The sequence below is a fragment of the Paenibacillus sp. HWE-109 genome (assembly GCF_022163125.1).
Taxonomy (GTDB): domain Bacteria; phylum Bacillota; class Bacilli; order Paenibacillales; family NBRC-103111; genus Paenibacillus_E.
The window spans coordinates 1,672,475-1,730,145 of sequence record NZ_CP091881.1 but is presented as its reverse complement, the minus strand read 5'-3'; the positions used below and the strand labels follow the sequence as shown (position 1 = coordinate 1,730,145).

At 45.4% G+C, this 57,671-nt stretch carries 55 protein-coding genes and 1 pseudogene (2 of these 56 running past the window's edge); 13 read left to right on the top strand and 43 right to left on the bottom strand.

Annotated elements, in window-relative coordinates; genetic code table 11:
• Nucleotides 1-188, top strand: the final stretch of a protein-coding gene (locus tag LOZ80_RS06980; protein WP_238170744.1) for an AraC family transcriptional regulator. 709 nt of this gene lie to the left of the window's left edge; 188 of the gene's 897 nt are visible here — the last part of the coding sequence; its start codon lies beyond the left edge, outside the window; it ends in the stop codon at nucleotides 186-188.
• 9 nt (nucleotides 189-197) lie between these two features.
• On the opposite strand, the gene LOZ80_RS06975 is transcribed toward LOZ80_RS06980, so the two are convergent.
• Nucleotides 198-1,061 carry an AraC family transcriptional regulator gene (locus LOZ80_RS06975; RefSeq protein WP_238170743.1) on the bottom strand — a complete coding sequence of 288 codons (864 nt, stop codon included), beginning with the start codon at nucleotides 1,059-1,061 and terminating at the stop codon, nucleotides 198-200.
• A 191-nt stretch (nucleotides 1,062-1,252) separates the two neighbouring features.
• On the opposite strand from LOZ80_RS06975, the gene LOZ80_RS06970 reads away from it, so the two are divergent.
• Nucleotides 1,253-1,996 carry a phytanoyl-CoA dioxygenase family protein gene (locus LOZ80_RS06970; RefSeq protein WP_238170742.1) on the top strand — a complete coding sequence of 248 codons (744 nt, stop codon included), beginning with the start codon at nucleotides 1,253-1,255 and terminating at the stop codon, nucleotides 1,994-1,996.
• Between the two features lie 20 nt (nucleotides 1,997-2,016).
• Here LOZ80_RS06970 and LOZ80_RS06965 read toward each other — a convergent pair whose 3' ends face one another.
• The 12 genes from LOZ80_RS06965 to LOZ80_RS06910 form a co-directional block, all read right to left on the bottom strand.
• A complete protein-coding gene (locus tag LOZ80_RS06965) occupies nucleotides 2,017-2,436 on the bottom strand; it encodes a NucA/NucB deoxyribonuclease domain-containing protein (protein WP_238172919.1) in 420 nt (139 codons plus the stop codon).
• A gap of 397 nt (nucleotides 2,437-2,833) precedes the next feature.
• Nucleotides 2,834-3,532: an aspartate/glutamate racemase family protein gene (locus LOZ80_RS06960; protein ID WP_238170741.1), complete on the bottom strand. Its 699-nt coding sequence runs from the start codon at nucleotides 3,530-3,532 to the stop codon at nucleotides 2,834-2,836.
• Between the two features lie 170 nt (nucleotides 3,533-3,702).
• Entirely contained in the window at nucleotides 3,703-4,137 is a 435-nt protein-coding gene (locus tag LOZ80_RS06955) for a hypothetical protein (RefSeq protein WP_238170740.1), read from the bottom strand.
• Between the two features lie 660 nt (nucleotides 4,138-4,797).
• Nucleotides 4,798-5,418 (bottom strand): stalk domain-containing protein, encoded by a 621-nt coding sequence (locus tag LOZ80_RS06950; protein ID WP_238170739.1) that lies wholly within the window; start codon nucleotides 5,416-5,418, stop codon nucleotides 4,798-4,800.
• 440 nt (nucleotides 5,419-5,858) lie between these two features.
• Entirely contained in the window at nucleotides 5,859-6,149 is a 291-nt protein-coding gene (locus tag LOZ80_RS06945) for a hypothetical protein (protein ID WP_238170738.1), read from the bottom strand.
• A gap of 90 nt (nucleotides 6,150-6,239) precedes the next feature.
• Entirely contained in the window at nucleotides 6,240-8,306 is a 2,067-nt protein-coding gene (locus tag LOZ80_RS06940) for a methyl-accepting chemotaxis protein (protein ID WP_238170737.1), read from the bottom strand.
• 188 nt (nucleotides 8,307-8,494) lie between these two features.
• On the bottom strand, nucleotides 8,495-9,232 hold the full coding sequence (locus LOZ80_RS06935; protein ID WP_238170736.1) for a class I SAM-dependent methyltransferase: 738 nt from the start codon (nucleotides 9,230-9,232) through the stop codon (nucleotides 8,495-8,497).
• A gap of 61 nt (nucleotides 9,233-9,293) precedes the next feature.
• The gene (locus LOZ80_RS06930; RefSeq protein WP_238170735.1) at nucleotides 9,294-9,776 is read right to left on the bottom strand and encodes a hypothetical protein; all 483 of its coding nucleotides are present in this window, start codon (nucleotides 9,774-9,776) and stop codon (nucleotides 9,294-9,296) included.
• 806 nt (nucleotides 9,777-10,582) lie between these two features.
• Entirely contained in the window at nucleotides 10,583-10,780 is a 198-nt protein-coding gene (tatA, locus tag LOZ80_RS06925) for a twin-arginine translocase TatA/TatE family subunit (RefSeq protein WP_238170734.1), read from the bottom strand.
• Nucleotides 10,781-10,814: 34 nt separating this feature from the next.
• The gene (gene tatC / locus LOZ80_RS06920; RefSeq protein ID WP_238170733.1) at nucleotides 10,815-11,543 is read right to left on the bottom strand and encodes a twin-arginine translocase subunit TatC; all 729 of its coding nucleotides are present in this window, start codon (nucleotides 11,541-11,543) and stop codon (nucleotides 10,815-10,817) included.
• Between the two features lie 41 nt (nucleotides 11,544-11,584).
• Nucleotides 11,585-13,306 (bottom strand): GMC family oxidoreductase, encoded by a 1,722-nt coding sequence (locus tag LOZ80_RS06915; RefSeq protein ID WP_238170732.1) that lies wholly within the window; start codon nucleotides 13,304-13,306, stop codon nucleotides 11,585-11,587.
• Nucleotides 13,307-13,338: 32 nt separating this feature from the next.
• Nucleotides 13,339-14,109, bottom strand: coding sequence for a gluconate 2-dehydrogenase subunit 3 family protein (locus LOZ80_RS06910; protein WP_238170731.1), 771 nt, complete (start codon nucleotides 14,107-14,109; stop codon nucleotides 13,339-13,341).
• Between the two features lie 155 nt (nucleotides 14,110-14,264).
• Between LOZ80_RS06910 and cccB the strand changes: the two genes are divergently transcribed.
• The 4 genes from cccB to LOZ80_RS06890 all read left to right on the top strand — a co-directional run bounded on the left by cccB (nucleotide 14,265) and on the right by LOZ80_RS06890 (nucleotide 17,927).
• On the top strand, nucleotides 14,265-14,627 hold the full coding sequence (gene cccB / locus LOZ80_RS06905; RefSeq protein ID WP_238170730.1) for a cytochrome c551: 363 nt from the start codon (nucleotides 14,265-14,267) through the stop codon (nucleotides 14,625-14,627).
• A gap of 126 nt (nucleotides 14,628-14,753) precedes the next feature.
• Nucleotides 14,754-16,070 (top strand): MFS transporter, encoded by a 1,317-nt coding sequence (locus LOZ80_RS06900; RefSeq protein ID WP_238170729.1) that lies wholly within the window; start codon nucleotides 14,754-14,756, stop codon nucleotides 16,068-16,070.
• Nucleotides 16,071-16,263: 193 nt separating this feature from the next.
• Nucleotides 16,264-16,851, top strand: coding sequence for a TetR/AcrR family transcriptional regulator (locus LOZ80_RS06895; RefSeq protein ID WP_238170728.1), 588 nt, complete (start codon nucleotides 16,264-16,266; stop codon nucleotides 16,849-16,851).
• Nucleotides 16,848-17,927 (top strand): DUF418 domain-containing protein, encoded by a 1,080-nt coding sequence (locus LOZ80_RS06890; RefSeq protein ID WP_238170727.1) that lies wholly within the window; start codon nucleotides 16,848-16,850, stop codon nucleotides 17,925-17,927. Before LOZ80_RS06895 ends, LOZ80_RS06890 begins: the two co-directional genes overlap by 4 nt.
• 40 nt (nucleotides 17,928-17,967) lie before the next feature.
• Here the strand turns inward: LOZ80_RS06890 and LOZ80_RS06885 are convergent, their stop codons facing one another.
• Nucleotides 17,968-18,873, bottom strand: a complete 906-nt coding sequence (locus LOZ80_RS06885) for a helix-turn-helix transcriptional regulator (protein WP_238170726.1) — start codon at nucleotides 18,871-18,873, stop codon at nucleotides 17,968-17,970.
• Nucleotides 18,874-19,002: 129 nt separating this feature from the next.
• On the opposite strand from LOZ80_RS06885, the gene yicI reads away from it, so the two are divergent.
• On the top strand, nucleotides 19,003-21,324 hold the full coding sequence (yicI, locus tag LOZ80_RS06880) for an alpha-xylosidase (RefSeq protein WP_238170725.1): 2,322 nt from the start codon (nucleotides 19,003-19,005) through the stop codon (nucleotides 21,322-21,324).
• A 19-nt stretch (nucleotides 21,325-21,343) separates the two neighbouring features.
• Here the strand turns inward: yicI and LOZ80_RS06875 are convergent, their stop codons facing one another.
• Together LOZ80_RS06875 and ybaK are read right to left on the bottom strand one after the other, a co-directional pair.
• On the bottom strand, nucleotides 21,344-22,450 hold the full coding sequence (locus LOZ80_RS06875; protein WP_238170724.1) for a diguanylate cyclase: 1,107 nt from the start codon (nucleotides 22,448-22,450) through the stop codon (nucleotides 21,344-21,346).
• A gap of 617 nt (nucleotides 22,451-23,067) precedes the next feature.
• Nucleotides 23,068-23,541: a Cys-tRNA(Pro) deacylase gene (gene ybaK, locus LOZ80_RS06870; RefSeq protein WP_238170723.1), complete on the bottom strand. Its 474-nt coding sequence runs from the start codon at nucleotides 23,539-23,541 to the stop codon at nucleotides 23,068-23,070.
• 175 nt (nucleotides 23,542-23,716) lie between these two features.
• Here ybaK and LOZ80_RS06865 point away from each other — a divergent pair, with 175 nt between their 5' ends.
• The gene (locus LOZ80_RS06865; RefSeq protein WP_238170722.1) at nucleotides 23,717-26,035 is read left to right on the top strand and encodes a beta-propeller domain-containing protein; all 2,319 of its coding nucleotides are present in this window, start codon (nucleotides 23,717-23,719) and stop codon (nucleotides 26,033-26,035) included.
• A 457-nt stretch (nucleotides 26,036-26,492) separates the two neighbouring features.
• Nucleotides 26,493-28,814, top strand: coding sequence for a laminin G domain-containing metallophosphoesterase family protein (locus LOZ80_RS06860; RefSeq protein WP_238170721.1), 2,322 nt, complete (start codon nucleotides 26,493-26,495; stop codon nucleotides 28,812-28,814).
• Between the two features lie 93 nt (nucleotides 28,815-28,907).
• Here the strand turns inward: LOZ80_RS06860 and LOZ80_RS06855 are convergent, their stop codons facing one another.
• From LOZ80_RS06855 to LOZ80_RS06825, 7 genes are all read right to left on the bottom strand, one after another.
• The gene (locus tag LOZ80_RS06855; protein WP_238170720.1) at nucleotides 28,908-30,083 is read right to left on the bottom strand and encodes an acyltransferase family protein; all 1,176 of its coding nucleotides are present in this window, start codon (nucleotides 30,081-30,083) and stop codon (nucleotides 28,908-28,910) included.
• 92 nt (nucleotides 30,084-30,175) lie between these two features.
• Complete coding sequence (locus LOZ80_RS06850; protein WP_238170719.1) at nucleotides 30,176-30,439, bottom strand: DUF2798 domain-containing protein; 264 nt, start codon at nucleotides 30,437-30,439, stop codon at nucleotides 30,176-30,178.
• Nucleotides 30,440-31,088: 649 nt separating this feature from the next.
• Nucleotides 31,089-31,532 carry an SRPBCC family protein gene (locus LOZ80_RS06845; protein WP_238170718.1) on the bottom strand — a complete coding sequence of 148 codons (444 nt, stop codon included), beginning with the start codon at nucleotides 31,530-31,532 and terminating at the stop codon, nucleotides 31,089-31,091.
• Complete coding sequence (locus LOZ80_RS06840) at nucleotides 31,525-31,845, bottom strand: ArsR/SmtB family transcription factor (protein ID WP_238170717.1); 321 nt, start codon at nucleotides 31,843-31,845, stop codon at nucleotides 31,525-31,527. The genes LOZ80_RS06845 and LOZ80_RS06840 overlap by 8 nt, the downstream gene beginning before the upstream one ends.
• 111 nt (nucleotides 31,846-31,956) lie before the next feature.
• Entirely contained in the window at nucleotides 31,957-32,916 is a 960-nt protein-coding gene (locus LOZ80_RS06835) for a D-2-hydroxyacid dehydrogenase family protein (RefSeq protein ID WP_238170716.1), read from the bottom strand.
• A gap of 34 nt (nucleotides 32,917-32,950) precedes the next feature.
• Nucleotides 32,951-33,766, bottom strand: a complete 816-nt coding sequence (locus LOZ80_RS06830) for a nucleotidyltransferase domain-containing protein (RefSeq protein ID WP_238170715.1) — start codon at nucleotides 33,764-33,766, stop codon at nucleotides 32,951-32,953.
• 479 nt (nucleotides 33,767-34,245) lie between these two features.
• Nucleotides 34,246-35,154, bottom strand: a complete 909-nt coding sequence (locus tag LOZ80_RS06825; RefSeq protein ID WP_238170714.1) for a DMT family transporter — start codon at nucleotides 35,152-35,154, stop codon at nucleotides 34,246-34,248.
• A 168-nt stretch (nucleotides 35,155-35,322) separates the two neighbouring features.
• On the opposite strand from LOZ80_RS06825, the gene LOZ80_RS06820 reads away from it, so the two are divergent.
• The 3 genes from LOZ80_RS06820 (at nucleotide 35,323) to LOZ80_RS06810 (ending at nucleotide 38,614) form a co-directional block, all read left to right on the top strand.
• Complete coding sequence (locus LOZ80_RS06820; protein WP_238170713.1) at nucleotides 35,323-36,162, top strand: TrmB family transcriptional regulator; 840 nt, start codon at nucleotides 35,323-35,325, stop codon at nucleotides 36,160-36,162.
• A gap of 1,193 nt (nucleotides 36,163-37,355) precedes the next feature.
• On the top strand, nucleotides 37,356-37,715 hold the full coding sequence (locus LOZ80_RS06815; protein WP_238167655.1) for a transposase: 360 nt from the start codon (nucleotides 37,356-37,358) through the stop codon (nucleotides 37,713-37,715).
• 23 nt (nucleotides 37,716-37,738) lie between these two features.
• Nucleotides 37,739-38,614: an IS3 family transposase gene (locus LOZ80_RS06810; RefSeq protein ID WP_238168157.1), complete on the top strand. Its 876-nt coding sequence runs from the start codon at nucleotides 37,739-37,741 to the stop codon at nucleotides 38,612-38,614.
• 259 nt (nucleotides 38,615-38,873) lie between these two features.
• Here the strand turns inward: LOZ80_RS06810 and LOZ80_RS06805 are convergent, their stop codons facing one another.
• The gene (locus LOZ80_RS06805; protein WP_238170712.1) at nucleotides 38,874-39,896 is read right to left on the bottom strand and encodes a glycoside hydrolase family protein; all 1,023 of its coding nucleotides are present in this window, start codon (nucleotides 39,894-39,896) and stop codon (nucleotides 38,874-38,876) included.
• A 181-nt stretch (nucleotides 39,897-40,077) separates the two neighbouring features.
• Between LOZ80_RS06805 and LOZ80_RS06800 the strand changes: the two genes are divergently transcribed.
• Nucleotides 40,078-40,995, top strand: coding sequence for a helix-turn-helix transcriptional regulator (locus LOZ80_RS06800; protein ID WP_238170711.1), 918 nt, complete (start codon nucleotides 40,078-40,080; stop codon nucleotides 40,993-40,995).
• Nucleotides 40,996-41,020: 25 nt separating this feature from the next.
• Here LOZ80_RS06800 and LOZ80_RS06795 read toward each other — a convergent pair whose 3' ends face one another.
• The 19 genes and pseudogenes from LOZ80_RS06795 to LOZ80_RS06710 all read right to left on the bottom strand — a co-directional run.
• Nucleotides 41,021-41,890 carry a PhnE/PtxC family ABC transporter permease gene (locus LOZ80_RS06795; RefSeq protein ID WP_238170710.1) on the bottom strand — a complete coding sequence of 290 codons (870 nt, stop codon included), beginning with the start codon at nucleotides 41,888-41,890 and terminating at the stop codon, nucleotides 41,021-41,023.
• Nucleotide 41,891: 1 nt separating this feature from the next.
• Nucleotides 41,892-42,677, bottom strand: coding sequence for a PhnE/PtxC family ABC transporter permease (locus LOZ80_RS06790; RefSeq protein WP_238172918.1), 786 nt, complete (start codon nucleotides 42,675-42,677; stop codon nucleotides 41,892-41,894).
• The gene (phnC, locus tag LOZ80_RS06785) at nucleotides 42,667-43,455 is read right to left on the bottom strand and encodes a phosphonate ABC transporter ATP-binding protein (RefSeq protein WP_238170709.1); all 789 of its coding nucleotides are present in this window, start codon (nucleotides 43,453-43,455) and stop codon (nucleotides 42,667-42,669) included. The genes LOZ80_RS06790 and phnC overlap by 11 nt, the downstream gene beginning before the upstream one ends.
• A 42-nt stretch (nucleotides 43,456-43,497) precedes the next feature.
• Nucleotides 43,498-44,556 carry a PhnD/SsuA/transferrin family substrate-binding protein gene (locus LOZ80_RS06780; protein WP_238170708.1) on the bottom strand — a complete coding sequence of 353 codons (1,059 nt, stop codon included), beginning with the start codon at nucleotides 44,554-44,556 and terminating at the stop codon, nucleotides 43,498-43,500.
• 84 nt (nucleotides 44,557-44,640) lie between these two features.
• Nucleotides 44,641-45,369 carry a phosphonate C-P lyase system protein PhnL gene (locus LOZ80_RS06775; RefSeq protein WP_079417865.1) on the bottom strand — a complete coding sequence of 243 codons (729 nt, stop codon included), beginning with the start codon at nucleotides 45,367-45,369 and terminating at the stop codon, nucleotides 44,641-44,643.
• A gap of 13 nt (nucleotides 45,370-45,382) precedes the next feature.
• On the bottom strand, nucleotides 45,383-46,564 hold the full coding sequence (phnM, locus tag LOZ80_RS06770) for a phosphonate metabolism protein PhnM (protein WP_238170707.1): 1,182 nt from the start codon (nucleotides 46,562-46,564) through the stop codon (nucleotides 45,383-45,385).
• Between the two features lie 25 nt (nucleotides 46,565-46,589).
• Nucleotides 46,590-47,435: an ATP-binding cassette domain-containing protein gene (locus tag LOZ80_RS06765; RefSeq protein ID WP_238170706.1), complete on the bottom strand. Its 846-nt coding sequence runs from the start codon at nucleotides 47,433-47,435 to the stop codon at nucleotides 46,590-46,592.
• A 14-nt stretch (nucleotides 47,436-47,449) separates the two neighbouring features.
• The gene (locus LOZ80_RS06760; RefSeq protein WP_238170705.1) at nucleotides 47,450-48,292 is read right to left on the bottom strand and encodes an alpha-D-ribose 1-methylphosphonate 5-phosphate C-P-lyase PhnJ; all 843 of its coding nucleotides are present in this window, start codon (nucleotides 48,290-48,292) and stop codon (nucleotides 47,450-47,452) included.
• Between the two features lie 5 nt (nucleotides 48,293-48,297).
• Nucleotides 48,298-49,419, bottom strand: a complete 1,122-nt coding sequence (locus LOZ80_RS06755) for a carbon-phosphorus lyase complex subunit PhnI (protein ID WP_238170704.1) — start codon at nucleotides 49,417-49,419, stop codon at nucleotides 48,298-48,300.
• On the bottom strand, nucleotides 49,420-50,016 hold the full coding sequence (phnH, locus tag LOZ80_RS06750) for a phosphonate C-P lyase system protein PhnH (RefSeq protein ID WP_238170703.1): 597 nt from the start codon (nucleotides 50,014-50,016) through the stop codon (nucleotides 49,420-49,422).
• Nucleotides 50,017-50,030: 14 nt separating this feature from the next.
• The gene (phnG, locus tag LOZ80_RS06745; protein ID WP_238170702.1) at nucleotides 50,031-50,456 is read right to left on the bottom strand and encodes a phosphonate C-P lyase system protein PhnG; all 426 of its coding nucleotides are present in this window, start codon (nucleotides 50,454-50,456) and stop codon (nucleotides 50,031-50,033) included.
• A gap of 91 nt (nucleotides 50,457-50,547) precedes the next feature.
• Nucleotides 50,548-51,249 (bottom strand): GntR family transcriptional regulator, encoded by a 702-nt coding sequence (locus tag LOZ80_RS06740; RefSeq protein ID WP_238170701.1) that lies wholly within the window; start codon nucleotides 51,247-51,249, stop codon nucleotides 50,548-50,550.
• A gap of 23 nt (nucleotides 51,250-51,272) precedes the next feature.
• On the bottom strand, nucleotides 51,273-51,905 hold the full coding sequence (locus LOZ80_RS06735) for a DapH/DapD/GlmU-related protein (protein WP_238170700.1): 633 nt from the start codon (nucleotides 51,903-51,905) through the stop codon (nucleotides 51,273-51,275).
• Nucleotides 51,902-52,774: a PHP domain-containing protein gene (locus LOZ80_RS06730; protein WP_238170699.1), complete on the bottom strand. Its 873-nt coding sequence runs from the start codon at nucleotides 52,772-52,774 to the stop codon at nucleotides 51,902-51,904. Before LOZ80_RS06730 ends, LOZ80_RS06735 begins: the two co-directional genes overlap by 4 nt.
• A 1,089-nt stretch (nucleotides 52,775-53,863) precedes the next feature.
• Nucleotides 53,864-54,176: pseudogene (locus LOZ80_RS39420) on the bottom strand (transposase zinc-binding domain-containing protein); the annotation flags it as partial.
• A gap of 158 nt (nucleotides 54,177-54,334) precedes the next feature.
• Nucleotides 54,335-55,240: a fumarylacetoacetate hydrolase family protein gene (locus tag LOZ80_RS06725; protein WP_238170698.1), complete on the bottom strand. Its 906-nt coding sequence runs from the start codon at nucleotides 55,238-55,240 to the stop codon at nucleotides 54,335-54,337.
• Nucleotides 55,241-55,264: 24 nt separating this feature from the next.
• Complete coding sequence (locus LOZ80_RS06720) at nucleotides 55,265-56,554, bottom strand: aspartate aminotransferase family protein (RefSeq protein WP_238170697.1); 1,290 nt, start codon at nucleotides 56,552-56,554, stop codon at nucleotides 55,265-55,267.
• A 250-nt stretch (nucleotides 56,555-56,804) separates the two neighbouring features.
• The gene (gene tatA, locus LOZ80_RS06715) at nucleotides 56,805-57,029 is read right to left on the bottom strand and encodes a twin-arginine translocase TatA/TatE family subunit (RefSeq protein WP_238170696.1); all 225 of its coding nucleotides are present in this window, start codon (nucleotides 57,027-57,029) and stop codon (nucleotides 56,805-56,807) included.
• A 40-nt stretch (nucleotides 57,030-57,069) separates the two neighbouring features.
• On the bottom strand, nucleotides 57,070-57,671 hold the final stretch of the coding sequence (locus LOZ80_RS06710) for an extracellular solute-binding protein (protein WP_238170695.1). 778 nt of this gene lie beyond the right edge of the window; only the last 602 of its 1,380 coding nucleotides appear in the window; its start codon lies off the right edge, out of view; it ends in the stop codon at nucleotides 57,070-57,072.

Genomic DNA, 57,671 nt, shown 5'->3' with positions numbered 1-57,671 from the left:
GCAAATCATTCATCGAACTTTTATCAGCCATCCGCATTCAGGCATCTATGGAGTTGCTCCGGGGAACGGATCTTAGCGTAACCGAAATAGCTATCCGTGTTGGATATAACCACATCAGCCATTTCAACCGCACGTTTAAGAAACATACAGGCGTCACGCCAGGCGATTATCGTAAACATCAAACTTAAATGCGGGGACTACAGCCTATTACGCTGACGCTTTCGAAACTCCGTAGGCGATACGCCATGAAATTGCGTAAATTGTTTCGTGAAATGGTGAACCGAGGAATAACCGAAATCCTCCGCAATGGCGGTAACGGATCGGTTGCTCTCCCAAAGTGCAGCTTCCACATGCCTCATGATCGCTTGGGTCCAGTACGCCTTGGGAGACATGCCTGTTGCTTGCTTGAACAATTCATGAAATTGCGTTTTGTGGAGCCCGCATTCAGCCATCCATTCTTCATAGCCTCGGCTTCTGCTTGCTTCTTTGTCGATTCGCTCGATGATAGGAAGAATTCGATAGTCTGAGAACTGGGATCGTGAAGCCGCTTGCACTAACTCTAAAAGAAAAGCTTTGACCAGACTATTGACAATTAATTCGGTATAAGGTTCTTTTTTATTGAATTGGGTCACGGCATGTATAAGGGTTTGTCCCAACAGGGAGTGGTATTGTACTGGCGTAATGACGGATAACGACTCTAACTCCGGGCAAGGATTTACAAGCGTGAGCAGGTCAGGATTAAAATTGGATTCGTCCCATACTAGATGCTGGCTTGTCGCGATATTGCAGTTCCAGAGTTCACAATACAAATTATACGTAGATAAGGGATGATCCTCATTGGAGTAAAAAGCATGTCTGACTTCAGGCGGAAAATAAATCAAGTCTCCTTTTTTTACCGGGTATGTTCGACCTCCGACCGTAATGCTTCCTCTGCCTCCGGCAACGAAATGGAAAGCATAACAATAACCGATTCTAACCCGCTCATCCTGATTTCGAACGATAGGAAAACGATAATAGTGAGCCACTCTTACAAAAGGATTAGCTGATGTTATAAGGGACATATTCCGCCTCGCATTCTCACTCATTTCACCGGAAGAATTGATCAATTAATGAACTCTTGACCAAATACAGTTGCACGATGAGATGATACCATATATCTATCTTACAACAAATATTGGAGGTTGAGCAGCTTGAACAAACAACTACAAAGCGGAAGTTTAACCAAGAAGAATTAGCGCCCGCTCGCGAAGCCATGACCCAGAAGGTTTCTAGCATTGCCGATGAGCTTTATCTGGATGGACTTATTACTGACAAGCTGGAGGATCGACCCTTTCCGTACCGATTGGCCGAGCTTTTCCAAGATTTATCAGCAGATCATTTCCTGAAATATGGCCGGAGCTGGCGCGACCGCATTCCTGGCTACTTCACGCTCATGAGCAACCCTAAAATCTTGGACGCTGTTGAATCTTTAATTGGAGGTGAGCTATTCTCGAATCCCGTGTACAACGTCCGCCCGAAAGTTCCGAAGGTAGCAGCCGGAGCCGTTCCTTGGCACCAAGACAAATCGTATTGGCCTGATGCCAATTCTAATCCCGTTATTACAGTGTGGATCCCGCTTGTTGATGCCAATGAGATAAACGGATGCCTTCATATCAAGCCCAAGACGCACCGTAAACGTGTGCTCAAATGGCATCAAGAGACTTACACAGGAACAGGTTACACGGCTTTGAAGGAAAGCCAGCTAGGCAAAACGGAAACTGTAGCCTTGCCTGTACCTGCAGGAAGCGCAATTCTTTTCAATGACCGCTGCCTGCATATGTCCACTCCGAATCTGTCTAATGAGGTTCGCTGGAGCGTTGATCTTCGTTATCAGCCTACGGATCAAGATCCTATGCTTAATCACGGTGCAGGTTTTCTCGCAAGAAGCCGCAAAAAACCTGCGCTTGTCGCTACTTTGGAGGATTGGCTTGCGAACAGGCCTGAACACGCGGAATAAACCTGACTAGGCTATCGATGCTATTTCACTTGAACGGCCACCCTTGTTCCATTCGGATATTTCTCCAACTGGTTAGAGAACCACGAGCCTGCTCCACGATTGTCCGATGGCGAAACATACCGGATATCGGCGCCTTTGCCGCCTTCCGAGCACATCGCCATCGGCCACTCGTCACGATCGAATCCGCTCTTGGTCGCAACGCCTTTCAGCGATAGTTTGCGGTGCTCTTCGGCATGAACTCGATCTATCGTGCACACAGACGATTTGCCATTCGAGATGGCATCCCTAATGTGCGCTGCCGTTTCCGGATAGCGATCACTTGGGAATGTAATGGTCACTCGGACGCCTTCTTCTCCTTGCAGAATCTCACTATTATACAAATAATAAGAAGTTGCTACTGCAAGCAGCATAACGATCAGGAATAAAAAACTCTTCTTCATGCGGATCATATTGAGTTCCCTTCTTAGATGATGAGAAATAGAACATTTGTTTGTATTATACTACAAGGAAGTACATGTTAAGCAAGCATTATTTTCAAATCTACCATCTCATCCCCTCTACTCGGTTCGTACCAATCATGAGATAAACGGCTTTATCGCCCTGAATGATGAGCCTTTTCCAACTGACCAATCCTGGGAGGGAACTACAGGCCGCTATTTATGCCAATATCGGGAATGCAAGGGTCATAGCGGAACTACAGGGTCTTATTTTCACGAAACACGCTGAATTTCCTAGTAAAAGACAAAATAGCGGACTGTAGTTCCTTCTCGCTCGCGATCATGCCACTTTTTGATAGAATAGCGCACTGTAGTTCCCTCCCGCGAGGCAGCCCCATCTCTATTCATCCCGCAATGCAAAATCCACAGCGTATTCAGCGTGAATCCTAGTCGTATCAAACACAGGAATGCTGCAATCCTTTGCCGATAGTAATAAGCCAATTTCTGTGCAGCCAAGAATCACTGCCTCTGCTCCCTCTTGGACAAGATCCTGAATGATCGCAATATAGGAGGCTTTAGAGCTTTCTTTGACAATTCCGAGGCAAAGTTCTTGATAGATGATATCATGAATAATCTTCCTTGCTGCGTCACCTGGAACAAGGACCTCAAGTCCAAATTTGTCAGTTAGTCTGCCCTTGTAAAAATCTTGCTCCATTGTAAAAGCTGTACCCAGCAAAGCGACTTTACGAATACCGCACTTTACAATCTCAGCCGCCGTCGCGTCAGCTATATGTACCAAAGGAATTGTCACTGATTCCGCTACTTCCTTAGCCATCTTATGCATCGTATTCGTGCATATCACAATGAAATCAGAACCCCCGGCTTGGAGTCGCTGCGCAGAATCAATCATGATTCGTGTAGCTTCCTCCCATTTCCCTTGATCTTGAAGCGTCTTAATTTCATGAAAATCCACCGAGTACATCAAACATTTCGCAGAATGGTATCCGCCTAGTTTTTCTTTTACACGCTGATTGATAATTTGATAATACAGCAAGGATGACTCCCAGCTCATGCCACCTATTAGCCCAATTGTTTTCATATACAACTCCTTTGAGTCATTGTAAGGAATGATTTCATTTTGGAACTAATTGTAACAGTTAAACTATTAATTCTCTACGTTCTCTAGACTAACCACACAGAACCTAGTAAAAAGTATGTTCAATCAATGAATAATCATTGACCAAACATGCTTTAGGTTCGCATAGCTAGTTAGACATCGCTTACGCCGATAAAGTTAAAGCTCTCAGGACCCACGCGAATAGTGCCTAGTGCAGATGTCTGAATAAATACACTATAAGCGGCACCAGCCGTATTGGGAGCATTGAAATCGGAACCGGAGAATGAGATTAGCTGTGGACCTAGAAGAGATAGATCCAAATTCTGAGCTGCTGAAAATACAATGACGCCTCCTGCTGTCAGCCCTCGTACGACGCTTACCAATACGGTAGTAGCTAACGGCAGAAGCGGCAGCTGCACGGCGACAACGCCCGAGAATTCAACGCGCGTCAAATTGGCTGTTCCTCCAGATAAATCAAGCGTCTGTTGAGCAATCAACTGAGGCGTATTGATAACCAGAATCGGAATTGCAATCGAGTTGGCATAACTGGCATTCTGCGATGTTTTCAAATCTAAGAAAGTTGTCATTCCATTTGGCCTCCTTTCTGTTTGTCTTATACTAATCTATGCGGCTACTCTAGCACGCGATTGGGCATATCGAGGGGTCTACTGACGCAATCTCTCCCTCTCAGTCGAATCACCGAGCCATGGCGTGCACCTGCTGGCAGCTTCATTCCATCACCAAGCAGCTCCCATATTTCCAAATCTGCAGATCGGAACGCTCCGTAATACTGCTTCTGAAAACCGAATATGAGGAGAATCCATGCCTTCTCCCCCTCGTGTTCCACTTCATAAAGCGTCGATCCCTCTGTCAAGGGCGGTTTGAACGGTGCGGGATATGTGCGACCACAGATCGATCGCCCCCCTGTTTCTCCAGATAGCAAGCGCGTATAGCTTTATAATCTGTTCGTTGCTCATTGCATCTGTTCAGCTACATTAAAGTTGGTAAATGAAGGGTGCACCCCTATTGAAATGGTCCACTGCCTTTTCCATACTCGTTGCCAAACCCTCACAAGAAACCACGTGGGTCAAGAGCTAATATTCTTTGTTTTGTCAGAAAAATACAACGCTTAGCAAGACTTATTCGTTTATATTGGCCACCGTATTATTTAATGCTTCATTGGGTTACAAGTAAATCATAGAATTACCAAGGTTCAACCACGATGTGTATAACTCATGGGTAATTACTTATTCCATCAAATTAATTCCTGAAGATCCATCCGTAAGGACATAATAATTATATACCCATCTATCCTGTTTGAACCCTGAAACAATAGAATCAATTTGCCCATCATTTGTCCACGTAATATAAAGTTGAGCTCCGATACTTCCATTTTCTAAACCACTAAAATCCAAATTATTTTGTGATGACTCTGAGTATTTATAATCATTTCTAGCCGAAATATCATATCTCCAAATTTCTTTTTTAAAATTATTGGTGATTTTGGAAGGCTCTCCAAAAATCGATATGATGTGATTTTTGTCATCTCCTACATGTATTCGATATTGTATTTGCCATATTTTTTTTTCCGCCTCGTTATCACCACTAGGCTCAGTCATAATAGAGATTGTGTTATCCTTATTTCTGTAATTAATACCTTGATTTAATTTTTCTGCAACAAAACGTACAGGTACATATGCATGACCCTTATAGTTAAGCACTGCGTAGTCATCCCCTAATTCATGGGATTTTCCATTGATTTCAAACTGAACAGGCCAAAGTAATGATTGAATCGAATCTGATGCGTAAATAACCGACGATGTAGAAAGAACTGCTCCAAAGATAAAACCAATAATATATTTCTTCATAAACTCACTCTCCATGTTTTATAATATAAATATTTATGTAATATACGACGCTCCTAAGCTTGTCTTTGTTTCCATAAAGGCTAAGGCTAAGACCATAGCCCATTTCCTTAAACAGCTTTTGTCCAGATAATTCTATAAACTCCGCAACAACCTCCCAAGACAATTTAAAAAGAGGAACAAAAATTTTCATTTTGATTCATAGCCAGACTCAAAAGACCTAAACTTTTGACGACTTGATCCCGCTTGTTTTCCCGGTATGTGCTGCAAAATCCCTTAAAAATAATGCTCTATTATTTTGGATATGGCTTGATGCTGTTCTTCCCCTTTTGAGGTTAAAGCAAAGCGATTTATATTGGCTCAATTGATTAGATCCGGAGTTTATGGCTGTAACAACTTATGACATTCTTTTTGGAATTTGCTTACTTGATTTTCTTTTTTCGTTATGCTTCAGAACCAACTCCAGCAATAATTATATTTACTAGCAACACCATGTGAATAGATTCAAGTCGAAGCTGGGGAGGAATCAACTCACTAGTCATATTGTTTATAGCAAACAGCAGCAGCTCCAAATCCTGTTCAATGTCTCCCGTACTGACAAGCGAATCAATTTCATCCGTCAGCACAGCGAACAAAACAGGCATCGGATCATAAGCAAACTGGGTCCATTGCTCGCGTGTATCACTTGGCCGGCCTTCTCCGAGCAGCAATCTTCGTATAAAAAACGCTTCCATATGTAGCATTCATCTACAAAGTTGGGATAAGCCAACAAACAACAACAAAAAAGAAGCTGCAACCCGGGCAGCTTCTTCACACAACAAGGGTTATTTTACTTTGAACTGCGCCGAGAAATCAGCGAGATTCTTCGTTAAGCTGTCGATGCTCGCCACCATGCCGGCAAGGGTTTGAACCATGGAAGATTGATCTTGTACAGTAGCCGTTACTTCTTCTACAGATGCGGAAACTTCTTCACCGGAAGCGGATAAGCTTTGCGCGGACTCCAGCACATCATCTTTATCTTGTTCCATATGGATAACATCGCCTGCCATTGATTGAATTTGATCGGTTATATCCTTCACGTGTTCTTGGATCACCGTGAACGCTTGTTGTGTTTTACCAACGAACTCATCTTGTTTCAAGGCAATCGACTGAATTTCACCCACACTTTGATTGTTCTCATCGACATGTGAAAGCGTCATTCGAATGATTTCATTAATTTCTCCGGACTGCTTGGAAGATTGCTCGGCTAATTTGCGGATTTCATCCGCTACAACAGCGAAGCCTCTTCCATGCTCGCCTGCTCTTGCCGCTTCAATCGAGGCATTCAGCGCCAATAGGTTCGTCTGCTTGGCAATATCGCCTATCGTCCCGGTAATGGTGCGAATGTGGTTGGAGCTTTCAGCCAGTAATCCCGTAATCGCCGATATTTTTTGGACTTCTTGTTCATTCCTTTGATTGATGTCTATCAAATTCTCGATAATTTCCTTGTTCGTATCAAAAACTTCAAGAATCGCTTCCGAACGTTCCTTCACGGATTGTGTTTTACTGCCGATCGTTTCTATCTTTTCGCCCAATTCATAGAACTTGCCTACAATCGTTTCCGTCTCATTAGACTGCGAATCCATGGCTCTTGCGATTTCCATCGTGGTTACGGACGTTTCCTGAATCGATTGCGCCGTTTTCTTCGACGTTTGTTCCAATTCGCTTGTGCTTGTATTCAACACCTCAATGGAGGTGTTCATATGACCGATTAATTCTTTGTTTTTTGCTACCATGGTATCAAAGCTATCAGCTAGCTCGCCGAATTCGCCATTATATTTGCCTTCCGTTCGCACTGTCAAATCCCCGGAGGATAGCTTCTTGAACAGAACTACCAGCTTCGTAATAGGAGACGTAATGCTTCTGGAAATCAAGATACCAGCCAACAAAGCAATAACAACAGCAGCAATCGTAATCATAACGATTTTTGTCATCAAATCATCTAAAGGTCTTTGAATATCACTATAGTCATCCGCAACAACAATCATCCAATCTGCTCTCGGGATCTTCGCATAGCGAATGTACGTTTCCTCGTTATCGAGATTTCCCATCAAAAGTTGGTCAGACGCTTTTTGCTTAAGAACATCCGCATATTGCTCGGATTCTAATTTCTTCCCAATCATATCCGGTACTGTCGAGTGATAGATAATGGTTCCTTGGCGGCTTACGACAAATACCCGTCCTTCTTCGTTAATGGTAATCCCTTTCAGCTTATTGACAAATAGCGATGTATCAATGGTGAGAATACACACGCCAAGAACTGTGCCATCTTCACCTTTTACGGGCTGCGCGAAAACATTGACCAACGTACCTGTCGTCTTGGAGATCAATGCGTCACTGATAGCAAATTTGCCCTGCATGGCTTCTTTGAAATAATCGCGTTCCGAAAGATCGGCTTTCAACGACCCCGGATTGTTGCTGGCAATTGTAGTTCCTTTATTATCAACGAGTGTGATCGTCTGGATACCTTGTGTACCTTTTATGCTTTGCGCAAGTAAGGCATTCGTCTTGGCTTGCAGTTCATTTTTGGGAGCGAAAAAGTCTTGATCTGACAAGGTTTTTTGATTTCTTAGCTTCAACAAATCCTTCAGTTCACCTTCGACCGATACCAGGTAAAGACTCTGCTCCTCCAACTCAGCAGTGGATTGCAAATATTGTCCGATTCGTTCTACATTCGTATTGATCTCATCTTTGCTTTTCTTCATCACAATTTGGGACCCGAACATATACGTGCATATGCTCGTTGCTGCAAGTACAAGAATGACTAACAAGCTGATCCAAACAGGCAGTTTGACTTTCAATGAGACTTGTGAAAATGACCTTCGACGCTCAGTACCTTGTGTTTTCATCATGTTGGCTCCTCTTTTAAACAATATTGTAGTCTATAATCTACTTCTATCCACTATCTTTATCGGTTGCAGCTGAACAAAAATTCATATCATGATGCGAAAGATTTCCTAACATCTGACCGTAACCTGATAGAAATAAAAAAAAGGCTTCCTCTGCAAGGTTTTCAACCTTGTGGGAGAGCCTCATCTAGCTAATTCGTCTTGACCGCTGCCATCAACAGGAAGATGGGGCGACGGGTTTCATCCTTCATTTCGGGAATCTGCTCCAGTGCTTCTTGCGTTGGTTGAGGCTCGGCAATCCTTGTCAGCTTAAATCCAGCCTCAATCAAAGCATTCATGTAGGTAGCAATCGTTCGATGGTATTTCACGACATCATGATCCAGAAACCTTGCCTCCCGGACACCTTCACTCTGGTAGTTGTCTACAGGCCAGTGCATCCGTTCGCCACTCGCGCCATAATGCCAATCCTGCGCAGCGAGTGCGGTAAATACCGGATGTTCCACGGAAAGGACGAATGTTCCACCAGGAGCTAAGTACTGATGCACCTTGCGGCATACGCTATCGATGTTCTCCACATAATGGAGCGCAAGCGAACTTATCACAACATCAAATTCCTCAGCCGCAAATTGGATGTCTTCAATCGCAAGCCTCCGATATTCGATCGCGGGATCATTATTATTGGCCCTTGCATAAGCCAGCATACTCTCAGACAGATCTACCCCAACCACGGATCGAGCGTTCTGCTCGCGCGCATATTGACAATGCCAGCCAAAGCCGCATCCAAGATCAAGAACCCGCTTGTCTCGAAGTTCAGGCAGCATCGTTCGGAGTACAGGCCATTCCCCAGCAGCTTTGAGCCCATCAATTGAACGGGGCATTCCACTGTATTTTTCAAAGAATGCAGGGTCATCATATTTGTTCTGTTTCATATTGAACACAAAACTCCTAACTTTGTAAAAGGTTATCTATATAATATCATATGCTGCCCTTTTATACCGCGCCGTAAGCTGTCCCCATGTCATCGTTTTGCATTTTCTGAAAATGAATTTGCAACGAGCCAAAAAAGGCTTTTCCTTGATTGTAATGCAGCTCACACTTATACCCGTACGAACGTGATGCCGATTGCAGCGCCTTGTATCCAGGCAACGCAGTAACTAACGTGATAATCCGTTTAATAACATGGTTCGGGACTTTGGAGAACATCGTCGCATTGATCCCATCAGCCACCGAAATAAAGCTGGGAAACGTACGCGTGTTGACATGCGAAAGTTTGACGTAGTCCGCAGCGATGACCAGCATATCTTTGTTCAAACGATTCAGATTTACCGTGATATCCTTGTAAAAGTAAATGCCAAAGCCCAGTTTGTTCGTCAATGGGTTCAATCTTTTTTTCCACTTCAACAGGGTGGCAGCCGCATAAGTGTCAAGTTGCTCCATCCAGGTATGCCAGCGAATGAATGATCTTTTTTTCATGAAGTACACCTTCGTTCCTATCTGTTAACGCCTATTTAGACGTTTATTTAATTTGACTCCAGAGGAAGCTGGTTTGTTCGCTAAAATGCATTGGTAAATGTAGGAAACAATCTTTTGAAAATCTAGTGCATGCCAGATGCGCTATTTCAAGCAATTAAATCACCATTCGGCCATTAAAGTGCCGGGTAGCGCCAATTCCGTTCATTACATCTTCAAAGTAGCTATTTTCCGGTCTATAAGCATCATACAGTTCATAAGATGCCCTTTGGGACAGAAAACCTCCAAAGCAAAGATATCTGCGGTGGAAGCTTATTATGCTAAATAAAAGCAGCTTTGCCGCCCTGAGAGATCAGCCTCATCTTAGCAGCAAAACCTAGTAAGGGAACTAGGGGACGCTAATTAGGCAAAAAGAAGGGATGCGAGGGGGATAGCGGAACTACAGGGTCTTATTTCCACAAAAAACGTTGAAATTTCCATAAAACAGCAAAATAACGTACTGTAGTTCCCTCAACCTCTCGATTCTGGCACTTTTGGCGAGAATAACGTACTGTAGTTCCCTCAACCTCTCGATTTTGGCACTTTTGGCGAGAATAACGCACCGTTGTTCCCCCAGCCTCCCGATAATGGCACTTTTGGCTAGAATAACGTACTCTAGTTCCCCCAACCTCCCGATTTCGGCACTTTTGGCTAGAATAACGCACCGTTGTTCCCCCATCCGCGCGAGGCAGCTGGAGTAACTCCGTATTCACTCCAGAACGCGCAAAAAGAGCTGCTCGAAAGCAGCTCTTCTTCCCTGAATCACGAAGTTACAATTGTTTCTTCGTTTCACTTTCAATACGCGGCTCGGGGTCGATATCCTCAATGATGTTGCGGGTCGAGTTGCGAAATTCACGGAGGGTATCCCCGAATGCCCTTCCTAACTGCGGCAGCTTGGAAGGGCCGAAGACGATTAAAGCAATAGCCAGAATCAAGATTAACCCTGAAACACCAATATTGTTGAACATGAGCATCTTCCTCTTTTCTTATGCTGATTAGCTTTTAGCTGTTTGCCGGACTTTGCTGCATGGATCGCCATTGCCAGCCCGCCACCATCACGCTAATTTCGAAAAGTAAAATGAGCGGCAGCGTGACCGAGAGATGGGAGATCATATCAGGAGGCGAGATACAAGAACCTGTAATGGCAAGTCCTACGTAGGCGTATTTTCTCGTCATTTTCAATCGCTGTGGGGTGAGCAAGCCAATTCTTGTGAGAAACAGTACGACAACAGGCAGCTCGAAGGCAATTGCCATGGGGAACACAATTTCAAACAGAAATGAAAAGTAACGGTCGATCCCGTATGTTTCCACAGCGCCGACTTTACGGTTCATGCTCATCATGAAGCGAACCATCATCGGGAATACCACCCAATAACTGAACGATACCCCGATGATAAACAGAGCGAATGAGACGGGAATGTAAGGAAGGGTGCTCTTGGCCTCTACCTCCGTAAGACCGGGCTTAACGAAAGCCCACACTTGATAGAGCAGCAACGGAACCGTGAACAGCAAAGCAACGAGGAACGCACATTTCATATAGATCATCAGCCCGTCTGTGAAGGAAAAAACGTTCCACGCAATTTCGCCCACCATAGGCTGCGATTTCATGTACTTTAGTATGCTCGGCGCCACATACAAGCCCGCACTAAACGTTAGTACAAACCAGGCAAGAATAATGATCAGTCGTTTGCGCACTTCGGTCAAATGTAAGATCCAATCTTCCTGTTCCATCCCATCCCCCCTTTAAACCATGTGATTCGCGCTGCTGGCGACTACACAATAATTCCACCCTGTTTCAAATATTTGGAAATACCTTCGACTGCTCGATAGGCTAGCGCACCAACAGTACCCGTAGGGTTATAGCCGCTGTTATGGGCGAAAGCTGACGCGCCGACAACGAACACATTCTCAACATCCCACATTTGCAAATAGGAATTAACTGCTGAAGTTTCAGGCTGTGCGCCCATAATCACGCCGCCTGTATTGTGTGTAGATTGATACGGAACGATATTGTAAGGTCCGAGCTGATCCGATGATCCAATGGTCGTCGCCTTCATTTCCTTCATGATTTCTGCGGATTTGCCAGCCACGAACTTGATCATTTGCCGGTCCTGCTCTTCGAAATCGAAGGTGATCCGTGGTAGCGGCAACCCATAAGCATCTTTGTAGGTCGGATCCAAATCCACATAATGATGCTTCCAAGGCATACTGCTGCCCTGCGGAGAAACAGCTAATACACTGTTCGCATATTTGAGAGACTGCTCCTTGAAGGCTTTCCCCCAGGACGGCGTTCCTTTGGGAACTGAGTTGGTCGCGATTGGCCGCTGCCCCGTTTGCGAAATGCGGATGCCTGCGCCATGAATAAAATTCAAGTCGCTGTGGTCGAAATTATCGCCATTGAAATCAGGGATTTCCATGCCCAGCGATCCAGCGCCTGCATATAAGTTGAATTCTTTATCGTCAAAAAAACCTGCTGCTGATCCACCATTGGTCTGATAGCAATAATTTTTGCCAATCACGCCTTTGCCTGTTACCGGATCGTAAGGCTTGCCTAATTTGGAAGTCAACAAGAGCTTTATGTTGTTGAACACGTAGCTAGCCATGATGACCACATCAGCTGGCTGTTCGAACTGTTCGCCTGTAACCGTGTTCACATAAACAACTCCGCTTGCTTTCTTGCCATCATTCAGCACTTGAATGACATTCGAATAGGAGCGCAGCTCGAAATTCCCTGTTTTCTGCGCGACTGGCAGCACCGTGACTACGGCATCCGCCTTTGCCCCGTATTCACAGCCGAAACGCTCGCAATAACCGCAATATTGACAAGCTGCCCGGGTTACCCCATCGGGATTGGTATATTGCTCAGATAGATTCGCCGAAGGCATCATGTAAGGATGATACCCCAATTTTTTGGTCGCCTCTTCAAATAGCTTTAAGACGGGCGTTTTGATCATCGGTTTCGTGGGAAAAGGGTTCGATCGCTTACCCACCATCGGATTTTGCTCCGCATCACCGGAGATGCCTGCCAGCTTTTCGAATTTATCAAAATACGGCTCTAATTGGTCATAGGTAATGCCCCAATCTTGTATGGTCATCCCCTCGGGTATTTTCTGCTTCCCGTATCGTTCAACTGTTTTGCTGTAAATCTCGAAATCGTATGGCAGGAAACGGTACGTTTGCCCATTCCAGTGTATACTGGCCCCGCCTAATCCCTCCCCAAGCAGGAAGGAACCATATTCGCGCATGGGCACTGCTGCGACTTTCTCTGTATTTCGAAACGTGACCGTCTCTTTGGAAAGATCCTGCATAAGATCATAGCGCTGAGCATAACGAAGCTCGTCATGCACCATATAGTAGTCTTGTGTTCCACGCGGCTTCCCGCGTTCCAAACCCAAGACTTTAACCCCTTGTTTGGACAATTCCGCGGCAATGATTCCGCCGACCCAGCCCATCCCAACAATCACTACTGGAACTTTTGGCATTTTTGTAGCCATGAGCTATTCCCTTCCTCACTATATAGATCTTATTAATGTGCAAAATGGTCATGCAAACTGCGTGGTTCCATGGCGACGAATTGATCCTTGTCCATAATGTTCGCGTAAGCCATCTGGTTGCCTGGATATTTGCGCAATTTCCAACCTTGCATATTCTTATTTCCTCCATAAAGAGGATCCGAATATACCCCCTCTATCGTCAGACTGCGAAACAGATTAAAAAAGGTTTTTCCCGTAATGCCGTTCACGACCATGATTTCGCCTTTTTCCATAGAGGTTAGAATCGCATCCTTCTCCTCAGGCGCCAAATCCACAAACGATTTGCTGTATTTGGTCTTGCTCGTATCTTCCATACTTTGCAGTCCCATCGTGATCAGCTCATGACGCTTAATGCTTTGATAGTCCCCCTGCGTGATTTCCCCTTTGACAAAAGGGCCTGTTCGGTACTCCCTGGAATTCACTCCCCAGGGACTCGCCAGCTGATGGTCGATATAGAAGGCGACGCCCAAGTCTGTCGCTCCCGGCCCCTTATCGTCCTTAGGGAAAATCCGCTCAGCGGCTGCTTCCGTAATTTGCAGTTGGCTTTGATTTAAGAACATCGGGGCTTGATTATAGTCTGCCGCCTGCTGCGGCGCCTGTGGTGAGGCAGATGGCGAAGGCGCTGCTTGTTTGTTGCCAAATTTACTCGATAGGGCGCTTCCGACAGCACCTCCCACAACGACTCCGCCAATGGCGGTCCCGGTATATTTCAAGAAACTGCGCCGCGACGGATCTGGCGATTTTCCTTTATGATCCTCAGCCAATTGTTCCTTCCTCCTTTGGAATTTATATGTAACTTTGCGTTGTTGAGGATATGATGAGCATTGGCCTTATTTATTATTCATTCTTTGCATGAAAAATTGCGATGTCGGGAAATGTAGTATCAGAACCTGATTGATGTGAAAGGAGAATTACAAGGATGAACAAATCATTTCTATGTCTATCTCTTTTGCTTGCCGTTTCCCTGTCTGCTTGTGGGAAGAGCAACACAACCAAGCCTTCCCCAACCACGGGAACTACCGGAACACCAGCAGCAACCAGCAGTGGGACCACAACAAAAGTCGATGCTCAAGCTGTCTTCAAAGCCAACTGTGTAAGTTGTCACGGCGCTAATCTGGAGGGGCTTGTTGGACCGAATTTGCAGAAGGTAGGCAGCAAGCTTTCCAAGGAACAGATCGTATCGATTGTGACGAATGGCAAGGGTGCGATGCCTAGCTTCAAAGGAAAACTCTCGGATGATGAAATCAGTTCCGTAGCCACTTGGCTCGCAGATAAAAAATAAGGCAGCATACAGATCGAAGGCTTCATCTTTGGGTATTCCTAAGGATGAGCCTTTTTGTTTTGAAATCATTCCAGAAGAGCGTATAATTTTATAATAATAAATTTGAACAGATAGGATGATATCCTTTTGAATGATAAAATCGTAATGCCTCTATGGACACTTGGACTTTTCATCGTCGTTATGAATACAACCATGTTCAATGTCTCCATTCCCAGCATCATCCAGGATCTTGCGATTTCTGCCGATCTTGGTTCGTGGATCATTTCCAGTTATTCGCTCGGCTATGCCTTATCCACAGTTATTTACAGCCGTCTGTCCGATATCATCTCGATTCGGCGACTATTGACCGTGGGATTATTAACGCTTGGATTGTCTTCCGTCTTTGGGGTTTTTGCGCATAATTTTCAGATGCTGTTGCTAGCCCGCATTCTGCAATCTGCGGGAGCCGGAGCAATGGCTGGATTGGGGCTGGTGTTGGCAAGCCGCTACATTCCTATCGAGAGACGCGGAAGAGCAATCGCGATGATCTCAGCAGGAAGCGCAATGGCTTTCGGACTTGGTCCGATTATTGGCGGTTTAATCAGTGAGTACTTTGGCTGGAACGGATTGTTCACAGTTACATGTTTGGTACTCCTCATCCTTCCGTTTCTTCTGCGCTTGCTGCCCAAAGATTCGCTTCCCGAGAAAGCTAACTTCGACATTTGGGGCGCTATTTTAACCATTAGCCATGCCATAACGCTGCTTACAGCTGTAACCCAGCAATCACTGATTTGGTTGGCAGCGAGTGTCATCTCGTTTCTTCTCCATGGATGGCACTTGAAAAGGAAGCAAGAAACATTCATCAACATAGATCTGCTTAAGAAACCAGGATACAGAAAACTCTTGGTCGTGGGTTTTTGTATTCTGGTACTCAATCTGGGCAATCTATTCCTGATGCCGCTCGCTCTTGCGAGTCTATTCAATAAATCAGCAATGACGATCGGACTGATGATCGCCCCGGGAGCGATTTTCTCAGCCATTATGACGCGCTTTGTGGGCCAATGGATTGATCGTTATGGCAATTTGCGATTTTTGCTAATCGGGCACATCCTTCTTGCAGCCGTTCTGCTGTTTTATTCGTTCAGTCTGTCTTATTCAGCTGTCATCATTCTCATCGGCTATCTTTGCTTTTCGCCTGCTTTCTCAGCCACAATGGCTTCGCTTAATAATGAAGCCTCGCGAATTCTGCCCAAAACGATGATCGGTTCCGGCATGGGACTCCTCCAACTGATTCAATTCTTCGGCGGCTCCGTTTCCGTTGCTTTATGCGGACTGCTCCTTGAATACCAAAAGGCAAGTTTGCCCGTTCATGCTTTTCAGCATGTGTACGAATTACTGCTAGCTGTAAGCTTATGCTCGATGGCTGCTCTGCTGTGGTATTGGCGGTCAGCAAAAAGGACCTAGCCTGCGCTAGGTTCTTTTTGCTGATTTATTGAGGAACGTCGATGCGCGCATTTTGCAAGACTATCTGCTGCATTTCCTTACTAGCTGTGCGTGCTGCCTTATTTTCATATTCCTATTGCTTTATCTCACACATTTAAGGTATAGTTTACTTACCGAACGGTAAGTAAGTAATTGAATAGAGGGGGAAATATCAATGAAACCAACTTCGACGTATGAAGATATCTTAAATACCGGGTATCGCCTATTCGCTGAACACGGCTTTGAGAAAACTAGCATGACCATGATCGCCAAGGAAGTGAAAATTTCCAAACCTGCTTTGTACTATCACTTTGTATCCAAAGAAGCCATGATCGATGTCCTGTTTGATGAAATATGTAAAAGCATCGGTTTCACTAGTTTTTTTCACATTCCAAACTACACAACGACTAATTTTAAAGAGAGATTGATCTCGGATGGCCTGAACGTCATCGCTCAGCAAAAAGAAGACGAAAATTACTCACGCATCATGCATCAGTATCAAGCGCTTGGCTTCAGGAACATGAAGTACTCGCAGAAATTGATCGAAGTTCTCGACGGATTTACATCGGGGTTTGCCGGACTGCTGCAGCATGGGGCTGCAATTGGGGTGATCCATGACACCGATCTGCTTGTGAAAGCGCAATTGCTGAATATGATCATATCGAGCATCGATAATTTTATCAGCTATGGGATTGAATGTAATTATGAAGACATATGGACCAAGGCCGTCCATACGATTGTAAGGAGAGTTGAGGCCACATGAGCGCGTCGGCACAACGAATCACAGCGCTTGATTTTGCTAGGGCACTGGCAATTTTCGGCATGATTATTGTGAATTATAAGCTTGCCATGGAGGCCGATAATGGCGGAGCGGCATGGTTAATCGCTGTAGCAGGACTGTTTGAGGGGAGAGCCGCAGCCCTCTTTGTCATACTCGCTGGCATTGGCGTGTCATTAATGACATCGAAAGCATATCTTTCACGCAATAAAGACCTTATTCGGCAAAACAGGAGTAGTTTGTTGAAGCGAGCCGGTTTCCTCCTACTAGCAGGTGCAGGCTTGCTTCTTATGGGTTGGAATGCCGATATTTTGCACTATTATGCGCTATTCCTGCTCGTCGCCTCAACGTTGATCACCTTATCTGATAAAAAAATACTCTTGTTGTTTGTTGGCCTGTTAGTAACCTCACAGTTCTTTTTGATCGTTTTTGATTATAGTCTTGGTTGGGACTCACGTTTTCATGTTTATACCGATTTTTGGACATTGGCAGGTTTCAGCCGCAATCTATTGCTCAATGGCTTTCATCCGTTTTTCCCCTGGTTTTGTTTTTTCCTAATTGGCATGTGGATCGGCAGAAAACGTTGGCTGGGTACGGAAAACAGAGCGAAATTGCTGATTTATGCTCTCTTGGGAACTGTTTTCTTCGAGACAGTCTCCTTCCTTCTTATTAAATGGAGCTATCCCTTCCTTGATCTAGAATCTGCTAGTTATTTATTTACGACCAAACCGATGCCCCCTACGATGCTGTATATATTATCAGCAACTTGTCTAGCTTTAGCAGTCATCGCTATCAGTCTTTATATGGTAGACATATGCGGCAACTTCCTTGTAGTTCGAATGCTTATGAATACCGGCCAGCTATCGCTAACGCATTATGTCGGCCACATCATCATCGGTTTGGGCTTTCTGGAGTTGATACATTTTTTGGAAAATGGCAATCTTTCCTTCTCCATTGCCTATGGCTGCGGCTATTTCATTATCGCTGTCCTCTTCTCCTATGTCTGGAGAAAATGGATGAAACGTGGCCCGATCGAATGGGTCATGCGACGGCTTAGTTGAATACTAAGCGGGAATGAGGATATGAATGTGCAGCTTCCATTCAGCCTCGCTCCCGCTTCTTTATGTCTTCATTTAATCTTTTGCGATACTGAGATGGGGTACAACCAAAATGCATTTTAAACACGCCAATGAAATAACTCAACGTGTTGAATCCAACATCCAACGAAATCTCGGTGATCTTCTTGTCCGTATCCTTCAGTAACAACGCCGCTTGTTTTGCTCGCAACTGATTTAAATAATCCATTGGGCTTTTCCCAGTAAAACCTTTGAAATACCGACAAAAATAGGACTCGCTAAAAGAGACAATCGCTGCAAGGTCCTCCAATCGAATCGCTGAGCTGAAGTTCGCCTGCATATAGGCAATAATCTCCTTTAATCGATCGATATGCGCCGGGTTAACAGGAAGCGGAAGTCCACGGAAAGAGGGCCCTCCGAGCATCATAAGCTTGGAAATTATCAACTGCAGATACGCCTTTGTAGAAAGCTCGAAGAGAGGTTTTTCGTTAAGATTAAGCTCAAACACTTGCCCAAGCAGTGTCAGAATCTCTCTTTCTTCCACTGTATCTTGACGAATTCGGACGGGAACAACATATTTCTGCTGGATCAGCGGGTTAATGTATTTCTCGCGAACGAGATCAAATCGGTCCCCTCCCAAGATATCGGCATGAAACACAATCGCAGTGAAGGAACATCCCTCATCCGTAACGATTTGACCGGAATGGAGTTGACCGCCATTCACGAATATGGCTTCTCCCGCTTCCAATTCATAGTCTTGCATGGAAACGCGAAATAGAGCCTCTCCCTTGGTAAGCATAAGGAATTCTAATTCGTCATGCCAGTGAAGTTCAAGCAGTTCCTCCCCAGGCTGGCAGTTGATTTCATAAACTCGGATCGGATACAGCGGGTCACCGTGTATGCGATCCTCTTTGAATTGTGCCTGCTCCATTGATGGATCTCCTTTTCTCAAGAAATCAATGTAATGTCAAAATACTGATATTAACAAGCAATATTCCGAAAGATCTAGAATTATTAAATCAATATAATGATATTACAACATTTTGAGAGGATGATGGCAATGAAATTTTCGAATGGTTATTGGATGGTCAAAGACGGCTACACAGTCCTTAATCCAGTCGATGTCCGCGATGTGCATCAAGAAGCGAACAGCCTGACTGTCTACGCCGCTGCAAGAAAGATTCAGCATAAAGGCGATACCTTGAATGGAGCCATGTTGACTTGTGAATTAAGCTCCCCGCTTCCTGATATTATCCGTGTACGTTGGACCCATCACGCTGGTAAGCGTTCGAATGGACCCGCATTTGATATCGCTGAAAATGAACAAACCCCCGTTTCAATCGATGAACGGGGGGACCATGTTACGCTGAAATCAGGTAGTTTAACCGTGAAAGTCAACAAACACCAGACCTGGGGCGCTGAGTTTTTCTTCGAAGACCGCCGTTTGACCGGAACCAACAGCAAAGGTGCGGGGCATATTACAACTGCGGATAAAGCGGTTTTCTTTCGCGAGCAGCTTGAGCTGGGCATCGGCGAACATATTTACGGACTCGGGGAACGTTTCACCAATGTCGTTAAAAACGGGCAAACCGTTGATATCTGGAACGAAGATGGCGGCACAAGCAGCGAACAAGCCTACAAAAATGTGCCCTTCTATTTATCCAGTAAAGGCTATGGTGTTTTCGTCAATCATCCCGAGCATGTATCGTTTGAAGTCGGCTCTGAGGTAGTGTCCAAAGTCCAGTTCAGCGTACCCGGTGAACAGATTGAGTATTTCATTATAGGCGGGAACACATTAAAAGATGTGCTGGGTAATTACACGAAACTCACGGGTAAACCCGCTCTGCCGCCTGCCTGGTCGTTCGGTCTGTGGTTAACGACATCCTTCACAACGGATTATGACGAAGCTACTGTGAACCGTTTCATCGACGGCATGTTTGAACGAGACATCCCGCTTCATGTCTTCCATTTCGACTGCTTCTGGATGAAAGAATACCAATGGACCAACTTTGAGTGGGATGCGGATATGTTCCCAGATCCGGTGGGCATGCTGCGTCGCCTCAAAGACAAGGGACTGAAGATTTGTGTCTGGATTAATTCCTACATAGGCCAGAAATCACCGCTTTTCCAAGAGGGCATGGATCATGGTTATTTGGTCAAAACTGTGGACGGACATGTGTGGCAGTGGGATCTCTGGCAAGCTGGCATGGGGCTTGTGGATTTCACCAATCCAGAAGCCACAGAGTGGTACAAAGGGCATTTGCGTCGCCTCATTGATATGGGCGTGGATTGCTTTAAAACCGATTTCGGCGAACGCATCCCAACCGATGTTCAGTATCACGATGGTTCGGATCCGCTCAAAATGCACAACTATTATACATTCCTATACAATAAGGCGGTTTTCGAAGTATTGGAAGAAAAACTTGGCAAGAACGAAGCCATGCTGTTCGCCCGCTCCGCTACAGCCGGAGGACAGCAATTCCCTGTCCACTGGGGCGGCGATTGCTCGGCTAACTACGATTCGATGGCAGAATCGCTCCGCGGTGGCCTCTCCCTTGGTTTATCCGGATTCGGATTCTGGAGCCATGACATCAGCGGCTTTGAGAAAACCGCGCCGCCTGATATTTATAAGCGCTGGGTCGCTTTTGGCCTGCTATCGTCGCACAGCCGCTTGCATGGGAATGAGTCTTACCGGGTTCCTTGGTTGTTTGACGATGAAGCCGTCGATGTGCTCCGACATTTTACAAAGCTAAAAAGCAAGTTAATGCCTTATTTGTTCGCAAGTGCAATCCAATCCACAGAGTTAGGAATTCCCATGATGCGCGCGATGGTGCTTGATTTCCCGGCCGATCCGACCGCACATCACCTGGATACGCAGTACATGTTAGGAGACAACCTCCTCGTTGCTCCCATCTTCAATGAGCTAGGTACTGTTCAGTATTATGTTCCCGAGGGGCGTTGGACCGATTTCTTCCATGGTCATGTGGTTGAAGGCGGCAAATGGCACCAGGAAACGCATGGCTATATGACACTTCCATTATTGGTTAAACCGAATACCTTGCTGGCTATTGGAGCCAACGACCAGAAGCCAGATTATAATTATGCGGAAAATGTGTCGCTTCATTTGTTTGAATTGGCGGATGGCGCTGCCGTAGAAACAACCATTTATGACATGCAAGCAAACAAACAAATGACGGTGAAAGCTACGCGCAGACTTGATGTTATTGATATCTCGGTTCAAGGGAGCAATCAACCATACACGATCGTGCTTAGAGGCATCCATCAAATCTCTGCGCTCGAAGGCGCATCTTGGACGAATTCAGATCATGGTATCGTGCTTGCTCCTGTGCCGGCTGCTTCTGCGATTTCGGTAAGTTTATAAAATCTTTGGTGATGGATAATTAGATCCCACCCAGAACCTCCTGGTTCGAACACACTTTATTCCTGCCATTCATTTTAGCTTTGTACAACGCTTTGTCGGCTTGTTCAATAAGTTCCTCCTTCGTATCTGGATACGTTGCAGCACCTATTGAAACCGTAATCTTGATGGTTTGACCATCATTAAGAACAAATTCATGTTTACTTATCGCACTTCGTACCCGATCTCCTACGACAAGTGCATGTTTATGCGGCAAATCGTAAAGTAAAATCGAGAATTCCTCTCCTCCATTTCGTGAGACAATATCAAAGGAGCGAGAGGCATTCTTTATTAATTTACCAAATTGTTTCAGCACGACATCCCCGTTGGAATGCCCATACGTATCATTTATCTTCTTAAAATGGTCGATATCTATCATCAGCAAGGACAACGATTCATTTTTCTCTATAGCTTTCTGCAACGAAACATTGAATACTTCATCAAATGTTCGATGGTTGTTCAACTCTGTCAGGAAATCAAACGTTGCGGCCTTTTCCATTCTTTGAAAATGAGATTTAGCTTTGACCAGGAAAGCTGTCAAGTAGCCGGCTACTCCCCCTCCAACCGTCAACATAATCACATAGATGAAGGCGGGCAAAAACCCTTTGGTCCCAAGATTTATGAAAAATACAATAGCTGTAGAGAAATTACAAACAACGAGCGCGTAGATCCATTTCTTCCAAAATGTCAAATTAAATCGGCTGATAACTCCAACAGCCAGGGATAAAAAAATGATATTTGAAGCCGCTATAACCGAAGTATGGCTTATTACGCCAAAGGCGAACAAACGCATAAAAAAGATCATAAGTCCTGTTAAAATAGAAGCATATATGCCACCAAAAAGCGCTGAAATAATAACAGCAATCTGCCTAAAGTCCAAAATGCTTCCATTAAACTCAACAGTAAAGACCATCAATACGATTCCAAGTATGCCAGCTGAGAACCCGATAAGAACTTTGGTGCTTATGGATGCCGTGGAATCCAAAGTCTTATTCTTAAATATAACTTGGCTGGTTAGAAACAAATAAGCTGTAACAATTGCAAAATTCGCAATCAAATCCCTGCATATACCGAATAGTGTATTATTCATTCCAGCACCCCCTAGTTGCTAATAACTTAACACGAATATGTCAAGAATTTATTAGGGTGTCGTTTTAAAACGTTACGGCCATTGTCAAACCTGCGCCAGATGACGCCGGGACATTTCCCAGGAAATCGGGCCGCATCGGACAAATCATCGAGTTAAAAAGTAGTGGCCTGCGAGCCTTCGCTCCTACTCAATATCGCATGCTGCACTAAGTTGCGTAAGAAAAACGGCTTCGCCGCCCTGAGAGATCAGCCTCTAAGTAGCGACAAAACCTATTAAGGGAACTAGAAGACGCTATATAGGCAAATAGCAGGGATTCTATGGTATTAGCGGAACTACAGGGTCTTATTTCCACGAAAAACGCTGAATTTTCCTTGAAACAGCAAAATAGCGGACTGTAGTTCCCTCACCCCCGCGATTTGGATACTTTTGGCTAGAATAGCGGACTGTAGTTCCCTCTGTTCGCACAAGGCGGCTGGAGTAACTCCGCGCTCACTCCAAAACATATAAACTTTTATATTTCCAAAAAGCCGCTGTCGGATGGCTCCGAATAGCGGCTTCTTGGTGTTATTGGCAATTTGGTTCACCCAAAAAAGGACTGTGAATAGTTCATCTCACCTTTAATTAACAATATCAACAAGCTGCCCTTCCGAAGCTGCTGCTACATCATCTCCGCGCAGGAAGATTTGCAGTCCACGACGGCCACCGCTAATGCTTACAAGCTCCATTGATCTTACGGACGATTGTATGTAAAAGGGGTACTTTTTCTTCATGCCCAGCGGCGAGACACCGCCCCTTATATAGCCTGTAAGAGCTTGAATTTCTTTGACAGAGACCATTTCAACCTTTTTATTGCCGCTTACAGACGCTAGGCTCTTTAGGTTTAATTCCTGATCTCCCGGAATACAAGCGGCAAGAATACCTGACTTGTCACCTCTTAGAATAAGAGTTTTGAATAACTCGTTGGGCTGCAAGCCCACTTTAACAGCAACAGTTGCCACATCCAATTGATTCTCATCCCAATCATACTCCTGGAGCTTATAAGGAATACGGAGAGAATCTAATATTCGGCATGCATTCGTCTTGTTTGACATAGCGACTCCTCTTTCATTTGAATACAACTATATTAACACCACTATCAGCTTCTCAAAAGGGACAAAACATTTGATAATCAATTATCCGATTACTGAAACATATTCCCCTGTGAAACCGTTAAGTAGATATAGAAAAATTTGGCATACAATTTTTAAGATGAAGGGATGAAAACATTTGAAGAAAAAAGTAAGGACCATCGGACTTCTGCTTAGCGCAATGATCTTAACATCCACGTTTACTCCAGTTGCCACGAAAGCCGCTCAAGAACCCGTTGTCCTGTTGGAGGGGCAGCCGATTGTTTTCTCCCAGCAGCCGATGAAGCTGGACGGCATTCTGATGGCATCGGTTCGGGATCTAGCCAAAATTACGGGGATGGATGTTACATGGAACGATACAGATCAGATGGCAATTGTTTCTCAGAACGAGTACGAGCTTAAGCTGCCTATGAATTCAGACGTTGCCTATGTGAACGGTAAAGCAAACACGATTTACGGCAGTACACAAATGGTAAATGGTACGATGTACGTTCCACTGCGATTTTTTATGGAAAGCACCAATTATGTGGTTCGCTGGGATTCTGCCACCAGCTCTGTGAATATCACGAAGCAAACGGACAGTTTGCCTGTTGTCGGCACCTATGACCACTTGCTCACTCTGCTCTCGCAGAATCAAAGCATTGGGAATATCAGAGTTATTCCCCTGGGTAAAACCGTTGTAACCGAAATGTCCACTGAAGCCATATCTCCAACTAGTGTTGATTCATCTAGTGCTAAGAAGGACTCGACCACAGCAGTTGTTCCCGAGTATTCCAGTACGAATGTTCAAGTGCAAGGCGTGGATGAATCCGATGTTGTCAAAACAGACGGAACCTACATCTATACGGTTAACAGACAACGCATTGTCGTTACTCAGGCTTATCCTGCCGATCAGATGAAAGTGCTGAGCATTCTCGATTTCCCCAAAAATCAAAGCGCGCAGTTCCAACCTAGTGAAATCTACGTGGATGACAAACATCTTATCGTGATCGGCAACTCTCTCAACTACGATACACCAGTCCCTTATAACGGCCCGGCTGGCCTCACAGAAAAGCGACTCATCATGCCGATGAAGTCCCAAGGTAACGCTAAAGTTATGGTTTACGATCTCACGGATCGAAACAGTCTGAAGCTTGTGAAAGAAGCTGAGCTTGAAGGAAACTACATCTCCTCTCGCAAAGTCGGGTCGTCACTGTACTTTATCTCCAATAAGTTTGTGAATTACAATCGATATCAGAAAATAAAGAAGCATGATGATGAAGTCTTAACAGACCTTGCCCCGGCCTACCGGGATTCAGTCTCAGGCGATTCTTTTACCAAGATTCCATTAGATCAAGTCTATTACCTGCCTAAAGCCATAGAGCCTAACTATGTGCTTATCGGGAGCATTAATCTTAATGATTTGCAACAGACCATGAACGTCACTTCTTATCTCGGTTCTGGACAAAATGTGTATGCCTCCGAAGAAAACTTAACTATCGCCGTTACGAATTATGAACAGCAATCGTTCCAACCAGAAACGATTATTTATCAATTTGGGCTAAAAGCAGGGAAAGCAACGTTCACGAATACCGGCAAAGTGCCAGGCCGTTTACTGAATCAATTTTCCATGGATGAACATAATGGGCATTTCCGGATCGCGACGACAACTGGCGAAATGGGGCGGACAGATGAAGGAACATCGATGAACCATGTTTTCATCCTTGACGCTAACCTGAAAATGACAGGTAAAATTGAAAATATTGCGCCTGGGGAAAGAATCTATGCCGTGCGTTTCATGGGTGACCGGGCTTACATGGTTACTTTCAGAAACACGGATCCCCTTTTTGTTATGGATTTGAAGGATCCAGCTGCACCGAAATTACTAGGTGCGTTAAAAATTCCTGGCTATAGCGATTATTTGCATCCCTATGATGAGAACCATGTGATTGGCTTCGGCAAAGATACGATCGAGGTTGACCTCAAGAATTCGCAAGAACCGCAGTCTATCGCCTATTATCAAGGTATGAAAATGGCGCTGTTCGATATCACCGATGTGAATCATCCTAAGGAAAAATTCAAGGAACTGATTGGTGACCGAGGAACGGATTCCGAGCTGCTGCACAATCATAGAGCTTTACTCTTTTCCAAGGAAAAGAATTTACTCTCGTTTCCTGTCAATGTGATGAAATTTGATGCTTCTAGTAACACTAACTCGGTAAGCTCGTATGGTACTTTTGCTTTTCAAGGTGCTTACGTATACAAAATCGATTTGGACAAAGGCTTCCAGCTCCGCGGCAGTATCACCCATCTCAGCGAGGATGATCTGAAAAAAGCAGGGCAATATGTTCAGGCAGGCGATAAACAGGTACAGCGCGTGCTATACATCGGGGATACCCTGTACACCATCTCGAACGATTTAATTAAAGCGAACGATCTGGCCACGCTGCAGGAGAAGAACACGCTGATTATTCCGTAGTCCTTTTCACGGAAATTTGGGATTGGATCGGACTGATACAAAAACATCTTATTTCCATCATAAACGCAGGCTCTTAGCGGCTTGCGTTTTTATTGTGTCTATTCTTTAAAAAAAACAGCATAATACAGCATTTAAAAGTATTTAATTGTTATATTTATTAAAAAGTCGTAATTAAATATTGTATTATGCGTTTTTTTCCTTATAATTGGAATTAAATAAGCTAACAAATATTACCTTTTAAAATATAGGAAGCGCTTCCAACTTAAGTCAATCCCCCCCCCTATCCGCTCACGAGTGTCACTCATTGCAAGCACTGTGCGGGAGTCAGTCAGTGGCGGCTCCCCTGGATGGTGTGTCAACGTTGCGCAGTTTCCGGAGCTGTGCCAAGCGAGAACATTGGTGATCCAAACGAGCTTGATTATACATTTAAATTTGAACCTAACCGAGGAGGAAATTCATGTTGCAGATTAAACGTATGTTAAGAAACAGCATTTCCACAGTTTTGGTCTTCGCTCTCCTGCTAGCCGCAATAGGGAACGTATCCGCCGATATTAGTGCTGCCGAGCGTAAAAGTCTGAAGTTTCAGCCAAGCAACTATGGCATCATGGACAAGCCCGTAGAGAGCATTCCAGCGACCGTGGAAGTGTGGGTCAAGTTGAAACCAAATGTAAACACGCGTCAGATTATCATCGGCAATTATAAAGACGGCAGCCAAAACAGTTGGTCGTTAGAGCTAACCGTAGACAATCGACTTCGCTATTGGGAACAATATTATGATGCACAAGGTGCAAGACATGATATTTACGATCTATACGTAACAGGTGTTGACGTGGCAACGAATGAGTGGATGCTTCTCTCCGTTGTTCGCGATGTTGTGAACAAGAAGATTATATTCTATAAGAATGGTACAAAAGTGTTCGAGAGAACCGGTTATACCGCTATTGCGCCTTACAATACGCCTTCGTCACTGCCGATGTTTGTAGGTACGGATCACAGAAAGAGCACGTGGCTGAACGGGGAGATTTCTGAAATCCGTTTGTGGAATCAGATGCGCACACCAGATCAGATTAGCCAATATGTAACGACTGCGTTGACAGGCAGTGAGCCTGGATTAACTCATGCTTGGCGGCTAAGCGACGATGCGGGCACGTCGCCAACCACTGCCTTCAGCGATTTCGTAAGTACGAATCCGATCAAGATCACAACGGAGGGCTTTCCGCTCGCCTTCAATGCTGCTGGTGTTCGCTTTGCAAACAGCGACGTACAATATGCCATGAAAAATAAACTGCCGGAAATTCCGCGATCCTTCGAGGCTGTGATCAAGCTGCCTTCACAAGGTAATCAGGGCGGCGTTATTGCCAGCAATTTCATGGATGCAGGCTACTATGACTATGATCTGCCTTATGTCAACTTTGAAGTGACCGCACAGGGAGAGCCTAGACTTTATTGGAAGAAGGATTTGAACCACCAAAAAAATGATCAGAACATCGTTATTACTGGCGTGAATTTGCGCCAGGACAAATGGGTACATGTCGCCATGACGTTTGATGAAACTACGGATCAAGTGAAATGCTATATCAACGGCGTGCTGGTAGCGACTCGAACCAACGCCGTTTTCCAACCGGACATTCCAGCGATGCCGCTTAAGATTGGCGGCGATTATCGTGTAGGAAACACGCAATATTTCAAAGGCGAAATCGCTTCTCTTCGCATGTGGTCAACGGTCCGCACCGAGCAACAAATTGGCGCTAACATGGTGACCGAACCTGCGAATCAAGCAGGTTTGCTGGGCAGTTGGCAGTTTAAAGCGATGGTGAATGGCGTCTATGCAGACAAATCGCCGCAAAGAAACGATGTTTCGACATTCGCAGATTGGATTGCCCCTTCACTGGCGCAAGGCGATTACAGTATGGTTGTACTACCGGATACGCAAATTCTAGCCAAATCGTATCCAAATAAATTTTATAATATGATGAATTGGATTAAGAATAACAAGTCCGCCTACAATATTAAGGCTGTGATGAATTTGGGGGATATCGTGGATGGATGGGACAGCGGTGCACAGTGGCAGGTGGCACAAAATGCTTATAATATCCTGGATGGCGTCGTTCCCTATATGCCTCTGCCGGGGAACCATGACTTTCCAATGCAACTGAACCGCGAAGCCGTTCAATACAACCAATATTTCCCTTACGCTAAATTTTCTCCGATGTCTCATTTTGGCGGCGCATACAAAGTAGGAGATATGAGCAATGTCTACTATTATGTCACGGTGGGCAACAAGCAATATATGATTTTCAGTCTCGCATATGGACCAAATGAAAGTATTTTGAATTGGGTCAACCAGCAAATTGCTGCGCATCCTGAGAAAAATGTTATTCTTGCGACGCATGCCTATATGTACTGGAACGGGGAGCATCTCTCCAACCAGTACTTAGACTACGCTTCTACGCAACTTAGCGATGCCAAAAATGGCGACGAGATCTGGAATGAAGTTGCCAGCAAACATAAGAATGTCATCCTTGTCTTGTCCGGCCATATCGGTTATCCGGATATCGTTAAACGGGTAGACACGGGAGTGTACGGCAACCGGGTGAATCAACTGCTTACGGATGCGCAAGGCTTGGACTGGCGATACGGTGGATACGGTATGTTGATGCTGTTAACCTTCCATACTAATAGCAACAAGGTGGATGTCAACTGGTATTCAGCCGACAAAAACCAATTGTACCGTGCGAAAAATCAATTCACGATTGACATGGACTATATTTCTCCGTGACCTCCTTTTCAACAGATACATCGCGCGAGGCTCATCTTTCCTTCCCGCATAACTGAGCTTGATGGGTACACAAAAAGCCACTTGAGATCGTACTCAAATGGCTTTCTGTGCAGCTGATTCTAAGTTCATTTCATCTAGCTTCATCTTCTTACTTCTTGTTAGAAATTTGCCGAGCCATATGGATGGCTTCTCGATGAAAAAGTACATCATAGAAGCAATAAATAGAGAGACTAGCAGCGAACCACTCAGGAGGATACCGATTGATATACCCTGAGCATATAATGTTTGGACCACTGTAAGAATTATCACCACATGGATTAGATACAAACTATAGGAGATTTTACCTAAAAATATCACGAAAAAATTTCTCATCATACGGGACAATCGTGCGGAGTTTAAAGTGAAAATTATCAAAATGACAGCCCCTAAAGTAATAAACCAAGAATCTATAACTGTTCTATAGAAGGGGGATATGTTCTGAAATATGAGTGCTTTTATTACAAATGAAGGGTGTACAAATAAATAAGTAGCTATTCCAAATGCGAAAACTGAAGTTTTCACTTTAACGCTAAGTGAATTGAATTTATGAGAGATATAACTTCTATATTTCGCTAACAACGCACCTATAATGAACAAAGCTGTGTAATTAAGTGATGCCACATATTCTGTCCCTGTACTTGCAGGCTTGAAAATAATAAATAATACGATTGCCAGCAGACTTACCAAAGCGCTGAAAGCTAACGCCTTTTTCCAATCTAACTTCGATATGATTATCATAATTAATGGGAAAATAATGGATATTCTCATTTCATGAACAAGCGACCATATAACAGGATTTAGATTACTAAGAAAATCACTTAACATGATCACATGTTCTTTGATGAGTTGAAAGCTAATAGGGGCTGACCAGAAGGTATTGATCCAACTGCTCAGTCCTTTTATTTGCCCTGTATAAAAGGCTTCTCGACAAGAAATCGCAAATAGTAAAGCAAAGATGTAAGGTAAATAAATTCGACAAATACGTTTAATAATGTACGAAGAGTACTTCAACTGCTTATTGCTAAAATAAGGAAGTGCCAAAACAAATCCACTTAAAACAAAAAATAGGACCACCGACTCCCCACCAGAAATAAATAAACGGAGAGGGCTGTATTCGAATATTACTTTAAAAAGTTTGTTGATTGGAATTACTTGATACAAATGAAAAAACACAACACAGAGCGCTGCCAAACCACGCAGGGAATCCAACTCTTCATATCGCTTGTTCACCTTGAGCGCCCCCAGAATAACATTATTAAGAACAAAGTAGTTCTTAATAAAGAATATAACAAATTGTGGTAGCGATTAAAAGAGTTAATTCATTATGCTAAGGACAGAATCACCAATATCTTCTTAGACTTGTCATAGGGTAATGAGAAAGCAATTTTCTTGGCTACTGGACCGACAATAAATAAATCGACTAAGGAGGCAATAATAAAGACCAGAATAAGCTGAATCACAATTCCTTTCAAAGTTATCGTACCTAACAAACCATGTGTAAATAAATTATACAATGTCATGAATACGACCATCCCAAAGCACATCATCAAACCAAAATATAATTCCTCTTTCTTTGTCGTTGGCAATTTCCATCATCCTTTCTATCTCGTTATTATAGCGATAATGGAATTTCTTCATAAGTGAAATGTCTGTGAACGTTTGGATCGCTGAATAGAGAAAAACGGCTTCGCTGCCCTGAGAGATCAACCTCTAAAAGCGACAAAGTCTATTAAAGGGAACTCCAGTTCGCTATTTAGGCAAAAAGCAGGGTTTCGCGAGTCATAGCGGAACTACAGGGTCTTATTCTCACGAAAAGCGCTGAATTTCCCATAATACAGCAAAATAGCGTACTGTAGTTCCCTCAACCTCGTTATAATGGTACTTTTTGCTAGAATAGCGTACTGCAGTTCCCTCCATTCCGCGCGAGGCTGCTGAGTAACTTCTTGATTACTCCAAAACCTATAATTTTCTTAAACAAAAGGGTAAGCTTCTAACGCCACCTACAACAAAAAGAGCACCTGCCGTGGCAGTCTGCTCCTTCTTTGTCTGCTTCAGTCAATGATGTCTGGCAGATCGACGTCCAAAAATCCTTCTTTTGGATCTGCGATTCTCGTTGCCCTCCCCTTCCGACATACCCTCCGTGACGTTCCCAAAATCCGAAAATGCACCTGCATGGTTGATGGCATAATTCGCTTCTTTTGGCTCCAATTTATTCACTTCATCTGAGTTTTAATCTTAAAAAGCAGCCAGAGTTTGGCCTGTTTCAAGCAGGCTCTTTAAATTGCTTAGAATAACAGGCCAGCCATTATTAAATCCTTCAATCTTGCCTTCATCTTTACGAATATCCTTGTCTAATAATTCCTCGTGTCGGAGCGACAGTTTTACAGTAGCGTCCATGGGTGTTAATTCATAAGTAACCGTAGACATTCGCTCTACTTCAACGTCCTTAACGCTCCAGGAAATGGTTAGTAATCGATACGGCTCATAGACAAGAACTTCACCATAATGTTCAACTTTATCTTTATTCATCAATTTAAAGCTAGATCCAACTTGCCAATCCGAGACGATTTCACGACCGAAAAAATACTGCTTGGTGAATTCACTGGTAGTTAGCGCTGCCCAAAGTTTCTCGGGTGTAGTTGCGATGTAAGTCGTATACGCGAATGAAGTTTTATTCATGATTAGTATCCTCCTCTAAGGCTTGCTTTAGTGTGTTTAATGCCTCGATCCGGTGACGCTCAAACTTGCCGATCCAGCGCTCATAAATTTCCCCGATAGGTACCGGGTTAAGATAATGCAGCTTTTCACGGCCTTGCCAAACGATAGTAACTAAATTTGCCTCTTCCAGCAGCAAAAGGTGCTTCGTAACAGCTTGACGACTCATTGTCATTTGTTTACAAAGTTCTCCTAAGGATTGTCCGTTATTCGCGAACAAGAGGTCGAGCAATTCTCTGCGTGTGCCATCAGCAAGTGCTTTAAAGAGTTTATCCATACCTCAATTATATGCAACAATTTGGTTGCATGTCAAATATAAAAAAACCTGCAGCATATGCCACAGGAACTAGATCATGGTAAACCTTAGTAAAGCTCATCTTTCAATAAATCAAGAAAGCGTTCGAACCGGACTTCCGGATAAATAAGCTTCAATATTTCCAACTACATCTGTATAAAAAGCTTCATAATTCGCTTTCGATACATAGCCAATATGCGGCGTAGTAAGAAGATTCGGAAGCGACCGGTAGATATCGTCCTTAGGCAGCGGTTCCACCTCGAAAACATCTACCGCGGCGCCAGCGATCCAGCCGTTCTGCAAAGCTTCAGCAAGTGCAGCCTGATCCACGATTGGAGCGCGGGACGTATTGATCAGGTATGACGAAGGACGCATACGTTTGAGCTCTACGGCGCCAATTAACCCTCTTGTCCGGTCGCTTAATACAAGATGAATGGACACAAAGTCGCTGTTCTCCAGAAGTTCTTCCTTGGAGGCTGCTAATCGCACGCCAACTTCGTCCGCTCGCTCTTTCGTTAAATTCTGGCTCCACGCCATGACGTCCATGCCGAACGCTTGTCCGAATTTAGCGATTTTGCTGCCCAGTTTGCCGAGTCCAAGTACGCCAAGCTTCTTCCCATACAAATCCGTTCCAATCGTACTTTGCCACTGACCGCTGCGGATCGCGTTGTGCTCCTGCACAATGTTGCGGGCTAGCCCCAATAACAAAGCCCACGTGAGCTCGGCGGTTGCGTTGCCTGCGCCTCCCGTGCCGCAAACGATAACGCCTTGCGAAGCGGCTGCGGTCATGTCGATCGACGCATTGCGCATGCCTGTAGTAATTAGCAGCTTCAAGCGGGGAAGCTGAGCAAGAAGCGCTGCACGGAAAGGAGTCCGTTCACGCATAATCACTACAATCTCACAGTCGGAAATCTGTTCAACCAGTTCACTCGGTTGATCGATATGCCGATCAATACTCTTGACTTCCACCTTGTCCGAAATCCGGGACCAATCCGCGGCAGTCAACGCCACTTGCTGGTAGTCGTCTAGAATGGCACAGCGAAGCTTCATCATCTATTTGCCTCCTTCATAAAATACCTAGTTCTCGCTAGCGGTCACTGAGGGGAGGTTCACCTTCCAACCAATTCCATTCGTTGTTCACGATAAAGCGGCTGACTGATTCATTCGGCGTAATTCCCCAATCGTGGAAGGAACGAACGCACTCAACGAATGTGCTGATTGTTTCTTTGTTTGGCCTAGCAAGCATCTCATTCTGCAATTGCACATATGATTTTGGTTTTTCAGGTACCCTCTCCAACGAACTCATCATTGATTTATGGCAGGGAAAGAGTGTTCTATTATAAGCAAGAATCAATCGTCCTGCAAATAATGCAACTTGACTAACCGCTTGCGATAATAAGTATGCGTTATTCAAGGCTAACGCTCGATCAGCGAAATATCCTCCGTACAACTCCACTTGAGCAAAGAAGTCCTTAAAGTTACTCTCCCGCCGATCTTCCGGATACACGGATATACGACTGACAAGTTCGTCCAAGTTTGGTATTCGAGAAAAGGCGACGATCGCTCCTTCAAAAGAGGCGCGTGTCGGCTCACTCCCCTTTTCTACCGCTGCCTGCAGGAAATCAGAATTGATAATTTTCCCGTCATAATAACCCCCCTTGTAATCGCAGCCATCTTCTGCATAATAAAACAAACGATCCCGCTGTTTCCGGTCCTGGAATATCTCATCTTTTACAACCAAATAACAGTCAATATCTGAATCCTCACGTGCTAATCCTTTAGCCACAGAGCCCGTAATAATCACAGCCAAATAATCCGAATCCTGTTGTAAACGATTCACTAGGTTGATGATTGCTTTCTTGTGATGTCCTCTGATTCCACTTTTCTCAATTTGCTCAGTCATTAAGAATCACATCCCCAATCTCACTATATACTCATTTTACCATATATAGGAACCTAGATCAGTATAAAACTACGTTGTAGCAAAAGATACCGCGTTCAACAAAGCTTTCGCATAGTCCGACTTGGGGTCGGACAGAACCACGCCCGTTTCGCCCATCTCTTGAATAACGCCATCTTTCATTACTGCAACACGATCAGCGAATTGGGAGATCGTTTCAAGTCGACTGTGCCTGTTGTGTGAAGGTAATAATTGGGATGGCGGCCCTTACGAACTCCATACCCTTTATTCAGCCAAAATAGCGCATTTTGAAAATCTAACGATTTCCAGATGCGCTATTTCGTACAAACTATCACTTTCCCGCTTAAAATTTGCTCGATAACGCGAATCCAGTTCATTATACCGCCAAACAAGCCATTTTCTCATCAATAAGCATCATACAGTTCGTTAGATGCCCATTGAGTCTGAAAACCGCCTTCTCACTAGTCCCTCACACTCAAAATAACCCCAACAATAATGATCAGTCCACCGATCAGATCAAATATATGTAAGACTTCATGCAGGAATACGGTTGAGAATAGCACGCCAAAGAGAGGGACAAGGTTCATCAACGCCATAGCAGTACCTGAACTGAGCTTCCTCAGTCCATAATTATAAAGCATAAAAGCTGTTACAGAGCAGAATACTCCCAGATAAAGCAGCATCCAGAGAGACTCTGTGCTAGGCACCTGCCATCTTGACCTTTCAATTAGCGCAAGCGGAATGAATGCAAGTGTTCCTGCGATCGTCTGATAGAACGAAACGGTTACCATTGAATAATTTTTGACAACTTTACGTGTGGTAAAATTATAAGCTGCGAACACAACGCCCGCCAGAATTAGAATGAGGTTGCCCTTCAGCTGTCCTGAACTCCCCCCTAAACTGCCGCCAGAAATCTGATACACGCCGACTACGGCCATAACAATCCCGAGTCCCTTCAGCCAGGAAATTCTCACGCGATAAAAAATGAACTCAAGCAGCGCTGTTATGGCAGGGTAAGAAGCGACAATCAGCGCAGCGCTCGATGCGGTTGTCTGCTCAAGTCCGATATTCTCCAGCGCAAAATAAAGAGTCGTTCCCAGAATTCCGCTCAGTGCCATCAATCCCAGATCCTTAGGTGCAGGCCTTATAAATTCTTTTCTAGACAGCATAATCGCGCCTAAAATAATCGATGCAATTACAAAACGGGCCGCCCCCAATGTAAGAGGAGGAAAGGAATTGTAGGCAATCTTAGTCCCAACAAACGAGGTGCTCCATAGCAAAATAGCGATAATGACAGCGATTAGATAAAGACTGCTGCTTGTTTGCGCCTTGGTTAATCGTACCTTTTGGATCTCTTTCGTTGCATCCATGCCATACCTCCAAGTAATTCTTAGAATTTCATTATAGTAGCTACTTTTGTAGCCACTACAATCATGGTACACTATTGGCACTATCTCCTGTCAAGTGTAATAATGGAGTAGATCGGATATAGTGAAAGAAACGGCCTTATCTACGACGTGGAGGTAGGAAATTACTAAATGAAAATAGAAATCATTAAGATGTTGCAGGATTTGAATTTTACCGAATATGAAGCCAAAGCGTACCTTGCGCTCCTAGATAAATCTCCTTTATCAGGGTATGCGATTTCATTGAACTCGGGTGTCCCTCGTTCCAAAATCTATGAAGTGCTAAGCGGAATGGTGGAGCGCGGCGAAGTTATGGTCAGTCACGAAGATCCTTCGTTATACACGCCACTGCCGCCGCAAGAGCTGATGCGGCTGAAGAAAAGCAAAATCGACTCCTCCTTCGAAGCAGCTGAGACAGCGCTCGCCCATTACTCGTATGTCTCCTTAAATCGGGAAAACATTTGGAATATCACTGGGTTTGATGCCATTCTAAGCCGGGCGTCGGAAGCGATCAATCGGGCTACTGGTCGTGTCTTGCTTGAAATCTGGACAGAAGAAGCCAAACTGTTGGAGCCGGAACTGCGCAGGGCTGCGGAACGAGGCGTCGAAATTCTGATCGTCGTTTATGGAGAACTGCAGTTCGATTTTGCGCAAGTGTACCCGCACGATTCGAGTGAAGAGATTACACGGGAATACGGCGGACGTTGGATTGTGGCGAGCATAGACGACCGCGAAGTGGTTGCCGGTATCGTTTCTCTTGGAACGGACAGCCGCGCCGCTTGGACCATGCACCCAGGTCTCGTCATGCCGATCACGGAGGTCATTATCCATGACCTCTACATCTATGAGATTATGCACGTGCACCGTGAAACGCTGGAACAAACATTCGGTCCCAACCTAATCGAACTGCGCAAAAGGTATAACTTCGGTCCGGCTGGCTACAGCATGGCGGTGAAGCTCGGCTTTCATTAGAAGCATCAAAACCCAGCAGCCTCAAGGGCTGCTGGGTTCTTCCGTGCAATAATGGGTGGGTGCTTGTAATATTCCACCATTCAGATTTTGCGACATTTGCTCCGTAATTAATCGCGCTGCCTCTGTCGTGCTGCCTCTATCCCGCCGCCTCTATCCTGCTGCCTCTATCGTGCTGCTTCAATCGGGTTAATCCAAACGTAGTCTCCTCGCACTATTTGCCGGTCGCCTAACGAACTCAATAACCTTTATTTGATCAAAATAGATCATTTTTAAAATCTAATGAATCCCCGAGGCGTTATTTCATGTAAATGATCACCATTCCGCCAATAAACAACTCGATAACGCCAATTCAGTTCATTAGATTTCTAAACACGCCATTTTTTCGTCAATAAGCAGCATACAGTTCATTAGAATGACAGATTGATTAGGCAGCAGTTGCGGGGGAGAAAACGAAAATGCCTATGAAATCCAGCACCCTGGGCACTAGGTGTATCGCCTCCGCATGGTGCTTGCGGTCCGACGTATGAGCAAGTTCAAGCTCGTGTTTGGCGATAGAAAGAGCAACCGTGCTTTCAAAAGTTTCCGCTTGCCCATAGCCTGTTGAAGAAAACGGCAGTTGACGCCAAAAATAAAGATACTAAGCTCGTACAAGCCGCTACAGGCGAAATTCGAACAAATAAGCACCTTTAGCTGCCTTATTTCACGTAATGGGAATTCTATAAATAGTGATCCCCTTAAGGAAATCCATTTAGGGGAACTACAGGACCCTATTTAGGCAAAAAGCAGATTTCCTAGAGCAGTAGCGGAACTACAGGGTCTTATTTCCACAAAAAGCGCCGAATTTTCCACCAAAGAGCAAAATAGCGCACTCTAGTTCCCTCGACCTTGCCATATTGACACTTTTGGCTATAATAGCGCACTGTAGTTCCCGCAACCTAGCTATTTTGATACTTTCGGCTATAATAGCGCCCTGTAGTTCCCTCAACCTAGCTATTTTGACACTTTCGGCTATAATTGCGCACTCTAGTTCCCTCAACCTAGCTATTTTCACACTTTCGGCTATAATAGCGCCCTGTAGTTCCCGCAACCTAGCTATTTTGACACTTTCGGCTATAATTGCTATTAAGCCCCCTAATTAGATTGGAGAATACCACGGGAAATAAGGTACACTTTTTATTAGGGAGGCGAATACCGTGCAACAACGTAACAAGGTGTTTGAAGAAGTGCGTTTCAAGGTAGCTCAAGAAGCGCTTGGTGGAATTAAGACGGGTGTTCTTTCGCGAAGATATGATGTATCGCCAAAAACCATCCGTAACTGGGTAAAGGAATATCAAGAGACCTTTGGGGATGATGCGTTACCAACATTAGATGAACGTATGGCTGAATCCAAGCGCCTAGCTGAACTGGAAGAAAAATATGCTTGTGCGCTAAAAGCACTCGGAGAGAAAGAGTTGGAAAACAATATTCTGAGAGAACTTGTAAAAAAGTCCAGCCCTGCCTCGAAGATAAACTCAACATTGCCCAAACGTTCATCGAGCAGGGACATCCCATAACGACTGTACTGCGCCTAACTAATGTGGCTTCTTCGACCTACTACGACCGTCACAAAGTTATGCGTTCTTCGCTAAAGCGCCCTTCAGCACCTGGAAGGGGGCGTCCAGCCACACTTCACTCGAAGACGCATACGGGTCAAATCGTAAGCAATGCCCAGATTGAGGAATGGCTGTTAGAGCTAGTTTCGGGTGAGGAGCATAGTTATGGTTACGTTCTACTGACGGAGTGTTTGCGCGTTCAACATAGCCTTGTAATCAACAAAAAGAAAGTGTATCGGTTATGTCAGAAGCTCGGTATTTTAAATCCGCAGCGGCGCAAAAAGATTCATTATCCGAGACGTTTAGCCCGCAATCATACCATTAACGCGTCCAACCAACTATGGCAATTAGACATCAAATATGGGTACGTAGCAGGCTATGATCAATTCTTTTATCTCGCGGATATTATCGATGTATTTGATCGAAGCATCGTCGGCTATCATCTTGGATCCAGCTGCGAAGCTAAGCATGTTTGCCAAGCGGTTAAAGACGCTCTACGTTCACGCATAGCATCAGGTGCAAGCAAGCCGATTATTCGCACAGACAACGGTCCTCAGTTTATTAGCAAGGCTTTTGGAGACATGTGTGAGGATGAAACGATGATTCACGAGCGGATTCCACCCAAAACGCCCAATAAAAATGCCTATATCGAATCATTCCATGCCACATTAGAGCGTGACTTATTGAGGAAAGAAAGCTTTGAAACGTTTGAAGAAGCTTATCGAGCTATTCATACGTACATGGATTTTTATAATAATCGTCGCATGCATAGAAGCCTCGGTAAACGATCGCCAGCCGCATTTATGAGGTGGGTAGAAAAAGCATCGATGGATACGTCCAGCTATGTGCTCGCCATTTAACTAGCAAAAGAAGCCGACAGCGCTTCAAAAAACAAGCAATACGAAGATAACACCTTGTTGTACAACCGATTCTCCGGAATTAGGGGGCCTGACCGATTGCGCACTCTAGTTCCCCACGATAGTGACACTCTTTACTGTAATAGCCGCACGACGTCCCTAACATCCGCACAAGGCAGCTGCATTAACTCCGCGACCGCCCCAAAACATACAAATTCCCCAAAAAAAAGACTGCCAGGCAAAATCCCAGCAGCTTCAATAACTAATCACCAATCGGTATCACCATGTTCCATGTGTTCCGGCCTCCGAAGTTGCCTTCCCCATCTGCCGTAGCGGCGAACAAATGAGTCGGTCTGCCCTCTTGAAAAAGCAGAAACGGCCTTTCAAAATTGCCCATCTGTTTAATCGTGCCATCGTTCCAGGTAATAAGTCTCGAATAAGCCTTAGGATGAGCGGCGATGTGCCAATTCAAACCATCAGAGGAATAGGCTTGAATGCCGCCATGCCGTTCACCGCCGACGTTCCCTTTCATGTCTTTGGCGATCATCGCGTAACCGTTCTCTGTCTGCCAGATGAACGGATCTTCCAGATGCACATCCGCCGGAGGAAACAACGGCTCCTCGCTCAACACGCGGTAGGGTCCCCTGTAATGATCCGCCCGTGCCGCCCCAAGTGCCATATCACTATATGTATGGCCTTTGTAGGCTCTGGATTTGTAAATCAGCAGCACGGAACCGTCTTCATGCACGCATGGAGCCGGATTCGACGTTAGATAGCTGTCAAATTTGCCAGGGCGAACGCCTAGGATTGGAGAATCAAGCCTCTCCCAAGGGCCTTCAACATGATCCGCAATAGCCAGCCCGATCCGTTTGTTTGCTCTGGCAACTATGCAGCGCGGATCATCCAGCCCATACGCTTCGCCTGGCAAGACGTCAGGAAACGGATAAGTTGTCCCCATATAGTAGAGAAGATATTTATCAGCGTGCTTTACAATATGAGGGTTATGCGTACTGCGGCCATCCCAATACTCGGCTCCTCTTGCCGGAAGAACAACTTCCGCAAATTCATACGGCCCTTCCGGCGCAGCGGCAACGGCCCGCACGACCTCTGAATGGACGAGCCATCCAGGATGCATGGGAAGATGTTTGGGCCAACGCGAGGCAAACATGTGGAATTGTCCGTCCTCACCCTGCACAACCGAACCGCACCAGACCCAGTAGTCTGTCATCTGGAATCCGCCATTTCGGGGAGCTGGCAGCAATTTTTCGTATAAGTTTTTGGTCATCCTCAACGTCACTCCATTCTAGTAGGAAAGGTCATGTTCTTCTTTCATTATAGAAGCACTCCCTCCATCTTACTATTCAGATAATCAGTGAACTTAAGTACAAAATCAGTTTTTATCACTTGCATCCTGACAAGCAAAGGACTATACTTAGGCCACAAAATAATGGCAAAGGTTGATTTTCATGCTATGTCTCGAGCTTTCTATACCGCCCCTTCCTGTTTTGGTCATGATCAATAAAGTGAATTTCCCTAAGTCATACAGTCATCTTGATCGGGTTTTCCATCTATACGATATCATTATCGTACGCAGAGGTACTTTGTATATGACAGAAGACGGGATTCCCTACGAAATCAGCGAAAATCAGATGTTGGTCTTAGAACCAGGCAAACGTCACTACAGCCATATAGCTTGCCAGCAAGACACGCTGGTCTACTATTTGCATGTCCAACACCCACCAGCCCAGCATCTGGTTCCCGCCGAGGAAATCCGTTGGCATGCCATTCTCCCCATCAGCACCTATAAGGACCACGAACCGCAAGAACATGTCATCTACCTGCCCAAATTCAAGGAACTTAACACAGGGCAACTATGGTCTCTCTTGGACGACCTTATTGAGCTTCACAATCGTTCCGAACTTGAGAAGATGCTCCCGCTTCAAATTATGTTCGGGCAGCTCCTCATCATGCTTCAGAATTTCGCCAAGTCTTCCCACAATCAATCGAGCAGGCAGCTCTGCGACGACATCATCGCCTATCTGGGTGAACAAAGCGAAAAGCCATTTCGGCTTGAAGAAATGGCGAAGGCATTGCATTTTTCGATTGATTATATATCCAAATGCTTAAAGAAACATACCGGCTTAACGCCGCTCCAATATATGAATAGAATTCGCATCCAGAAGGCGCGAAATCTGCTGGAGCACTCCGACCTTTCCTTGCGGGAAATCAGCCTCAAAGTCGGCATCCCCGACATGAATTATTTCTTCCGGCTGTTTCGCAAGCACGTAGGGATGCCTCCTGCCAAATACCGCTCCTCCCTGTATGCGGAAACTGCTGAGTGTCCTCCCCCGCGCACAAACACGGCTCCACCGGATAAAGTGTGAGCCGTACGATTTCAGCTAACCATATCTACACCTTCGCTCTAAGCTTCTTCTTAATTCTTGTGGCCAGAATTTCCAACAGAACAGCAAAGAAGAGAATAAAATAGGTAACAACCCCGACTTCTCTAACGTCATAATAAAAACCACTAGCCATAAACATATCAAACCCGATTCCACCTGCGCCGGCTGCCGCTCCCATAGCAACAGCAACAGCAAAGTTGATCTCAAAGCGCGTGAATGTCCATGATATCAAATACGTAACAGACGAAGGAATGACAGCTTGAAACACAATCTGCCACCAAGTAGCACCGCTAGCTTTCAGCGCTTCAATTACCCCCTTGTCTAGTTCTTCGAACGACTCCGAATAAGCTTTGACCAAATAGCTTACAGAATGGAAGGTCATGCCAATAACTGCCGCAACACTTCCCAGTCCAGCAGCAACGGCAAAAATCAGTACCCATAATACAGTAGGAACAGCTCTGATGAAAGTTACGCCCGCTTTAATGATAATCGAAGCTGTGCCTGTAGATAGATTGCGTGCCGCCAATAAAGCTAGAAACAAGGCAATGACAGCACCGAACAGCGTGGTAAGAAAAGCCAAACCTAATGTGATGATAACTTGCATAAGGGCTTCCCCGAATGTAAAGTGCTTCAAATGGGGTTCCAAGAACATCGTTTTGATCGTCACCGCGGTTGATTGGATGCTGTCCAGCAGATTTATATTCTTATAGTCAAAAGTTGCAAACCCATATATGCTCAAAGCTGCCAGCATACCTAAGGTAAGCTGAATCACAAGCGCGGCATGGCTGAAAGGTTTAGCCTTAATGTGTTTATCTGGAAACCCCTTCGGCCCTCTGGTTCCGTCAATGGTTTTTTTGGCAATTTCATGGAGTTCCATGCTAGAGAATCACCCTCCTGACATAATTGGAAATGGCTTCTATCAGCATAATGGCAGCCACAATCACGAGTACCACCAATGAGGCGGAGCTATAATTCAGGCTTTTGTAATACAAGCTGAACAGAAACCCGATTCCCGTCCCCGTTAAAATGCCAATTAATGTCGCTTGGCGGATATTCGTTTCCACCATAAAAAGGATCCAACTCAGCAATTGAGGAATGCTTGAAGGAATGACAGATTGGAAGATGATGGAGAAATAAGAAGCTCCAGTCGCTCTTAGCGCCTCCACGGAGCTGTTGCTTACTTCATCGATAGATTCAATAAACGCGCGGGTCAAAAATCCGAAAGAACCGAAAAAAAGAGCAAAGTAGCCTGTCATTACACTTTGCCCGAATGAAAACAGCAGAATCATCGACCAAGCGGCAACATCAATATTGCGAAACAAAGTTGCGATTGAACGACTGATTAGGCTTACTACACCACCAACTCCGGTCGTGTTGGAACCAAGAATGGCAAACAACAATGCGAATATAGAAGCAACGGTTGTCGCTGCAATCGAGACTAGTACAGTTTCGATCAAAGAATCCATAATAGCAGGAAGTTTCTTCATTGCTTTCTCATTGGGATAGAAATTCTGAAACGCCCACTCGGCTGCTTTGGGAATCGAGGTGAATCCTTTGACCACGTTATAATCGGTTATTGTTATTGCGGCCACAGTGGCCAGAATGAGCAATACGTAATAAATGAACGAATTCCTTCTTTTTCTGGCAAAAAAGTTAGCCTGCATGCTGCCCTCCCTGATCAGCCATGAACTCATGCAGCTCTGCCCCGTAGATTTTGCTGAGCTGGTCCGCATGGATGCCTGCCGGGTGACCATCATAGATGATTGTTCCCTTATTTACACCGATCACTCGGTCTGAGTATTTCAAAGCTATGTCCACTTGATGCAAATTAATGATAACGGTAATGCCCATTTTGGAACAGATGCTGCGTAGATGCTCCATAATAATTTTGGAAGCATTCGGATCCAAGGAGGCTATGGGTTCGTCGCACAGCAGCATTTTGGGGTTCTGAATCAGAGCCCTCGCAATGCCAACCCGCTGTTTCTGACCGCCGCTCAATTGATCACAGCGTTTGTAAACCTGCTCTTCCAGACCGAGCATTTGCAGGATGCTGTACGCCTGCCTCTTCTCTGCTTCAGAGTAAATGCCAAACATCCCGGCCAACGTTGACTTGTAGCCAAGCCGTCCATGCAGAACATTCTCGATGACACTCAGCCGATTAACCAGATTATAATGCTGAAAAATCATCCCAATCCGTGTTCTCAACCTCTTCAGATCGCGTTTCTTAAAACCGAGTACACTCGCACCATCAAAAATGATCTCTCCGCTGCTAGCGTCAATCATACGGTTAATACAGCGAAGCAGCGTGGATTTCCCAGCACCCGAAGGTCCGATGATCGAAACAAATTCCCCTTCTTTCACAGCGAAGTTAACATCTAATAACGCTCTTGTATCCGCACCATACTGCTTCGATACCTGCTTTAATTCCAATAACGTTGTCATAGTTAACTCCTTTGGCAAATTAGGTAGGTACGATTGGTACAGTTACTTCGATAGCTCTCTAACCGGGTTAAACCAAGCATCTTCGACCGTCAGAAATTTCTCCTTACCTGACTTTTGCTTGAACATCCCGGACTCTTTTGAATCTTTTTGCAGAATAATCTTCGGGTTTTTGGTCACGATGTCGGAGATGAACGCGTCCTTCAGCTTCTTTTGATCGTCCGTACTAATGGTGTTTGTGTTGATTGCAAATGGGGAGTTTAATACCGGTGTGACAGAAATGAGGGAAAATTCCTTGCCAATAAGTGTATTGAATGGCTCAGCCGCGCCTTGTTTAACTTTATAAACCGCTCCAGGTTTGTTGGCCGTTCCAGAAGACAGTTCTACATAATTGCCCACGCAAGTATCACAGAATGCGGCAATATCTGCTTTGCCAGTCAACAGGTTGACTGCCGATCCCTGATGTGAGCCGCCAAATAGCACCTCGCTGAAGAACTTGTCCTTCCCGCCTTGAATCAGATCATCGGTAGTCAGACTCTTATATTTGTCTTTCTTGCTGAAGTAGCTTACGATTCCAGCGGAAGGCACTTTGAAACCGGATGTGGAAGAATTGGATACAAAAGAGAATTTCTTGCCAGCAATGTTATCAATCGAGAAACTGCTGCCGTTTTTGTACGCCTCTTCCTCCCCTTTTCTAACGTTCAGCCAGCTGTAATACACAGCATCATCCAGCGTTCCTGACTCACCGCTCATTACAACCAGAGGCTGAACCTTCTTATTCTTTGCATTGGCTTCGATATATCCTTGAGGTCCCATGAAAGCTACATCCGCATTGCCGCTCGCAATGGCTTCGATGGCGATAATATAATCTGTCGTTGTTTTATGCTCTACTTTCTTGCCTGTTGCCGTTTCAATGACTTTGCCAAGCTCATCGCGGGCATCTTTCAGATCCGCTCCGGACTCATTGGGGTACCAAGCAATCGTGATGGTGTCCTTGGTTTTTACGGGTACAGCAGCTTTCTCAGCGTCGCCAGCCTTGGATGCGCAGCCTGTAACTACAGCTGCAAGGGTTAATGAAATAGCAAGTACCAAAAGTTTTTTCAAGTTAACTCTCCTCCCGATTTGCAAAGCTTTGTAATGGACAACCTTCATACCCAAGCTATATATCAACGGACGGTTTGGACAATTTTAATGTGGTGTAAGGTTGGTCTGTCGATCAGCCATTAAGAATTTGCCGTCCTTTATTTGATATTCCCGATTGCATAGGTTCTCCATAAATTCAAGGTCGTGGAAAATACCCAGCATCGTCGTGCCTTCCTTCATGAGCTGTTCAATCAGTACCTTTACTTTCACTTTGGAGCCATGATCCAGACTTGCCGTGGGCTCATCCAGCAGCAGCAGCCTTGGCCGCTTGACCATCGCTCTGGCGATGTTTAGGCGCAGCTTCTCACCACCGGAGAAAGTTCCCGGATAGCTGTCCCATAAGCTTCGATCCAGCTCGAAATGCTCGAGCATTTTTACCGTTTCATTCTCCGCATAATCCGTGTCATAGCCCATCTCTACAATGGCGTGGCGGACGAGCTCTCTGGCTGTCGTGCGCGGCATCACATTGAGAAATTGAGACACATACCCGATTTCGAATCTCCGCAATTCAATCATCATCCGCTCCGACACAGTGACCAGATCAATCCGGCCAAAACGTTGAGAATGATACCAGATATGCCCTGAATGAGGCAGGTATGTGCGGTAAATGCATCTGAGCACGGTTGACTTTCCGCTTCCGCTTTTCCCGGTAATGCCTACGAATTCGCCTTCTTTCAGGTAGAGATTTACGTCTTCAACCGCATTGATATGTTTGTTCAAGTTATGCAATGTGAACGATTTGGACAACTGTTCGATTGACAGGAGGCTATCCATGCCATCACCCCCATTAAATTCTATAATTCGTTTTCTGAATCAACTTGCCATCTACCATTACTGCTGTAATGACAGGGAAATCATCAGGCTCCAACCGTTCAATAATGAGCAGATCCGCCTTCTTCCCTTCTCGAATCGAACCTAACTGCTCATCCATATTAACGGCTCTTGCAGGATTCAGGGTGACGAGTTTGAACATTTCGGCCAAGCTCTTCTTATACTGACTGGCTAGTTGAAAGACGGCGTGAAGCATCGCAGATGGATAGTAATCGCTGCATAGAATATCGATAGAGCCGTCGTTGACAGCCTCCGCAGCAGAGAGATTGCCGCTATGCGAGCCTCCCAGTATAACGTTAGGCGCTCCGGCTATCGTGAACATTCCTTTTTCCTTCGCTTTGCGGGCAATTTCAAGCGTAATCGGGAATTCGCTGATCGTCGTGCCGAAACTCTGCACCAAATCCAGCTTTTCCACAGAATCGTCATCATGCGAAGCAACGGCAATATTTCTGGCTTTGGCCATCTCGGCGATTTCACGGATGGCATCCACGGTCATTTTCTGCTTGGACTGGTGATTAGCAATAATGAGTTCCACATTTTCATCCGAAACGTCTTCGTATCCGCGAATTGTCTTTTTATACATTTCCAAATCCCTGTACTGCCCTTGGCCTGGCGTATGATCCATGAAGGATAGGAGATGGACCTTTTCCTCCAAGATGTAGCTTTTTAAGCTTTCGATTTCATCCAGATTATCAATCTCGAATCTGGCATGAAACCGGTGACGGACCAAATGCTTGCTATTGTGCGTCTCATCGATCAGGTCAACCAGCTTGCGCACATTCTCAGGCTCTCGGATAGGCCGATACTTATAATCGACAGACTTGAAAATGGATAAGGAATGAAACATGGTCGTGATACCGTGAGCGATCAACTCCTTCTCCGTCTCGCGCAGACTCAGGCGGAAATCGATTAAAGATGTAGGCCTTGGAGCCGTCATATGCTCAATATAGTCGGAATGGATATCGATAAGCCCTGGAGCAATGTATCCGCCACACGCATCAATAATTTCTGTATTGGCATCTACAATAAACTCACCTTGACGTGCGATCTTAGCGATTCGATCGTGCTGGACAAGCAGGTCATAACCTTCTAATAGCGTTTCTTCTGTAATAATAATGCCGTTCGTTATCAGATACATGGGATGGACTCCTCCTGTAAATTCGCTACAGCATCGAATGAACGAGTTGCTGCGTATAGGCGTGTTGGGGGTCTTCGAGAATTTGATCCGTTAAGCCTTGCTCTACAACCTGTCCATCCAGCATGACCATCGTTCGGTCCGCCAGCATCCGGATGACGCCAAGATCGTGCGATACAAGCAGAATGCTGATGTTCAGTTCCCTCTGCAAGTGCTTAATTAGATCCAAAACATTGGCTTGCACAGATAAATCCAGTCCGGTGGTTACTTCATCGAGCAAGAGAATAGGCGGATTGTTGGACATCGCCTTGGCAATCTGCACACGCTGCTGCATGCCGCCCGAGAAATTTTTCGGTGCTTCTTTCATTCGATAGAGCGGAATATGAACGCGCTCCAGCAGTTCGCTGCCTCGGGATTCCATCGCTGCCACATTGCGGCTTCCGGCGGCGATCATCTTCTCGGCAATATTTCCGATGGAGGAAAAGTTCATCCTAAGCCCCATCACTGGATTTTGATACACTTTGCCCATGAGCTGGTTGCGGATAAATCTTCGCTGTTGGGAGGATTCTTCGAATAGGTTGCTGCTGCCATCTTTATAAGGTGTCAGGTACGCTTCCCCCGCTGTTACTTCTTGATCAAAGTACAGACACCTCATCAACGTCGATTTGCCGCTCCCGCTCTCACCTACGATGCCAAGAACTTCGCCGGGAAATAAATCGAACGAAATATCCTGGCAAGAATACACCGTAGAGCAGACAGGGCAATAATTTTTATCCAATTGGCGCTTTGTTGCATCGCGGCATTCCCTGCAGCCTGCACCAAATTGTTTATTCAAATTTTTCACACTTAGGATCGGGGTTGAACATTCACTCATTTCTCTTCACCTCATTAAGAAAACTGCTGATTCATTCGGCTTAGACAGTAGCTCGTATCGTTGCATTGATAGTAATTAGCGTCTTCTTCCGTATCGTAAAGTTCATCCATGAACACATCCTGAGCCCCGCACTGCTTGCAGCTCTTGCCAGGAAAGGACTCTGGTTCGAATGGAACATCTTCGAAGGCCAGGGAGACCACCTTGGTAAATGGCGGAACTGCGTAAATTTTCTTCTCCCGTCCTGCGCCAAGCAGAATTAATGCTTCCGAGCTGTTCATCTTAGGGTTGTCGAACTTAGGGATCGGACTAGGAGCCATGACATAACGATCATGTACGAACACGGGATGGTCAGCGCCCGTGGAGACGCTGCGATACTTCATAATCTGCTCAAACAGCATAAGCCATGCGCCGCTATATTCCTTCTCCCCGTGCAGCCTCTTCGTCTCCAGCTCACTGGATTCATACATGCGCAGCGGCTCCGGCATTGGAACCTGCAGGACCAGAATTTGACCCGTCTTCAGAGGAATTTCTGGTATACGATGCCGTGATTGGATCAGTGTAGCCTCAGAAGTCTCCTCCACAGCGATGACTCCCGTCGTCTTGTTAATCAGCTTCTTCATACTGACCGCATTAACCGATTCATCTGAGCCTTGGTCGATCACTTTAAGCCTGTCTAATTTCCCGATCAAGGAGAGTGTAAGCTGTAGCCCGCCTGTTCCCCAACCACGTCCAATTGGCATCTCTCTGGAGGCGAATGGGACTTGATAGCCAGGAATCGCAATAGCTTTCAGCGTAGCTCGTCTAATTTCCCTTTTGGATCCTTCGTCTAGAAAAGCGAAGTTGTATTGAATTTGCATAGGCTCTACTCCTCTTCCGTTTCCTTCGACTGGATCTTCCTTGTTTTGCGCACATCGTTAAGCTTGGATTGAAAGGTCACATAGTGCGGCATTTTCAAGTGTGAAATGAAGCCTGTCGATTCCACGGAGTCGATATGATATAGCACGAACTCTTCGTTCTGCGTCGGAACATTTTTGTCACCAGCCTCAAGGCTTTTATCCAAAATGCTCATGGCGATGGCTTTCGTTTCATTCTGCCCAAAGCAGAGCCCATAGCCGAATGCCAGTTGAAGCTCTTTATGGCCATTCTCCTTCTCAACCGTTGCTGGGACAAGCATCTCCACTTCTGTAACTTTAATCTCGCCTATAAAATAAGCATCATCCTCATCATGTGTCGGATGCAGAGGATTTTCCAAGTAGATTGGAAGCTGACCTACGCGCAGTTCGCCCACCGTCGGGTGAATCATGCCGTATCCCCGAATCACAGCGTAGGCCAAAGATGTTACAGCTCCTGTCTGACCCCTTGTCAGAATCTGCAGCTTTTCACTCCTACTGGCTGGAAAGGTCAGGCTTGTTCGCGTAACATCATCCGGCTCGGTGTGATCGGTCGGGCAGTCCGCTATCAAGCCTTCTTTCCTGAGATAGTCCAGCACTTTGGGAAGACGACTTTCTGCAGTTTCCATGAATTCGGCGCCCTCACCAGATGCAAAGTCCTGCAACCAGTTGCTTACTTCAGCTTCCGTTTCATCCATGAGGTCGAAGTCCAGCATGCGATGGGAGTAATCCGCAGAAGCTCCCAGAATCTGTCCGCCAGGGATATCCTTGAAGGAAGCAGAAATCCGTCTTTCCACACGCATCTCCTCAGGCTGGATGGTTTTGGAGTAGTGTTTTCTTGGCAGCGTTGACCGATAGGCGCGCAGCAGGAACACCGCTTCTTCGGGATTTCCTTCCGCTTGCTTAATAGCCAGAGCTGCTAGCTGCTCACTATAAAAACTGCTTTCTGACATCACTTGATCAATGAGACCTCGCATCCCGGCTTCAATCACATCAACATCCAGGACTTTATTGTTTTTCAATCTTTCGAACTGCATGCGTTTTAACGATTCTTCAATGGCATGTGTGCCACCTTTGACTGCTACATACCCCATTCAACTAACCTCCTCAACCAGAACCTGCGTCGTTCTCGGCAAAGCGAGCAGACGATGCTTCGTATCCACGAAGAGGCAATCCAGCCCAAGCGGGTATTCGGCATTTCGCTCCGCTCGGATATCCAGCCACCCCTCACTAGCAAGTACTTGAGCGTTGGCGAAGGACTGAATACCCGGTCCAGAAAGTCGCAGCTTGCTTCCCGCAGACAAACTTTCTACTTCAATAATTAACGTTGCCGAGAAATGCGGATCACTTAAATTACCAATTTTCGCTTCTTCAAACGCTTGTTGCAAATCATCCTGCTGTGCGTCTCTGAGCACAAAAATAAAATCTGCCTCGCTCGCTTCCGCTTCTCTGGCGTAACTCATTTGTTTGAACAATTGCGTCACTTGAACTTTCCGCTCCGAGAACACGTTGAAGGAGACTTCCGTATCCAGCAGCATCTCGGCCAGTACCAGCGTTGCAGGCAAACAGCCTTTATCCAACGCTAGTTCTCCGGCTTCTTCGGCGAGATCTGAGAGAGTCCCAGGTCTTGACTGGGAGTCGATCAATTTTCTATAAGCTCTTTGTATATCATGAATGAAATCCAAGCTCATGGTTGTCTCTCCTTTCAATCCGTGTCCATCGTTTCAAAATTCACTTTTGTTTGCAGAAGCTTCGATTGAAATGCGGCTTGCCGAGCAGCCAAGCGCTCGCTTTCCTGCTGAAGCAGAATTGACCATTCCGCAGTTTCTTTAAGATCTGCCCCGAAAGCTGCATCAATAACAGCCAAATCATAGGCTTTGTTTGGGTCATCCCCCTTGACAAGACCAACGCCGATTGCTCCTTCAATCTGCACTTTGCATTCCGTCACCAACACTTCGCCCAAATAAAACAGGCTTTTCTGTGCGGTTTCTCTCACCTTGACCATGACCAATCCGTGATTAGGCTCTTCGATCACAACAATGTTGTAACGGCTCGCAATATCTTGTGAAAGCGACACAGCCAGATCAGCCGTTCCATTTATTAAAATCTCTGTTCTTTGCTTTCGTTTCATCCTTGGACCTCCTTGCTCTGAGAAGTCATCATTCACTTCGAAATTCACTCTATCTTGTTGCCAGGCTGATGGCTGTTAAGATTACGTAAATTTAGATCTCGTAAGAAAAACAGTCTCCACGATACAAAATTTTGCTGCATTCCAGCATTTTGCCTGATTCACCATCCATGCACCCGGATTCCAGCACCAATAACGGAATAAGGCTGGAGCAAGCTAGCAGATCCCTCTCGCTTTTAGAAGGGTACGTTACGCTAAGAATTGTTTGGATAGAACGAAAATTGTGATAGCCCTTGCTTCTGTAATACTGAAACATCGAAGTTATCTCTCTTCCCTCGGTACTGATTTCAGGAAACATGCATGCCGTCACATACGAAATGTGCAAGGCAATAGACTGTCCATTTACAATTCGGAGCCGGCCCACTCGATAGACCATGCTGTCTTCAGGTGCGCGAAGGGATTGATAAATTTTATTGTTAAACGAGATGGGCTCACAAAATATGTTCTTGGACTGATAGTTATAGCCTAGATCAAGCATCTTCTGACTAAAACTGATATTCCCGGAAAGAACGAGAGGAATGCGAAGATTTCGATCCTGTACAAAGCTGCCTTTGCCTTGCTTGGAGTAGATATAGCCCAGTTCCTGCAAGCGCTCGTAGGCTTTGCGCGCAGTGATTCTGGGGACCTTGAATCGGTCTGCCAACTCATTTTCCGAAGGCAATTTATCGTCAGGCTCATATTTGCCGGATTGGATAGCCGCAGTGAGATAATCCATGATATCCACCTCTTCAGACATGCTCGTTACCTCCAGAGCTGAAATCAGCCATATTTTTGGATGAAGCCATAAACATCATTTAATTCATGAAATCTCGTTTCCAACAACTCACGAGGCCAGTCCCACCAAGCGATCTGCTGCAATTTATCGCAAACTTCCTTGGGAAATCGGGTTTTGATTGGCTTCGCCGCCACGCCAACCACGATCGTATAGGGCTCAACATCTTTGGTCACGACAGCACCTGAACCGACAACCGCGCCATTCCCAATTTCAACACCCTTCATAACAATAGCCCCGTGTCCAATCCAGACATCATGGCCTATTGTCACGCGATTGCCCCTGCGCCAGTCGAAAATCCCCTCATCATCGGTCTCAGCGAAACCGTAGTCCATTCGCCTATACGTCATATGATGCTGAGACACCCGTTCCATCGGATGGTCAACTGGGTTAATACAAACATGGGAAGCAATAGAAGTGAATTTACCCACCTCTGCATAATTGATCGTGACATCGTCCATTGTATAAGTGTAATCCCCAATTGAGGCTTCAATGATCTTGTTGTTTGGACCGATCGAGGTCCACTCCCCTGCGAAGCTGTTGAAAATATTACTGCTCTCATGAATATCAGGCTCAGCAGACTGCAGCGAATGGCTGTGTATTTGATGAATATGTTTCATGCGTCGATGCCTCCTTTGACGGATGATTGTTTACGCGCTTGGAGTTGGCCGATTGTGTCTATACCAGGACTTTTACTACCAAGCTCAACCTCTTTCTCTCCATAAAAACCATGAAAATCGGACCCGCCAGTCATGACGAGATCATATTTGAAAGCAAATTCTCGCGCTTGATCTTCATCATCCGGTCCATGCAGCGGGTGCCAAACCTCAATGCCTTGAAGTCCTGCTTGCACAAGCTCCGGCACAATTTCGAAGCTCCGATATTGACCAGGATGGGCAAGGACGGGGACTCCGCCTGCCTTCAGAATGGCGCGAACAGCATCGCAAGCATCCACATACTTGGTCGGAATATATGCCGTGCCCTGCGGTTCTCCATTTTGACCGCGCGCGAACAGTTTTTTGTACAAATCGCCATAGATTGTCGTGGTATAACCCTGATCTATTAACGCATGCATAATATGCTGTTTGTAAACTCCCGTACCTCCTGCGGCGTGCTTGAGCACTTGCTCCCATGTAATGGAATAGCCCGCTTCAATCAGTCTATCCACTGCCATTCGACAGCCATCGTGGCGCATCTCAAGCAGCGGACTGCACAGCGTTTCAAGTTCGGCATGTCCAGGTTCGATATAATAACCAAGAATATGCACTCTGCGATTTCTTCTAAAGTCATAGGCCGAAACTTCAATACCTGGGATAATCTCAATCCCCCGTTCCAACCCTCTATTTATCATCTCATTGATCTCCAGCGTCGTATCATGATTCGTTATCGCTAGATAACGAATATCTTCCTTAACAGCCAACTCCAAAATTTCCTCAAAAGTGAACGAACCGTCTGACAAATTCGTATGGCAGTGCAACTCTACTTTCATATAAACCTCCGCGAAAATTGATATAGGTACGAAAGGCCTGCGGCTCGCAAAGCCTCATGCATGCACATTAGTAATTGTCTATGGACCTAGTCTAACTTGATGCCAAGTTGCAAGGATCAATGCAGTGTAATGCTCACGTTAAGAAATTGTAAATTATCGACAAAAGTTGGAGGATTCCTTCCAAGAGGATGTGCTCCTGAAGGAGACGATGATAAAATCACTGCAATAGTGGGAATGCACAAAAAAATGCAATAGTGGGAACGCAAAAAAATGCCTATAGAAGGAATGCACAAAAAACCTAGCCTGCGGCTACGTCACCAAGTCAATGCACCTTGAGGCAAGCCCAAGCCGCCCCCCTTACGAACTCAATACCCTTTATTCGATCAAAATCGCTCCTTATGAAAATCTAGCGATTTCCAGATGCTCTATTTCAAGAAAACAAACACCTTTCCGACAAAAAGCTGCTCGATAACGCCAATCCAGTTCATTAAATCGCTAAAGTAGCCATTTTCTCGTCTATAAGCATCGTACAGTTCATTAGATGCCCTTGAGACCAAAAACCACCGCAGCAAAGAAGTCTGCGGTGGACAGCACTAATAAAGGGGCAAGCTTCGCTCACCCCTAACCCATAAACATATAAATCCCGTAAGAAAAGCGGCTTTGCCGCCCTAAGAGATGAGCGTCTTCATAACGGTTTTCAGTAATCTAGCGGATCCTAGTTCCCTTCAAGGCTACACAATGACAGAGAGCGTCGTGTGAAAAGGAACTATGATCCGCTAAATGGCAGGAATTGGGGTAAACGTAGCATGAAAGGGAACTGAGATCCGCTATTTAAGCGGAACCTGCTGATTCCGCCGGAGTAATGGTGACATAGCGGATCGTAGTTCCCTCTGGCGCGGAAAATAGCGATTTTCAGAATTATAGCGTACTGTAGTTCCCTCAAACTCGCTATCCTGACACAATTCGCTAGTATCGCGGCGTGACGTTCCCTTATCTCCGCGCAGTTGCAAAGCTAGAGGTTCTCATTCAGCCAAATAGCTTGTTTACACCTCCAAACCAGCAGCCATTCGAACACATAAGTACGTTCACATCGATGGTCAAGATAACATGTCGATGGTTGACTTGACATACGTCCGCAGACAAGATCCGTGCTCCACTCTTCCGTTTCTCCGCATGAACACTTCGTGCAGAAACGTCACTTTCACCGATAGGGCACCACCTTAAGATCGTGGCACCCTTCACATGTGAGCAGCTTAAACCATTTTTTCGTGGTCTCCACAATCTCGAAATTCTCGGATAAATTCAGCACTACGAGACGTATCTTTTTGCCATGCTTGCTTTTAAAGGCTTCCCAGTGCCGATTCTCATCAAAGAAGATTCGGTGCAGGATGTCCTGTTTCATCTTCTAAATGTACTTTTAACTCCACACAAAAATTTATACTTTCTGGCGCACAAAAAACCTAGCCGAAGGCTAGGTTCTTTAACTATTTTCGAAGCTGACTCTTAAGCTCCCTGTGAATGGCATTACGCGCGAGATTGCTATGAGGGACAATCAAACACCTATGACTCCGAAATCATCCGATTCGTCAAGGTTCCGAGCTTTTCAATTTCGATCGACACGATGTCCCCATCCTTGAGATATACTTGCTTCTCAGGCGGATATCCTAATACTACGCCTTCTGGAGTTCCTGTTAGAATGATATCGCCAGGTACGAGCGTCATATGCTGGGATATGTAGCTGACAATCTCATCACAATGGAAAATCATGTCCGATGTGTTCGACTGCTGCCGCACTTCCCCATTCACATAGGTCTTAATTTCAAGATCATTGGGATTAGCTATTTCATCGGCCGTTACGAGATATGGACCGATCGGCGCGAATTTATCGCAAGATTTGCCCAGCAGCCATTGCTGTGTTCTCACCTGCAAATCACGAGCAGACAGATCATTGGCGTTGCAGTAGCCTAAAACATAGTCCAACGCTTCATCCTTAGAAATTGATTTGGCTGTTTTACCAATGACAATTGCTAATTCTGCTTCATAATCTACTTTCTCCGAAACCTTCGGCAACGGAATGTCATCACCATGGCCTGTAATGGTATTGTTGAATTTATTGAACAGAATCGGATACCGCGGGATTTGAGCGCCCGTTTCCTCCGCATGCCTGCGATAGTTAAGTCCTACGCAAATAATTTTATTGGGGTGCGTGACACAAGGACCAAGGTCCAAAGTCGACTCCTCCCTTACATATGCGGTTGTGTCGTTAACCGCGGCGACCACCTGATTGGAGTAAATCCGGAGTTCATTTAATGCTTCAGCACCCCCGGCAATAACTTCCTGTATGCTAGTCGGAATTGTTTTTTCTGAAGGCACAACGGAGAGCGCTGCCAAGACGTCAAGCACGCCCTGTTCCTTTTTCACACCTAAACGGTAGGTCCCACCCAGCATAAATGTTAGTAATTTCATAGTCAAAATACTCCTAACTGTCGCTTATTTGCTGACTAGCTCTTTCAAGACAGATTCAATAATGTCCAGTGTTGTGTCAACATCCTGATCCGTATGACTATAACTGATATGATTGCGCTTAATGTTCATCGGCATCTTGTAAATGCCCTTTTCGATAAGTCTCTTCCGATAAGCTACATAGAACTCTGCATCATTTTGTTGCAAATCCGAGTAGTTCTTGGGTTCGCTTGTCATGAAATACGTCGTCCACACCGAACCGAAGCCTGCTACAAACGCCTCGATGCCCAGCCGCTCGTGAATGCCACGAATGCCGGAGCGCATCTTCTCGCCCAAGCGGAAAATGTGCTCATGCACAGGCTCATTCTCCATGAGCTCAAGTGTTGCGATAGAGGCGGATGTCCCTACTGCATGACCGTTGTAGGTTCCCGCAAACCAGACGTCTCCGCCCGGATACGTATTGAAACGCTGCATGTATTCACGTTTACCCGCTACTGCGGCAATAGGGTAGCCGTTTGCCATCGCTTTCCCCATCGTTGTCAAATCAGGCGTTACCCCTGCCACCTTCTGGAAACCCCCGATATCATGACGGAAGCCAGTGATCACTTCATCAAAGATCAGCAGCGCTCCATGCGCCGTGCATAGCTCACGGAGTCCTTCAAGGAAGCCAGGCTGCGGCATCACACAACCGATGTTGTGCGGAATCGGCTCCACGATTAAAGAAGCAATTTGCCCTTTATTCTCACGGAAAGTCCTTTCCACATCATCAAGATCATTAAACGTGCAAACCAGCGTGTTATCTATGGCTTCGTCCAGCATCCCAGCCGAACCTGGATCGCGTTTGCCGATCATGTCCCAAGAGCTAAGCATGTTGCGAGCGACATAATCATGCCAGCCGTGGTAGCAGCCTTGAAATTTGATCAGCTTGTTGCGCCCAGTAATCGCGCGCGTTAAGCGAATCGCATGATACGTAGCCTCAGATCCCGAATTGCAAAAAAGCACTTGCTCGGATGAAGGAACATGCTGACAAATCTTACGAGCCAGTTCAACTTCCAGATCCGTACAGCCAACACCGTACAAATCGGTTCGTTCAATCGCTTCAATGACCTTTTTATTCACATAAGGATGGCTATGACCAAGAATGATGGGCCCAAAAGCACCCTGATAGTCAATGTACTTGTTCCCTTCCGCATCATAAATGTAAGCACCCTCTCCTTTGGTGAAGACTTTCATAGGGTTTACATTGCGAATGGACGTATGCACGCCGCCTGGCGAATAAAGCTTTGATTCTTCATAGAGTTCTGCATTTTTGGACATGTGTTTACCCTCCTGAGAATAAATCAATTGGTTAACTAAAGTTCAATATACTGAATTTCATTTATGGTTATTATATCGCTTATATCTCATTATTTCAACTGTATTATAATCTTAAAAACAATATATTGAACAATATTCCATATGTTAAATGAATCACAGTGAACTTTTAGCAAAAAAAAAAGATCGTAATCATCCGGCATCTTTTGCCTTCGTGAAAACGATCTATGCACTTGCATGATTCAAAAGTTAATTAACGCCTGTTGACATCGTCAGCAGAAGACTCCTTGCGAGCCTGTGCCAGAGGCTGTGCCTGTGATTGCGGATCATCAGGCCCGAGTAATTCCTTGGTTCCGTTTTTAAATTCCTTCAAGGTCTTGCCGAACGCCCGACCTAATTCCGGCAGTTTGCTGGGCCCAAACAAGACGAGAGCCGTTATAAGCAATAACAGAATGGTTGAAGCACTAAAGTGCGGCATCTAACTTCCCCCTCTTGGTTACGGTTCAAATAGCTGCTATTTATGTTGTACTTAGCGTAAGGCGCTCCTCGATTTGCGCGCATAACGCCTCTTCCGTTTCCAAACCTGCCCAATACATCTTCAATTCCTGATTAATTTCGGACAGTTCTCTTGCGCTAATGGCCAAATCCGTGAAATATCTAAAACCCGGAATCGTTTCGCGAAACAGCGAAAATCTGGAAGGCAGATACCGCTTTTCTTCCCCAACCCATTCAGCGGCTGATTTTCTGGCAGGAAGACTATAGGTATGCTGCCGAACGAATAGCTGCGCCTTCGTGCTCGTGAGAAATTCGACCAGCTTGACGGCGGCGTCTTTGACGTTCGACTGACGGTTGACAGCAAGGCCCGTGTTAAGCAGCATGGTCATCGGCGTGCCGAAGTGCGGCACAGGCGCGACGTCAAAGGACAGACGCTCACCAAGCAAATAGTTCAAGTAAAAATAACTAGTCATAATCATCGACGCCTTGCCCTTAGCCAAGAGCAGTTCCGATTCACCTGTCGTTATCCCTTCCGATAGAGAGGGAATACTGTGTTTCATCTCCCCGCAGTAGCGAAGCGCATCCATCATCGGCGTGCCGGCAAGTTTAAGCCGGCCGTCTTCAT

What these genes read in the sequence shown, in the direction of transcription:
- LOZ80_RS06840 (WP_238170717.1), bottom strand. Translation starts at nt 31,845, where the DNA reads ATGGATAAACTCTTTAAAGCACTTGCTGATGGCACACGCAGAGAATTG.
- LOZ80_RS06950 (WP_238170739.1), bottom strand. Translation starts at nt 5,418, where the DNA reads ATGAAGAAATATATTATTGGTTTTATCTTTGGAGCAGTTCTTTCTACA.
- LOZ80_RS06860 (WP_238170721.1), top strand. Translation starts at nt 26,493, where the DNA reads ATGTTGCAGATTAAACGTATGTTAAGAAACAGCATTTCCACAGTTTTG.
- ybaK (WP_238170723.1), bottom strand. Translation starts at nt 23,541, where the DNA reads ATGTCAAACAAGACGAATGCATGCCGAATATTAGATTCTCTCCGTATT.
- cccB (WP_238170730.1), top strand. Translation starts at nt 14,265, where the DNA reads ATGAACAAATCATTTCTATGTCTATCTCTTTTGCTTGCCGTTTCCCTG.
- LOZ80_RS06885 (WP_238170726.1), bottom strand. Translation starts at nt 18,873, where the DNA reads ATGGAGCAGGCACAATTCAAAGAGGATCGCATACACGGTGACCCGCTG.
- LOZ80_RS06895 (WP_238170728.1), top strand. Translation starts at nt 16,264, where the DNA reads ATGAAACCAACTTCGACGTATGAAGATATCTTAAATACCGGGTATCGC.
- LOZ80_RS06940 (WP_238170737.1), bottom strand. Translation starts at nt 8,306, where the DNA reads ATGATGAAAACACAAGGTACTGAGCGTCGAAGGTCATTTTCACAAGTC.
- LOZ80_RS06755 (WP_238170704.1), bottom strand. Translation starts at nt 49,419, where the DNA reads ATGGGGTATGTAGCAGTCAAAGGTGGCACACATGCCATTGAAGAATCG.
- tatA (WP_238170734.1), bottom strand. Translation starts at nt 10,780, where the DNA reads ATGTTCAACAATATTGGTGTTTCAGGGTTAATCTTGATTCTGGCTATT.
- LOZ80_RS06725 (WP_238170698.1), bottom strand. Translation starts at nt 55,240, where the DNA reads ATGAAATTACTAACATTTATGCTGGGTGGGACCTACCGTTTAGGTGTG.
- LOZ80_RS06775 (WP_079417865.1), bottom strand. Translation starts at nt 45,369, where the DNA reads ATGGATAGCCTCCTGTCAATCGAACAGTTGTCCAAATCGTTCACATTG.
- LOZ80_RS06820 (WP_238170713.1), top strand. Translation starts at nt 35,323, where the DNA reads ATGAAAATAGAAATCATTAAGATGTTGCAGGATTTGAATTTTACCGAA.
- LOZ80_RS06970 (WP_238170742.1), top strand. Translation starts at nt 1,253, where the DNA reads ATGACCCAGAAGGTTTCTAGCATTGCCGATGAGCTTTATCTGGATGGA.
- phnH (WP_238170703.1), bottom strand. Translation starts at nt 50,016, where the DNA reads ATGAGCTTGGATTTCATTCATGATATACAAAGAGCTTATAGAAAATTG.
- LOZ80_RS06825 (WP_238170714.1), bottom strand. Translation starts at nt 35,154, where the DNA reads ATGGATGCAACGAAAGAGATCCAAAAGGTACGATTAACCAAGGCGCAA.
- LOZ80_RS06795 (WP_238170710.1), bottom strand. Translation starts at nt 41,890, where the DNA reads ATGGAACTCCATGAAATTGCCAAAAAAACCATTGACGGAACCAGAGGG.
- LOZ80_RS06835 (WP_238170716.1), bottom strand. Translation starts at nt 32,916, where the DNA reads ATGATGAAGCTTCGCTGTGCCATTCTAGACGACTACCAGCAAGTGGCG.
- LOZ80_RS06915 (WP_238170732.1), bottom strand. Translation starts at nt 13,306, where the DNA reads ATGGCTACAAAAATGCCAAAAGTTCCAGTAGTGATTGTTGGGATGGGC.
- LOZ80_RS06960 (WP_238170741.1), bottom strand. Translation starts at nt 3,532, where the DNA reads ATGAAAACAATTGGGCTAATAGGTGGCATGAGCTGGGAGTCATCCTTG.
- LOZ80_RS06945 (WP_238170738.1), bottom strand. Translation starts at nt 6,149, where the DNA reads ATGGAAGCGTTTTTTATACGAAGATTGCTGCTCGGAGAAGGCCGGCCA.
- LOZ80_RS06975 (WP_238170743.1), bottom strand. Translation starts at nt 1,061, where the DNA reads ATGTCCCTTATAACATCAGCTAATCCTTTTGTAAGAGTGGCTCACTAT.
- LOZ80_RS06955 (WP_238170740.1), bottom strand. Translation starts at nt 4,137, where the DNA reads ATGACAACTTTCTTAGATTTGAAAACATCGCAGAATGCCAGTTATGCC.
- LOZ80_RS06875 (WP_238170724.1), bottom strand. Translation starts at nt 22,450, where the DNA reads ATGAATAATACACTATTCGGTATATGCAGGGATTTGATTGCGAATTTT.
- phnC (WP_238170709.1), bottom strand. Translation starts at nt 43,455, where the DNA reads ATGACAACGTTATTGGAATTAAAGCAGGTATCGAAGCAGTATGGTGCG.
- LOZ80_RS06845 (WP_238170718.1), bottom strand. Translation starts at nt 31,532, where the DNA reads ATGAATAAAACTTCATTCGCGTATACGACTTACATCGCAACTACACCC.
- LOZ80_RS06805 (WP_238170712.1), bottom strand. Translation starts at nt 39,896, where the DNA reads ATGACCAAAAACTTATACGAAAAATTGCTGCCAGCTCCCCGAAATGGC.
- LOZ80_RS06890 (WP_238170727.1), top strand. Translation starts at nt 16,848, where the DNA reads ATGAGCGCGTCGGCACAACGAATCACAGCGCTTGATTTTGCTAGGGCA.
- LOZ80_RS06765 (WP_238170706.1), bottom strand. Translation starts at nt 47,435, where the DNA reads ATGAGTGAATGTTCAACCCCGATCCTAAGTGTGAAAAATTTGAATAAA.
- tatA (WP_238170696.1), bottom strand. Translation starts at nt 57,029, where the DNA reads ATGCCGCACTTTAGTGCTTCAACCATTCTGTTATTGCTTATAACGGCT.
- LOZ80_RS06930 (WP_238170735.1), bottom strand. Translation starts at nt 9,776, where the DNA reads ATGAAAAAAAGATCATTCATTCGCTGGCATACCTGGATGGAGCAACTT.
- LOZ80_RS06760 (WP_238170705.1), bottom strand. Translation starts at nt 48,292, where the DNA reads ATGCAAATTCAATACAACTTCGCTTTTCTAGACGAAGGATCCAAAAGG.
- LOZ80_RS06800 (WP_238170711.1), top strand. Translation starts at nt 40,078, where the DNA reads ATGCTATGTCTCGAGCTTTCTATACCGCCCCTTCCTGTTTTGGTCATG.
- LOZ80_RS06790 (WP_238172918.1), bottom strand. Translation starts at nt 42,677, where the DNA reads ATGCAGGCTAACTTTTTTGCCAGAAAAAGAAGGAATTCGTTCATTTAT.
- LOZ80_RS06935 (WP_238170736.1), bottom strand. Translation starts at nt 9,232, where the DNA reads ATGAAACAGAACAAATATGATGACCCTGCATTCTTTGAAAAATACAGT.
- LOZ80_RS06830 (WP_238170715.1), bottom strand. Translation starts at nt 33,766, where the DNA reads ATGACTGAGCAAATTGAGAAAAGTGGAATCAGAGGACATCACAAGAAA.
- LOZ80_RS06965 (WP_238172919.1), bottom strand. Translation starts at nt 2,436, where the DNA reads ATGAAGAAGAGTTTTTTATTCCTGATCGTTATGCTGCTTGCAGTAGCA.
- LOZ80_RS06735 (WP_238170700.1), bottom strand. Translation starts at nt 51,905, where the DNA reads ATGAAACATATTCATCAAATACACAGCCATTCGCTGCAGTCTGCTGAG.
- yicI (WP_238170725.1), top strand. Translation starts at nt 19,003, where the DNA reads ATGAAATTTTCGAATGGTTATTGGATGGTCAAAGACGGCTACACAGTC.
- phnG (WP_238170702.1), bottom strand. Translation starts at nt 50,456, where the DNA reads ATGAAACGAAAGCAAAGAACAGAGATTTTAATAAATGGAACGGCTGAT.
- LOZ80_RS06720 (WP_238170697.1), bottom strand. Translation starts at nt 56,554, where the DNA reads ATGTCCAAAAATGCAGAACTCTATGAAGAATCAAAGCTTTATTCGCCA.
- LOZ80_RS06730 (WP_238170699.1), bottom strand. Translation starts at nt 52,774, where the DNA reads ATGAAAGTAGAGTTGCACTGCCATACGAATTTGTCAGACGGTTCGTTC.
- phnM (WP_238170707.1), bottom strand. Translation starts at nt 46,564, where the DNA reads ATGTATCTGATAACGAACGGCATTATTATTACAGAAGAAACGCTATTA.
- tatC (WP_238170733.1), bottom strand. Translation starts at nt 11,543, where the DNA reads ATGGAACAGGAAGATTGGATCTTACATTTGACCGAAGTGCGCAAACGA.
- LOZ80_RS06740 (WP_238170701.1), bottom strand. Translation starts at nt 51,249, where the DNA reads ATGTCTGAAGAGGTGGATATCATGGATTATCTCACTGCGGCTATCCAA.